We start from the raw sequence: 57,671 nt of genomic DNA, 5'->3' as shown, positions 1-57,671 counted from the left end.
AACTACTCTTTTAATTTATGCACATACTTGTATTTTTGTAAGTACCTTAAAAACCAGGTGAAAAAAGATGGGGGGAACTATGCTACTAATCAAACTATCTATCGACGTATCGATGCTGGTAGGCATCGTAGTGGCAGCATTTGCCACGGGTTTCTTACTCCGGTCTTCGCAATTAAGAAGACAAAAGAACCGGGTAGAGGAACTGGAAAAAGAAATGATGGCTAGCCATGCCGAAATTCTTGAATTGCAACAGGAAAGGCTTAAACTGGAAAAGCAGCTGCAAGGCGCCTCTAACATTCCGGTTATCCCTATCACAGCCAAAGAAGAAAAGAAAGCAGATAAGCTTCAGGACAAATCAGTAGGTAATAAGTAAGTATTCGTCTTTCCTTCGTTCGCGTTTTTGTCCCTTTGCCCGCACTATTTGAATCAACATCCTTTGTAATATCCCGGGGAAGTCATCATTCCCAAAACTTGATGAATCACGTCATTTTAAAATGATGGTGACAGGCATTCCTTTGTCTATCCATATAATTCCAGGTGTATGGTTTTACGGTCATAGCCCAGGTCCTGTATGCGTTGTTTGGCTTCATCGATCATGTTCTTCCAGCCACATAAATAAAAATAGGCAGGTTTTACTAGCGATGGGGCCGCATTTGCCTGTGGGCTATTGGACCTGATTATTTCCTCGTATATGGAATGCACGTATCCCGTGCGTATCAGATGATTATAATTTTCGGGCACTTCCCGCGAATAGGTAGGCAGGTATTGAAAGCTGGTCACTTTTTCCGACAGCTCCTGCAATTCATTCCCATACAGGTTATCGGTAAGTTTTCTGCATCCAAAGATCAGGTATATGCTCTGGTGGGTGATGTTATGATTTAAAATATGATGGGCCATAGACCGGAAGGGAGCTATACCGGTACCGGTGCAAATAAAAAACAGGTCCCGGTCAATTGGTTCGGGTAAGGTAAACTTGCCCTGCGGGCCGCGGAACGTCAGTTCATCCCCCTCTTTTACCTCATTAAAAAGCCAGGTAGTGCCAGCGCCGCCCTCCAGTAAAACAATCACCAGTTCAAACACATTCGAGCCATCGGGCCAGGAGGCAATGGAATAACTGCGCCACCGCTTATTAGGTTTCTCATGAATAGGAAGGTCAAGCGTTACAAACTGGCCAGGCTCAAAATCGAACGCTTGCATTTCAGGCACTTCAATCCAATACCGTCTTGTATTACTGGTTTCATTTACAATTCGAATAACTTTTCCAGTGTGCCAGGTTAATGACATATGGCTAGCAATTTTTAATAACTTAAGTTACTGGATTTATTTCAGCGGGCAAAAGGCAACTGTAAGGGGGAAAGGGCAGAAGGCAGACGGCAGAAGGCAGAAAGAATACACCACGACGCGGTAATTGCCAGTGACGGGAGGAGCCGCTTTATGGCCGGAACCAGAACCTCAACTTGTTAACTTCCAACTCCCTCCCTTATCAACCCTATCAACGAACTTGTCACCTGTTCAACTGGTTAACTCGCCAAAAGTCCTTACCTTTGCGTCCGCTGATATGAATTTGCAGGAGTTGCTCAACGCTTATAAAAATAACCCCCGCCTTTTTTCCCTGGCGGACAGGCTTACTTTTGCCCAACCCCAACAAATATTTTGTAAGAACCTGCACGGAAGCGCTCCGGCCTTTGTTATCAGCACCATTTTCCAGCATGAAGTAAACAGTCAGCTCAACCACGTTATTGTTTGTGAAGACGCCGAAGCAGCTGCTTACATGCATAATTCGCTGGAAAACCTGACGCAGGCACTCAACCTTTTTTTCTTCCCCACCTCCTTTAAGAACAGAAAGAATTTCCGGTTGCTCAACTCCTCGCACGTAATGTTGCGAACAGAAGCGCTAACCCGGTTTTCTTCACCCATGGCAGGCAGTAACCGCGTGGGCGCCCTGATCACTTATCCGGAGGCATTGTTTGAAAAAGTGGTGTTGCCCAAAACACTCGCCGGTAATATCATTTACCTCAAATCGGGCGACTCCATAGACGTAGAAGCCCTGTTAAGTCAGCTGGTTGATTATGGTTTTTCAACTACCGACTTTGTTTACGAACCCGGGCAGTTCGCCTTACGCGGCGGGATCCTCGATATTTATTCATTCGGTAATGAAAAACCCTACCGGATTGAATTGTTTGGCAATGATGTAGACTCCATCCGCATTTTTGATCCCGAGACCCAGTTGAGTGAGCGGAAATTGTTACAGGTAAGCATCATTCCCAACGTAGAGACCCAGTTTGATGAAGAAACGAAGATCCCCCTGTTCGAATTTCTGCCCGAGAACACGGTATATTGGTTCCAGGACTGGGAGTTGACCAAAGAAAAATTGTTGACCCAGGAAGAAGACCTGCACCTGTTCCTTGACCTGCAGGCCAACAATGTGGTGCCAAAAGAGACAGCCGAAGAAGACGACAAAACAATAAAGACATCTGTAAAGGCCGATGAGTTTATTTCAGGTCCGCTGAAAAAGCAGTTGGCCAACCGGCATGTTGTAGAGTACGGTTATCAGTCGGGCTTTATGGAAGATGATGAGCCTACCCGGCACACGCCATTTGCCATTGAGTTCAATACGAAAGATCAGCCTGCCTTCAATCGCCAGTTCGATCTGCTGATAAGAGACCTGAAATCCTGGGAAGCCAAGAAATTCAGTCTTTACCTGTTTGCAGAAAATCCCCGGCAGTTAGAACGGTTGAACAGCATTTTTGAAGATCTGAAAGCAGGCATTCAGTTCACACCGGTGCCTACCAGCATACACCAGGGATTTATTGATGAGGACCTTAAGGTGATCTGTTATACCGATCACCAGATCTTCCAGCGGTATCATAAATACAAGGTTAAACAGGCTTATAATAAGAATAAGGCCATAACCCTTCGTACCCTGCGCGAATTGCAGCCGGGCGATTATGTTACCCATATTGACCATGGGGTAGGTGTTTACAGCGGACTGCAAAAGCTGGAATCGAACGGAAAAATGCAGGAGGCTGTACGTATCATTTATAAAGACAGCGACATCCTGTATGTGAACATAAATTCACTACATAAAATATCGAAGTATACCGGAAAGGAAGGAAGCATACCCAAGGTAAACAAGTTGGGTAGTGATGCGTGGAACAAGTTGAAGGAAAAAACCAAGACCAAGGTTAAGGAAATTGCCTTTGACCTCATTACCCTGTATGCCCAACGTAAGGCACAACAGGGTTTTCAGCATGCTCCCGATAATTACATGCAAACTGAGCTGGAAGCTTCCTTTATTTACGAAGATACCCCCGATCAAAGCAAGGCTACCGGAGATGTGAAAAAGGATATGGAATCCCCATCACCTATGGACCGGCTGGTGTGCGGCGATGTGGGTTTTGGAAAAACGGAGATCGCCATCAGGGCAGCCTTCAAAAGCTGTTGCGATGGAAAACAGGCGGCTATACTGGTGCCTACCACCATCCTGGCGTTCCAGCATTATAAAACTTTCAGCGAACGACTGAAAGATTTCCCCGTTACGGTAGATTATGTAAACCGGTTCAAATCGGCCAAGGAGAAAAAAGAGACCTTAAAGAAACTCGAAGAGGGAAAAATAGATATCATCATTGGCACCCATGCGCTGTTAGGCAAAGAGGTTAAATACAAAGACCTGGGTATTCTGGTCATTGACGAAGAGCAAAAGTTTGGCGTGGCGCATAAGGAAAAGATCAAAACCCTGCGTACCAATGTTGACTGTTTAACCTTAACGGCAACGCCCATACCCCGTACGCTGCAGTTTAGTTTAATGGGCGCCCGTGACCTGAGTATTATCAATACCCCACCGCCTAACCGGCAACCCATACAAACCGAAGTGCAGGTATTTAACCAGGACTTCATCAGGGATGCCATTTATTTTGAAACAGAGCGGGGCGGACAGGTATTCTTCATTCATAACCGCGTACAGGGCCTGTCAGAAATGGCCGCCCTGATTCAGGGTTTATGTCCTGACCTGAGCATCGGCTTTGCTCATGGGCAGCTGGAAGGACATATTCTGGAAGAACGCATCCTGGATTTTATTGATAAAAAATACGACGTACTCATTTGTACCAATATCGTGGAGAGCGGGGTGGATATACCAAACGTAAATACCATCATCATCAATAACGCCCACCATTTTGGGTTAAGCGACCTGCACCAGTTGCGGGGCAGGGTAGGGCGTAGCAATAAAAAAGCATTCTGTTACCTGCTGGCGCCGCCTATGAGCACCTTGCCGCCGGATTCAAGAAAACGGTTACAAACCCTGGAGCAGCACAGTGAGCTGGGTAGTGGCTTCCAGATTGCCATGCGCGACCTGGATATCCGGGGGGCGGGTAACCTGTTGGGTGGTGAACAAAGCGGCTTTATGGCCGAAATTGGGTTTGAAATGTACCAGAAAGTACTGGAAGAAGCCATCAAAGAGCTTAAACGCACCCAGTTCCGGGAATTATTTAAGGCCGAGATCTCCAAACAGGAAGATTATGTGCAGGATTGCACCATCGATACCGATCTGGAGATACTGATCCCCGATAGTTACGTGGAAAGCATCACCGAACGGTTAACGTTATATACCCGGTTAGATAATTGTGATAACGAAGAAGAGCTGCAGGCGCTTGCGCTGGAGCTGCAAGATAGATTTGGGCCAATACCCCAACAGGTAGAAGACCTGTTTGATACCGTAAGGGTACGCAGACTGGCCGTTGAGCTGGGTTTTGAAAAAATGTTGCTTAAAGACGACACCCTGAAGTGTTATTTTATCAATAAGGCCGACTCTCCTTATTTTGAATCAAATATTTTCCATAACATTCTCACCTTTATTCAAACCCAAACGAATAAAGCCCGTTTAAAACAGAACGGAAAATTATTTATGCTGGTGGTAGAAGATATGGGCTCCATGCAAAAAATGGTACGCTTCCTGAGGCAAATGCAACAGTTTGTGACCAGGCAGGAGGCTACGGCGTAATTGTCGGAGGGGCATCCTTAAATGTTACATCAGAATATAGATCATCAAAGCTAAGCTTGTAATCAATAGTCTTTATAGGAAGTGTTGAATTTTCAGCCTCAAAAGTTTCGACTTTCCATAAATCGGTAGACTGGCGGGTATAAATAACCGCATACTTTTTAAACGAATCAATCAAAATATATTCCTTCAGGGCTGGAATGCGTTGGTAGTATAAAAATTTGTTGCCTTTATCATAATCTTTAGTGGAGCCAGACAATACTTCAAATATAACGGAGGGATTTCTGGCAGTATCAAATTTGTCATCTTCCATTTCCGGTTTACCACAAATAATAGTGGCGTCGGGATAAGTATAAGAATTGGCTGGAGGAATACTTATGCGAAGATCACTGGGGTTTATTCTACAACTTTTACCTTTGAGAAATCCTCCAATTTCCCGTAGTAAATTACCAACAATATAATTATGAGCTAAAGACGCACCAGACATGGCAACCACTTCACCATCAAGATATTGATGTTTTATCGGGGACTCCCTTTCCATTTCCAGGTATTCCTGGGGAGAAACGTATTTCATTGCCGGTGCACCCATTTCTTAAATATAATTATATAGCTAAAATACGAAAAACCGCCCTACTCCCATATAGGGGCGTGAGGTCGGTGTATTAAATTAAATCCAAATTAGACTTTAATTAAAATTTAGAGCATCTTTTCCATAATAAAGTGGGGGATGGTCACCTCTTCAAACTCCTGGCCGCTGATCCGGTAACCGAGCTTTTCATAAAAGCCAACGGCTGTTTTGCGGGCATGCATGGTTATTTTTTGGAAACCGCGGTCGCGGGCAATATTTTCGGCAAACTGCATCAGGGCCCGGCCAATGCCTTTTCCCTGCAGGTTATTTAAAACGGCCATCTGGCGTAAACGAACGGAACTGGGGGCCTCCATAATAAGCATACAGCATCCCAGCATCTTTTCTTCCTCAAAGGCGCCTATCAGAATCTCCTCTTTTTCCTTTTCCAGTTCTTCGGGGGTAAATTGCAAACCCAGCGGTCTGCGTAAAATTTCATTACGCAGGTGAACCATCTGCTGGTATTCCCGGGAACCGTGATCTATTATTTTTAAAGCCATGCCGACTAATTGGGTAGTGCGCTGCAATATAAGGATTTACCGTTTATCAGCCCCCATTAGCCGGGTGAAAAATAAAAGTGCCGGTATAGCATAAAATTGCCCAAATGCCGTTTAAGGGGGCCCCCGGCGGCTGTAGGGGGGCTGAATTTTACAATAAAACCGGTAAACCACAAAATCTTAGAAAGATTAATTAAAAACCAGCCTTTTATTGTCGTTATTCCAAAATCTATATTTTTGCAGCCGTAACTAAACTTTACAAAAATGTCAGACATCGCAACAAGAGTTAAAAAGATCATTGTTGATAAGCTTGGTGTAGAAGAAGCAGAAGTTACCAATGAGGCTTCTTTCACCAATGATTTAGGTGCCGATTCTCTCGACACCGTGGAATTAATTATGGAATTTGAAAAGGAGTTCAATATTTCCATCCCTGATGAACAGGCCGAAACAATTACCACTGTTGGCCAGGCTGTTGCTTACTTAGAAGAGCACGCTAAGGTCTAAGTAATTTGAATTTTGTAGATCAGGTGCAATAAATTAAATCCGCTTTCGATAGCTGGGCGCATGCTGCGAAAGCGGATTTCTTACTTAAAAACTCCCTCTGGCAAGAGCTATGCAATTGAAACGAGTTGTTGTAACCGGAATTGGTGCCCTCACACCTATCGGAAATAATTTACAGGAATATTGGAACGGACTCTTAAACGGAGTGTCCGGTGCCGATTTTATTACCCAGTTTGATGCTTCAAAATTCAAAACCCGCTTTGCTTGCGAGTTGAAGAATTTCGACCCATTAAATTTCCTCGATCGGAAAGAGGCCCGCAAAATTGACCGTTTTACCCAAACTGCTATTATCTCCAGTGATATGGCAGTCATCGACGCCGGCATTAATAAAGATAATGTCAATGTTGACCGGGTAGGCGTTGTTTTTGCCAGCGGAATTGGCGGCCTTATTACCTTCCAGGAAGAAGTGGTAAACTTCGCCAAAGGCGATGGCACCCCCCGCTTCAATCCTTTCTTCATTCCCAAAATGATCCTGGATATTGCAGCTGGTCACATTTCCATGCGGCATGGCTTCCGTGGTCCCAATTTTGCGGTAGTAAGTGCCTGTGCATCTTCTACCAACGCCATTATGGACGCATTTAACCTCATCAGGTTAGGCAAGGCGGATATCATTCTTACCGGTGGCGCTGAAAGTGTTATCAGCGAAGCTGGGGTGGGTGGTTTCAACGCCATGAAAGCCCTGAGCGAGCGTAATGACGATCCAAAATCGGCCAGCCGCCCGTACGATAAAGACCGTGATGGTTTTGTTATGGGTGAAGGCTCAGGTACGCTGGTTGTAGAAGAATTAGAGCACGCGCTGAAACGTGGAGCTAAAATTTATTGCGAAATTGCAGGTTGTGGAGCTACAGCCGATGCGCATCATATTACAGCCCCACATCCGGAAGGACTGGGAGCCAAAAATGTAATGTTAGTTGCTTTTGAAGATGCAGGCATGAAGCCCGAGGATATTGATTATGTCAATACCCATGGAACTTCAACTCCTTTGGGCGATATTGCAGAAGTAAAAGCAATTACCGATGTTTTTGGTGAACATGCCTTTAAAGTGAACATCAGTTCTACAAAATCCATGACGGGTCACTGTTTAGGAGCCGCCGGGGTGATAGAAGCAATAGCCTGTATTCAGGCCGTGGTACACGATATTGTACCGCCTACTATCAACCATTTCACCGACGACCCTGAGCTGGATGCCCGATTAAATTTCACCTTTGAAAAAGCCCAGCAGCGCACTGTTCGTGCTGCATTAAGTAATACATTCGGGTTTGGAGGGCATAACGCCTGCGTAATCGTGAAAAAGTTTGAAGCGTAGTTTCTACGCTTTGAGTTGTTGAAGTACTATGTTTTTGATGATTGCGGAGTCCCAGCCCTATTTATGATTTTTTGGCTTAATGAAAAATTAGTAGATTGACAATTGTGGGAATCCTGGACCGCTTTTTAGGCAAAGAAGAGAATCTTTCTTTTAAAAAGAATCTGCGCAATGTACTGGGTTTTACCCCGGGCAAGCTCGCATTATATAAGGCTGCCCTTACCCATAGGTCGGTAAGGGATAGTGCCGATGAAAATAATGAACGGCTCGAATACCTCGGAGACGCCATTCTCAGTGGTATTGTAGCCGATTTTCTTTTTAAAAAATACCCATACAAAGAAGAAGGCTTTCTTACCGAAATGCGGTCCAAAATGGTGAACCGGAATAAACTCAATGAGATCGCCATCAAAATGGGTTTAAAAAAGATCACCTTCTACAATAAGTTCGATAACTCACTTAAAATGAGCCAGATCTTTGGTAATACCCTCGAAGCAGTGGTAGGCGCCATTTATCTGGACAGGGGTTTCAAAAAAACCAAACAATGGGTGTTTGAATGCATCATTATACCCCATTTGTATATGGAAGACCTTGAAAACCTCGAGATCAATCATAAAAATAAATTATACGGCTGGGCCAATAAAAATGGCAAGAACCTGGAATTTGAAACCCTCGACGAACGCATCGAAGGCGGCCGCCGCCTGTTTACCATTGGCGCCGTAGTGGATGGCGAACTATTGGCCGAGGGCAAAGCCTATAATAAAAAAGACGCCAGCCAAATTGCCGCCGCCATAGCCATCGATAAACTGGGCCTCAATAAAACTGAACCACCCGAGGAAGATTAAGCAACTTGTTTTTAAGGACAGCCGCATTCACAAGGTTCAATCGTGAATCGGCAGTCGGCAGTGGTTTCGCGAAATTCGGGCGGGGCAGGATCTATCCTCCATCAACCTCCAACTTTCTAACCAATACCTCCTTCCAGCCGAATTCTTCCTGATCAACTGGTCAACCGGTCAACTTCTTACGGCCTACTTCCCTTGTCAACCTATTAACCCTGTTAACTGGTCAACTTCCCACTTCTGGACTTATACTTCAGGTGTATAGGTATTCTACGACCTCAGCGCCTGTAGCGGAGTTGTAGCAGGGTCGTAGGGGAGTTGTCTGGGAGTTCATCAAAATGGCCCCGCCTCTGCTGGGGTGGACCTTTATACCTGCTAAATTCTCTCTGGAACCATTAGTTTTTTCCCTAAAACCCACTAATACCTATTAAATAATTCCACTTATTGTACTTTTTTTCCATTCATGGGAAAAATTCCGCTGGTTGGGCTATAGCCAACCGATAGGGAATATTATTTTTTTTGAGAATGTGGGAAAGAAAAAAGGATAAGTGACAATCAATTAGATATAAGCTTAATTGACCAATTCCGGTATCGTCTTTTGTGTTCTTTTTACCTATGCCAAAAAAAACAGGTACGTGTATTGAAAACATTATACCATCAAACTGTTTACCCGATGAAAGCCCTTTTCGTAACCCTTTTAACCCTGCTAACGGCTACCAGCCTGATGGCAACCATAAAATTTTCGACGAAGGATGATGATTGGGAAACCGGCGGTACCTGGAATGCCGGCACAAAGCCTGTATCTAATGACACCATCGTAATTTCCGCCGGTGACACCGTAACAGTTAATTCCAACATTAATAACCTGAATCATGTTGTAATTATAGTATATGGGTTGTTGGACCTTACCAACAACGGCAAACTAGACCTGGACAACACCAGCAAAATATTTGTACAAACCGGTGGCAAAATAATCGGGGATGGAAACAGTGATAAAATAAAGATTGGCTCCGAGATATGGAATGGCTCAGATCCCCCGGTCGTCGGACCCAAGTATGCAGATGGTGGCTCTGGAGGTTTTCAACCCTGGGTTGTGCTGGCCGTAAGCTTTCAATCGTTTTATGTAATCCGCCAGGGTGTTAATATTCAGATTTTCTGGTCAACCAGTGAAGAGGTGAACAACGCCTACTATGCAATAGAAAAAAGTACCGACGGCAAATCTTGGAAACAGGTTGCAACAGTAGCAGGCGCGGGTACCTCAGCAGCCATTAATAGATACACTTATACTGATAAAAATGTTACAGATGCGGTTGCGTATTACCGCTTACGTCAGGTTGATAAAAATGGTGCAGCATATTATTCTACCGTTCGGGCAGTACGCTACAATGAAGCTACGGTAGCCAACATTTATGCTTCTTCAAACAAAACCGTAGTGGTCGATTTTAACAGCGAGATAAAAGATAACGTTTCCATACAGTTGATAAACATGAGCGGACAGGTTATAGTGCGTAAAGAATTTAGTCAGGCTTCTTACCGGCTTGTTGTTAATGCAATGAGTGCTGGCTCCGGTGTGTATGCAGTACGAGTAAGCGATAGCAAAGGATGGAGCGAGGTTAAGAAAATTGCATTGTAGGTTTAAATGGTCCTCATATTAGGTAAACAGTAATGGTTCCCCTGTGTCTACAGGGGAACTTTTTTATTTTAGGCAATATTTTTTTAACATAACCAACGCAGTTACAGTATTTTCTGTTTTTTATTTAAGTGTAAGGGTGAGTTATTAACCTTGGGGGGTATTTTATTCATCGGGTTAAGTCTGTATCTTTAAGCAATTGCCATGTCATGTCAGCATTTGACCCGGAGCGTCATATTACTAACGTAGACTACAAGATAGTAGCCGCTTTGGAAAAGATTTCTGAAGTCTTCAGAGTATTGTTATGGATGGAAGCCAAGGAACACAAGCTTAGTCCCATACAAATGCAGCTACTAATTTTTATTAAATACCATAACTCCGATAAACAACGTCGCATTGCCTCTATGGCCCGGGAGTTTAACATGACCAAGGCCACTATCAGCGACTCAATAAAAGTACTGGAACAAAAAGGACTGATCGAAAGAGCCGATGACATGCTCGATTCCCGCAGTTTTAACTTTTCGCTTACTGATAAGGGCATGAAGTTGACCGGGCTGATCGAAAACTTTACCAAACCGTTAGATGGCGCTATTGCTACTTTGTCGCCACAGCAAAAAAATGAGTTCCTGCTCTCGGTGCTTGATCTGATATTCCGGTTAAATCAAAACGGTATTATTAGCACGCAACGCATGTGTTATACCTGTTATTATTACAATGGTGACCGCCAGCAGACACACTATTGTAATCTCATGCAAAAATCACTCGTCGTTGATGAGTTGCGCATTGAATGCCCTGAACATAAGATGGAGTAAGTAAGTTGACCAGTTAACCAGTTGATCAGTTAACAAGGGATTGAAGTGAAGATTTTCGGTAAACTGTGGCAGCCTTTTCTCTCTGCCCATCTGCCTTTTCCCCATTGCCCATTCCTTATTGCCTACTGCCTTTAACCTTTTATCTCCATACAAAGCTCAACCAAAACCCCATTCGTATTCTTAGGATGCAGAAAGCAAACTAATTTGTTATCAGCCCCTCGTTTTGGTTGTTCATTCAGCAGCACAAACCCTTCATTTACCAGTCTTTTCATTTCTGCCTCAATATCTGTCACTTCAAAAGCAATATGATGGATGCCCTCCCCTTTTTTATCAATGAACCGGGCAATAACGCCCTCGGCACTACTGCTTTCCAACAATTCTATCTTGGTATCACCGGTTTTAAAAAAAGCGGTAGACACCTGTTCGCTTTCCACCTGTTCTGTTTTATAACAGGGTGTGTTTAGCAGTTTTTCAAACAGCGGCACCGATTTCGATAATTCGCGAACGGCAATGCCAATGTGTTCAACTTTCAGCATATCATATAGTTAATAGTCGCAAATTTAATGGTTGCACCTGAAAATGTAGCCCCCCTTCAACCAGTAACCAGAATCCACCTAATTTTGTAATGAATCAGAAAATTCACCAAGTGAGCATGCTGAAATTACCCATATATCTCGATCATAATGCAACCACTCCTTGCGATCCGGGCGTAATGGAAGTAATGTTGCCTTATTTCACCGAGCAGTTTGGCAATGCGGCCAGTCGCAGCCATTCCTTTGGCTGGCAGGCCGAAGAAGCAGTAGATTATGCCCGTGAACAGGTGGCCCGCCTTATTGGGGCCGAACCCAAAGAGATCATCTTTACTTCTGGTGCCACCGAAGGCGATAACCTGGCTATAAAAGGCGTTTTTGAAATGTATGCCGGCAAAGGAAATCACCTTATTACCTGTGTTACCGAGCACAAGGCCGTACTGGATACCTGCAGGCATATTGAAAAACTGGGTGGTTCCGTAACCTATCTTCCTGTAGATAAAGAAGGCTTAATAGATCTGCAGCAGCTGGAAGCGGCCATTACTCCCCGCACTATTCTCATTGCCATCATGTACGCTAATAATGAAACAGGTACCATTCAACCCATAAAAGAAATAGGAGTGATTGCCAAAAAACACAGCGTATTATTTTTTACCGATGCTACCCAGGCTGCCGGTAAAATACCCGTTGATGTTATAAAAGACAATATCGACATCCTTACCTGCAGTGCCCATAAAATGTATGGGCCCAAAGGCGTAGGGGCCATCTACGTACGGCGTAAGAATCCCCGAGTACGATTGACCGCCCAAATGGATGGCGGTGGCCATGAAAAAGGTATGCGTAGTGGCACCCTGAATGTGCCCGGTATTGCCGGTTTTGGAAAAGCAGCCGACATTTGCCGCCTGCAGTTGAAAGCAGATGGGGAACGCATGGGCCGCCTGCGTAATAAACTGGAAAATGCCCTGCTGCAACTGGATGCTACCTACGTAAATGGCAGCAGGACCAACCGCTTGCCCCATGTAGCCAATCTGTCGTTTAATTTTGTGAATGGCGATGGGTTAATGATGGGGTTGAACAAAGACATAGCCCTGTCGTCGGGCGCCGCCTGTACCAGCGCTTCCATGGAACCCAGTTATGTTTTAAAAGCACTGGGAGTAGAAGATGACCTGGCGCACAGTTCGCTCCGTTTTTCGATCGGGAGATATACCACCGAAGAACAGATAGACTATGTGATCGACAAAGTAAAAAAGACCGTGGAACAATTGAGGACCAATCAATTAGCTGGTTGAAATGTAACCAATTATCCTTGGAAATAGACCTGGAATTGGTTATCTTTAAACAAAGCGGCAAAAGATACGTTATACAATTAGTTGGCTAATCACCAGTAAAATAGCTAACTAGCACATTATCAAATAAGTAATTATGATTTTTGTAAGTGATAAAGCAAAAGAGAAAGTAGATAAACTGATGGCAGAATCTTCCCAAACTGCTGAAGCCGGTTATTTTTTACGGGTATCAGTTGTAGGGGGTGGTTGTTCGGGTCTAAGCTATAAGATGGATTTTGATAACCAGTCAAAACCGGGGGATCAGGTGTTTGAAGATAAAGGCCTGAAAGTGGTTACCGATATGAAAAGCTTTTTGTACCTGTTTAATACCACCCTGGAATTCTCTGAAGGCCTGAATGGAAAAGGATTTTACTTTAATAATCCCAATGCCAGCCGGACCTGCGCCTGCGGCGAAAGTTTCTCGGTATAAGCTGAATTGATAAATAGTTCATAAAGATACTAGCCCTGCTCCTGTTCAGAAGCAGGGCTTTTTCATGTCTGTATGGATGCCAGTTCTCTAAATTCTTGCATTTATCTTCCTTATTTTCTGCAGATGATCTATAGATATCCCGCATCTATATAGGGACGGGACATCTCCGGTATATCTAGGGGATATATACGGGATATATACGGGATATCTATTCTATTGACCTGAAGTAGAGATAGTTCTGAAAAGGTGTTTTCAGCTGGTAAATGCGTTGAAAAGATGATGAGTAGTCCAGTTGAATCGTTGACCGGTTGGAGTAAGCAAGTAAACAGGTTGGCAGGCTAATACGTTGACGGAGCCGCTTCTCTTTAATAATTAAGTAGAAAAATTTGCCAAACTTTGGGCGCTGTTTAGGAGGCTGGGTGGGAGAGGGGAAAATAAAAATCCCCCGTGTTTTCAGGGGGACTTTTTATGCAGTAGGTTTCGGCTATTTTATGATTGAACAGAAATAGACAGTAACCGGATGTATCTATTTTTCATTGGATGGATAAAAAGAGTACACGCAATATAATAAAATTGCTGAATCGTGCGTCATAGGGCGGCATCTTTTATTTGCATATACTTATAATCACTTATTTTCGCTCCATGTGGTCAGTTTGTAAAAAAGAATTCCGGCAGTTTTTCAGCAGCCTGACCGGCTACATTGCCATCGTTGTATTCTTATTATTGAATGGTCTGTTCCTGTTTGTATTTCCCGATACCAATATTCTCGATTACGGGTTCGCCACCCTTGATAAATTTTTTGAGCTGGCACCCTGGATATTGTTATTGTTAATACCTGCAATTACCATGCGCAGTTTTGCCGACGAATTCAAAGGCGGCACATTCGAAATATTGCAAACCAAACCGCTTAGCCGCTGGCAACTGGTTGTGGGTAAATATTTCGGAGCTCTGGGCGTAGTGATCATTGCATTGATCCCCACCATAATATATCCCATCAGTGTGCAGCAACTGGCTGCAACCGGTGGTGGTATCGATATGGGTGGGACCATTGGTTCCTATGTAGGGCTTGTATTTCTGGCCGGCGTATTTGTGGCCATCGGAATTGCCTGTAGCAGTTTTACCAATAATGCCGTAGTGGCGTTTATTGCAGCGGCCTTTCTTTGTTTTGTATTATACAGCGGGTTCAATGCCATTAGCCGTATTCCGGCATTACAATCGGGAGCCGATTATTACGTTGAAATGCTGGGCATCGATTTCCATTACCGCAGCGTAAGCAGGGGAGTGGTTGACAGCCGCGACATTATTTATTTTCTCAGCATCATTCTGTTCTTTTTGATCTTTACCAATCGCAATTTGTTGAAACGATAACCCGGAAATACACCATGAACAAAATACTGGCTTCAAAAGGATGGTGGTTGTTGTTGCTGATCGTACTGTTGGGTATTAATTACCTGGCATCAGTAGTGCATACCCGCGTTGACCTTACTCAGGAAAAAAGATATACTCTGTCACCTGCTACCATAAATCTGGTAAAAGGCTTACACGATAAAGTTTCCATCACCGTATTACTTACCGGCGATATGCCTGCCGGGTTCAAAAAACTTTCCAACAGCACCAAGGAAATGTTGCAGGAGTTTAAAGAACTGGCTGGCAGCAATATTCAATTCAAATTTGAGAAAGCCGGTGAAGGCCTGAACGATACGGCCAAACAGCATTTTCAATTGCATTTAGACAGCCTGGGCCTGAGACCTACTAACATAAAAGTAAAAGCGAAAGCCGGTGAAGCCCAGGAAGAGCGCCTGGTATACCCCGGCGCCCTGGTTCAATATAGAAACCGTGAAATGGCCATTGACCTGCTTCAGGGGCAGGATATGACGGGAGGGGTACAATCCCTGAATAACGCCGAGGCGTTACTGGAATATAAACTGGCCCGCTCTATTCAAAGGATCACGGCCGATACCGTACCATTCGTCGGGTACCTGGTTGGCAACGGCGAACCGCTTAATTACAACGTATACGACCTCATAGAGCATACACTGCGCGCGGAATACGGCTTTGGATTTGTGCCTATCGACAGCGTACCGGTTATTCCCCACATGTTTGATGCCCTGGTGATCGTAAAACCTACCCTGCCATTTACCAATAAACAAAAGCTGAAGATCGATCAGTACATCATGCATGGCGGTAAGGTGATCTGGCTCATTGACAGGCTGTATGCTGAAATGGACAGCCTTATGCGTTCGCACAGTGATTTTGTAGCCTATGACCGCAACCTGAACCTGGATGACCAGTTGTTCAAATACGGCGTACGTATCAATGGCGACCTGGTGCAGGACCTGCAATGCGATAAAATACCCCTGGTGGTGGGCAATTATGGCAATCAGCCACAAATGCAGCTGGTGGCCTGGCCCTATTTCCCAACCTTATCATCTTATTCGGGCCATCCCATTGCCAAGAACCTGGATAATGTATTAAGTTTATTTCCCAACTCGATCGATACAATAAAAAATAACATCAAAAAAACGATCTTGTTGGCCACCTCGGAAAGCTCCCGTATTATCAGTACGCCGGCCATTGTAACGCTGAACAGTATAAAAACGGAAGATGATCTGAAAACATTTAACCAATCGTTCATCCCTGTGGCTGTGCTGCTTGAAGGAAGGTTCTCCTCTCTTTACACCAACCGTTTATCAACCGGTGAACTGGATACCCTGGCTGGGGTGTACGATCAGCCATTCAGGGCCGCTCCGGAAAAAGATGGAAAAATGATCGTAGTGAGCGATGCCGATATTGTAGCCAATGTAGTAACACAAAATGAAGGACCACTGCCTATGGGGTACAACCAGTTTACCCATAATCAGTACGCCAATAAAGATTTTTTCCTCAACTGTGTGCAATACCTGACCGATTCAACGAACATCCTGGAAACCCGGGGAAAAGATTTTGCGCTCCGCCTGCTTGACACCAAAAAAACAGAAGAAGACCGCACGCAATGGCAGTTGATGAACATTGGTGTGCCGGTAATTTTAGTGCTACTTTTTGGGATTGTTTATCAGGCTGTAAGAAAGAGGAAGTATCAAGTATAGAAGTTTGTGGTATGTTGTTTTTTGTTTGTGGTTATTTCATTTTTAGAGGTCTTATTAGTTGCAGGCTTTCTGAAACTCAGGAAATCTGTTTTTAGTGTGGTTATTCCGAAGTTAGCGAGTTCAACAACAAACTACAAACCAGAAACCACAAACTTAAACTTATCTTTGCCAACCATTTAATTTAGACATGACCACTGAACAGATCACGTTTTTAGCATTTGGTAGTTTATTGATACTCGCATTGGCGTTTGACCTTGGATTACTAAGTAAAAAATCCTCTCATATTACAATTAATAAAGCCTTGTGGCAGACTGCCTTTTGGGTATCGCTGGCCTTGGTTTTCTTTGGATTTATCTGGTATGAGAACGGCCATGAAAGAGCCATTAAATACCTCAGCGCTTATTTAATGGAGTGGTCGCTAAGTATTGATAATATCTTCGTGTTCATCCTCATTTTCAGCTTTTTTAAGGTAAAAGAGAAATTCTATGCACGGGTACTGCTGATTGGTATCATGATGGCCATCCTTTTCAGAATTATATTTATAGCAATAGGGATTGGACTGGTACAGCAATTCCAATGGATCCTGTACATTTTCGGCGCTATTCTGATATACACCGGTATTACCATGTTCAGAACAAAACATGATGAGGATTCCGGTGATCTGGAAAATAACCGGGTGTACAAGTTAATGAAGCGTGCGCTGCCTTTAACTACAAGCGATGGGGATGGGAAATGGAAAATAACGGTGGACGGTAAAAAGTTCTACACCAGTTTATTTGTTGTGGTAATTATGCTGGCCACCACCGATATCGTTTTTGCACTGGACTCCATTCCCGCAGTATTTGCCATTGCGCCCAATGATGCGCTGGTAATTTATACTTCCAACATATTTGCCGTACTGGGTTTACGCTCCCTGTTCTTTTTGTTGAAAGGTGCTGCCAATAAATTTGGCCATTTACAACAGGGAATTGCCATTGTACTCGTATTTATAGGGTTGAAGATGCTGGTAGAATATTTTCATGTTGAGATCCCTGTATATATTTCTCTACTGGTGATCGTAATTTGTATCCTAGCCTCAATTGTATATTCCGTAACAGTAAGCAATCGTACCAATGGAAATAAAGACAACGATGCCGGAATAGACCGGGAAATTCACTGATCAAATTAACCGGGTGAAATATTTTATCGACAATATTGCTTCCATTATAAAAGGGAAGTGGCTTGTTCAGCACGACGATGCTTTAATTGAGCAACTGCTGATCGATAGCCGTAAGCTGATATTTCCGCAAACTTCTTTGTTCTTTGCATTGAAAGGGCCACGCCGCGATGGGCATTCCTTTATTACCCAGTTGTATGAAAAGGGTGTTCGCAATTTTGTAGTGAGCGATCCCGTGGACCTCAGCAAACTGGCCGAGGCCAATATCATCCTGGTGAACGATCCCCTGCAGGCGTTGCAAAACCTGGTGACCTGGCATCGCAAGCAATTCAACCTGCCGGTAATAGGTATTACGGGGAGTAATGGAAAAACCATAGTAAAAGAATGGTTGAACCAGTTGTTGGATGACCGGTACACGATTATTAGAAGTCCCAAAAGTTATAACTCGCAAATAGGCGTGCCGCTGAGTGTTTGGCCGCTGAACGAGCAGCATGAACTGGCCATTTTTGAAGCCGGTATTTCGCAACCCGGCGAAATGGAACAGCTGCAAAAGATCATTCAACCCACCATTGGCATTTTTACCAATGTGGGGGAAGCGCACAGCGAAGGTTTTGTAAATGTGCACCAAAAGGTGAATGAGAAACTGCAATTGTTCAAGCATGTACAAACACTGATCTATTGCCAGGACGATCCTGAGATCAACAGCGGGGTGGCGGCTTTATGGCAACAGCTGCCCAACAACAAACGCTTTGAGATCTTTAGCTGGAGCATGGTGAGCGAAGCGGTACTGCACATACGAACTGTTTATAAAGAAGACAACCGCACCTCCATTACGGCCACTTATCAGCAACAGGAGATCAGTATTGTGATCCCATTCACCGATAACGCCTCGGTAGAAAATGCTATTCATTGCTGGTGTGTATTGTTGCACTTCCAGGTGCCCCAGGAGGTGATTGTACAGCAAATGCAACAATTAGGTCCGGTGGCCATGCGGCTGGAACTGAAAAAAGGATTGAACAATTGTTCTATCATCAACGACAGTTACAGCTCTGACCTCAGCTCCTTTACCATTGCCCTTGATTTTTTAAGTCAGCAACAGCAACATGGCAAGCGCACCGTCATTCTTTCAGATATTTTACAAAGCGGCCGTTCAGAAAAAGACCTGTATGCCGAGGTGGCCCGTTTACTGCAACAGCGGCAGGTGAATCGCCTGATAGGGATAGGTGAGCGTATTTGCCACCACCAGTCTGTTTTTTTGCAGGCCGGTATTCCTGACCTGGCATTTTATTCGTCGGTAGAAGCTTTTATAAAAGAGTTACATCATATTTCCTTTAAGGATGAAACCATCCTGTTAAAGGGCGCCCGCATATTTGAGCTGGAACAGATTGACCGCCTGTTGCAACAGAAAGTACACCAAACAATACTGGAGATAGACCTTACCGCCGTTGCCCATAACCTGAAACAGTTTCAGCAACGGTTACAACCAGCCACACGTATTATGGCCATGGTAAAGGCGTTTTCGTATGGCAGCGGTAGTTATGAAATTGCCAATGCACTGCAATTCCACCGGGTCGATTACCTGGCGGTGGCGTATGCCGATGAAGGAGTTGAACTGCGCAAGGCAGGTATTAATCTGCCCATCATGGTCATGAACCCGGAGGAATCGACCTTTGATGTACTGGTGCAATACAACCTGGAGCCTGATCTGTATTCGCCAAGCATTTTATCATTGTTTGAAGAATTTGTTAAAAAACAAGGTATTCAGCAGTTCCCCGTACATATTGAACTGGAAACAGGAATGAACCGGTTGGGTTTTTCCACGGCTGAACTACCGCTGGTAATAGATTCGCTTCGTTCACCTGTTTTTAAAGTGCAATCGGTGTTCACGCATCTGGCCTCCAGCGAAGATCCACAACATGATGCCTATACCGATCATCAAGGAGCGCTGTACCTTCAAATGGCAGGGCAGTTGCAGTCTGTACTTTCTTATCCCTTTATAAAACATGTGGTGAATACTGCTGGTATTATTCGCCATCCGCAATGGCACCTGGATATGGTGCGCCTGGGAATTGGCCTGTATGGTGGCGACAGTTTTGGGGAAGAAGGGCTGGATCTGCGGGAGGTTTCTACCCTGAAATCGACCATTGCCCAGATCAAGGAGCTGAAGGAAGGAGAAACGGTAAGCTATGGCCGTAGGGGGCTGGTAACCAGGGATACCCGTATTGCAACTGTGCGTGTAGGGTATGCAGATGGATATCCGCGCCGGTTGGGAAATGGTGCCGGTAAGATGTTGGTAAATGGTCAGCTGGCGCCGGTTATTGGAACGGTGTGCATGGATATGACCATGATTGACATAACTAATATTTCACATATTCAGGAAGGCGACGAAGTGATAGTTTTTGGCACCGAATTGCCGGTAAAACAAGTCGCACATTGGGCACAAACCATTCCATATGAACTGCTTGCCGGTGTTTCGCAACGGGTAAAAAGAGTGTATTTTGAGGAGTAACCCCTCATCATTTACTGACCTTCCCAACCATATAAAACCTTATCTTTGAAAACTAAAAATTAGCATAGTGAAGATTAGAACAGTTGCCCTGGTAATACTGGGAATTATCATCGCCGATCAGGCTTTAAAAATATGGGTGAAAACCAGCATGAATTATGGTCAGCAGATCTTTTTGCTGGGCAGATCGTTAAGGCTTTATTTTATAGAAAATGAAGGCATGGCCTGGGGTTGGAAGTTTGGTGGCGACTGGGGTAAACTGGCACTGACAGTTTTCAGGCTCATTGCGGTGATCTTTGGGGTGTATTACATTAAAGGCATTGTACAAAAGAGATACCATCGTGGGTTTATTCTTTGCGTGGCCATGATCTTTGCCGGTGCACTGGGTAATCTTATAGATAGTATGTTCTATGGAATGATATTTTCCGGCAGTAATGATGGTTCGGGTTTAGCGCATATGTTCCCTGCTGGTGGCGGTTATGCCGGATTCTTACATGGTAAGGTGGTTGACATGATCTATGCACCTATCATCGATAACAAAGTATTACCTTCCTGGATCCCCTTCTGGGGCGGTGAGCGCTTCACCTTTTTCTCGCCCATCTTTAACATTGCTGATGCCTCTATTTCAGTAGGTGTTATTGCCATACTGATCTTCCAGAAAAGATTTTTCAAAAAGAGCCCGTTAGAAGATGCACCGGTTACCATGCAAAATGATGACCAGTTAAAAGATACCGTGAAAGTGTATAGTGGGCAATAGGACCTAAATAAAGAATTTGCAACAATAAAAAATGCCGAGGTATAATTACTTCGGCATTTTTTTATAAACAAGACCTGTAAGGTTCGCCATTGGGTGTTAAACCCGCGGTCAGTTAAAGCGATCCTGACAGGTCTTGTTTTAATTAAGTTGAATAAGACCTGTCAGGTCCAATCCAACTTAATAATCACTCAATCTCGTGTGATGGACCTTACAGGTCTTATATCTTACCCACCATATCTTTCGGAACAACCCATTCGTCAAATTGCTCGGGAGTAACATACCCCAGTTTTACGGCCATTTCTTTTAAGGTAGTACCTTCTTTATGAGCCTTCTGGGCAATTTCTGCCGCTTTATAGTAACCGATCTTTGTATTCAAGGAAGTTACCAGCATCAGGGAATTGTCAACGTGCTTTTTAATATTGGCTTCAATAGGTTCAACACCAACGGCACATTTATCATTAAAGCTTACACAGCCGTCGCCAATGAGGCGGGCGCTGTGCAGGAAGTTATAGATCATTACGGGTTTGAATACGTTCAACTCAAAGTGACCGTTGGCGCCGCCAATGCTAATAGCCACATCGTTCCCCATTACCTGTGCAGCGATCATGGTCAATGCTTCGCACTGCGTGGGATTTACTTTACCAGGCATAATGGAAGACCCGGGTTCGTTATCGGGGATGAACAGTTCGCCAATGCCACTGCGGGGGCCTGAAGACAGCATACGAATGTCGTTGGCTATTTTCATGAGGCTTACCGCAACAGTTTTTAAAGCGCCGTGGGCCTCCACAATAGCATCATGAGCAGCCAGGGCCTCGAATTTATTTTCAGCCGTTACAAATGGCAATCCGGTTAAGGAAGCAATGTGTTTGGCAACATTTTCAGCATAATTAGGCGGGGTGTTGATACCGGTACCTACCGCAGTACCACCCAGGGCCAGTTCACTCAGGTGGGCCAGGGTGTTTTTAATAGCGCGTAAGCCATGGTCGAGTTGAGATACATAACCACTGAACTCCTGACCAACGGTAAGCGGTGTAGCATCCATAAAGTGCGTACGGCCGATCTTTACCACGTGCATGAACTGTTTGCTTTTTTCAGCCAGGGTGTTCCGTAATTTTTCAATACCCGGAATGGTAACTTCTACCAGTATTTTGTACGCCGCAATGTGCATGGCGGTGGGGAAAGTGTCGTTCGAAGACTGCGATTTGTTTACATCGTCGTTCGGGTGGAGGAATTTTTCTTTATCGCTCAGTTTACCACCTTTTATAATGTGTCCGCGATAAGCAACTACTTCATTTACGTTCATGTTGCTTTGGGTGCCGGAACCGGTTTGCCAAACCACCAGGGGGAAGTAGGCATCCAGTTTTCCTTCCAGAATTTCGTCACAAGCCTGGCCAATTACATCGCTTTTTTCTTTGGGCAGAACGCCAGCTTCGAAATTGGTGATAGCGGCCGCTTTTTTCAGGTACGCAAATGCCCGGATGATCTCTTTGGGCATTTTATTGATATCCTGTGCAATTTTGAAGTTGTCAATACTGCGTTGCGTTTGGGCACCATACAGAGCATCGGCAGGTACCTGCACTTCTCCCATGGTATCTTTTTCTATCCGGAATTCCATAAAGTAAAATTTGCGCAAAAATACACGGTTTCTATTATAAAAGGTGGGTCTCCCTCTCCAGGGAGGCTCACCTTAATGCCTTTTAATATAGAAGGGGAGCCGCTCCTGAAAGAGCGCCCCCCCTTTTATAGCCTTTTGCTTTACCGGATTATCAACTCACTCTTCAGCACAATATTCTCATACGGAGATTCCTGACCGGCCAGCTTTTTGTCTATAAGGCGAAATAACAATTCGGTGGCGCTTACCCCTTGGTCGTAGGGAAACTGTTCAACAGAGGCCAGCGGGGGATATTCTACATACTGTGTAACCGGCACATTGGCGTAGCTGACGAAGCAGAGGTCTTTATTGATGACCAGTTTTTTCTGCCGGGCGTATTGGATAGCGTCGAGGGTAACATAATCGTTAAATGAAAGAATGGCGGTAGGCCTTTTCTTAAGCAGTAATAAAGCGTCTATAGCCTTTCTGGTGCCCTCAACCGACAGATCGGTACTTACGATCAGCGATTCATCGACGGGCAATTTGTGCTTTTTATGCGCTTCTACATAGCCATCGAGCCGCTCGTTCTTCATATTCAGGGTAGCCGGTCCCTGCAAATAGGCAATACGTTTATGCCCGTTATTGAAAAGCCACTCCACCGCTTCCACGGAGCTGTCGTACAGGTTGCAGCTTACAGAATGAATGTCTTTGGCATCGGGCACGCGGTCAAAGAACACCACGGGGATGTCGTAATTCTTCATTTGCTCAAAATGCTCAATATGGGTGGTACTGCTGGAAATGGAGGCAATGATGCCATCTACGCGGTGGTTTTTCATTGTTTCCACCAGTTTTTGTTCGCGGGCCAGGTCGTTGTGACTTTGGCCAATGAGCACAATATATTTATGGTCCAGCGCTACATCTTCAATGCCATTGATGGCAGCTGAAAAAAATTCTTCCCGCAGGTTGGGCAGTACCAGTCCGATGGTGAACGTTTTTCGCTGTTTGAAGAAGATGGCTGTTTGGTTGGGTTCATAGTTTAGTTCAGCCGCCAGTTTTTTTACCGCCATTTTTGTTCGCAGGCCTATACTGGGATGATCGTGCAAAGCACGGGAAACCGTGGATGCGGAAATATTCAGCCGGCGGGCAATTTCTTTTATGGTGGGTAGTTTTTTTTCCATATGCAGGCTGAAGATATTTAATGTGAATGGAAAATAAATGAACAAACGATTGCGGAAAAATGCGAGTTAAAGGTTTCAGGTTACAAGTTACCGGGAATACACCCCATGCCACCTATAACCTGAAACTAATACCTGGTTATTTACCTTGAAAAACAGGCTTCCTTTTTTCCAGAAATGCGGTAGTGCCTTCCACCATATCATGCGTGGCAAAGCATTCGCCAAAGAGTTTTACTTCTTCTGTAAAACCATCCCGGGTATGATCAAAAACGGCATTGGCGGCTTTTATACAGCGGCCTACAGCCAATGGCGCCTTGGTGTTCACCAGTTCTAATATCGCTTTTGTTTTATTCAGCAGCTCTTCTTGCGGCACTACATAATTTACCAGTCCATATTGAAGGGCCATAGTTGCATCGATCATATTGCCGGTGATCAGAAATTCAATGGCTCTTCCTTTACCGATCAATTGGGTTAACCGTTGCGTACCCCCATAACCGGGAATTAAACCCAGGTTCACTTCAGGCTGGCCAAAACGGGCATTGTCCGATGCTATTCTGAAATGACAGGCCATAGCCAGCTCACAACCACCACCAAGAGCAAAGCCATTTACTGCTGCTACAATGGGTTTTGGTGCGTCTTCAATTTTTTTGAAAATATACTGGCCCTTGTGTGCGAGGTCCATTCCTTCACTGTGTTTCAATCCCTGGAATTCGCTGATGTCGGCACCGGCCACAAATGCTTTTGCTCCGGCCCCGGTGATGATCGCAGATCTGATCGCCTGATTATTATATACCTCATCAATGGCGGTATTTAATTCGTCGAGCACAGTCTTGTTAAGGGCATTCATTTTATCGGGCCGGTTGATGGTAATGAGCAGGATGGCATTTTCAATCGATGTAGTAATTGCAGAATACATGTTGCAGTTTTTTTGTTACAAATACAATCAATACCGTACAGGTGTACGATCGTGTTGTAAATCTAAACTAAATAGATGATTTGAAATTGATGATGTTGAGGTAAGCGGCTACGGCGCCTGCTCCGTCAATTACATCGCCATAGGCCTTGCCCGCCTTCGCTAAAGCTTCGGGCCAATGAAAAATGCAGCCTTTAGAAAAAGGCTGCCATCTGATAAGAACCTGTCCTAATAATATGTTTATATCTTATAGACTTCCTGATTGGAGTCGAAGGATTGTTTGTTTGACTGCTCAAAAATGCAAACAAAACCGGTGTGGGAAAAGCGACTTTGGTTGTAATGTGTAAAAAGATAGCTGAAATGCAATTATTGAATAATGAAGCGTTTGGGTGGCAGGCCCTGTTGGTTGGGTAAAGAACCGTATTTTTGGCCACTTAAATGTTGCTTGCATGACTCAAAATGTTAATCGCCCATTACGGGTGTTGGTAGCCAAGGTGGGACTGGACGGGCACGACCGGGGTGCCAAAGTAATAGCCACGGCCTTACGCGATGCAGGGATGGAAGTGATCTATACCGGCCTTAGGCAAACGCCTGAAATGGTGGTAAATGCCGCATTACAGGAAGACGTGGATGCTATTGGTATTAGTATTCTATCAGGGGCACATATGACCGTTTTTCCCAAAGTAATAGCATTGATGAAAGAAAAAGGAATGGATGACGTGCTGCTTACCGGCGGTGGAATTATTCCTGAAGAAGATATGCGTGAATTAAATGCCATGGGGGTGGGGAAGTTATTTGCACCCGGGACGCCAACTACGGAGATAGCTGGCTATATAAGTGAATGGGTTGCTAAGAATAGGAGCTTCTAGGCTTTAGACTTTGGGTTTGCAGCTTGTATAACGTCAAGCTGCAAACCTCAAGTTAAGCCTATAATAATTCCAGCACTTTCTTTATTCTAACAATAGTTTCTTCCTTCCCAATAATAGTTGCAATATCAAAAACGCCTGGCCCGAACTTACCACCTACCAGCATTATACGCAATGGCAATAATACTTCACCGGCCTTTATTTGTTTGGCGGTTGCCAGTTCTTTAAATCCATGCTCCAGATCGGCAGCATTCCAGTTGGTTTGTTGCTGCAAATAATTAATAACATCCCCAAAGAACGTCTGTTTGGCTTCGTTCCATTTGGGTTTTATTGCATCTACATCCCACTTTTGCGGCGTTTGGAAAAAGAAACGTGCCTGCTCAACAAAATCAGAAAGCAAGGTGCAACGCTCTTTTACCAGAGTTATCACTTTTTCCAATTGCGCATCATCAGCAACGGAAATGCCATTTTCGTCAAAAATACGTTTTACGTCTCCTTTCAGGCTGCCGGCATCTGTCTTCTTGATCCATTCATGGTTGAACCATTTTGCTTTTTCAAAATCGAACTTGGCGCCACCCTTATGAACACGATCGATAGCAAATTTTTGAACCAGTTCATCCAGCGTGAACAGTTCCTGATCAGTACCATCGTTCCAGCCCAACATGGCCAGCATATTGATAAATGCCTCTGGTAAAAAGCCCAATTCACGAAAGCCCTTTGTTAATTCAGTAGAGCCATCTTCCTTTTTTGTTGTCCAGTTCATGGCAAATACCGGGAAGCCCAGTCTGTCGCCATCGCGTTTGCTTAATTTACCATTGCCATCGGGTTTTAAGATCAATGGCAGGTGCGCCCATTGCGGCATTGCTGCTTCCCAGCCCAGGTACTTCCATAATAAAATGTGTACGGGTGCGCTGGGTAACCATTCTTCCCCTCTGAAGGCATGGGTTATTTTCATGAGGTAATCATCTACTACCACGGCCAGGTGATAGGTAGGCATACCATCGGCTTTTAATAATACTTTATCATCGACCAGTCCGGTATGAAAACTTACTTCACCCCTGATCATATCGGTGAAGGTCACTGTTTCATTTTCCGGCATGCGAATGCGGATCACATGAGGAACGCCATCGGCCAGCAGCCGATCGGTTTCTTCAAAAGTAAGCGCACAGGAGTTTCGCATCTCCTGCCGCACCTTGTGATCATATTGAGGCGAAGGATTTTCGGCTGTTTTAAACCGTTCGCGCATTGACTCCAGTTCTTCAGGCCGGTCAAATGCGTAATAGGCTTTTCCTTCCTGCACTAAAAATTCAGCATATTGTCTGTACAGGCTTTTGCGTTCGCTTTGGCGATACGGCGCAAAGGGGCCACCCACCTGTGGGCTTTCATCAGGCTGTAGTCCACACCATTTTAAGCACTCATAAATATAATCTTCGGCGCCCGGCACATAGCGGCTTTGGTCGGTATCTTCAATACGCAATACAAAATCGCCCCCATGCTGGCGGGCAAACAGATAATTGTATAGAACCGTTCTTACCCCGCCTAAATGAAGGCCTCCTGTTGGACTGGGCGCGAATCGTACCCTTACTTTTTTTGCCATAGGGCGCAAAGATAAGTTAATCAGCTGACCAGTTAACCAGTTGACGGGCGGACGAGGAAGTTGATAGTGTTGATAGGGTTGATAAGGTTGATAAGGGGAAGACGTAGGAGGCGGGAGGTTTGATGTTGAAAGATTGAGCAGTTGAAGGGGTGGTAAGTTGACCAGTTGACCAGGTTACTTGCAGGTTGATAGGGTGACAGCGTTGAAAAGGTTGATAGAGGGCTCTCGGCTGAGTCGAGACGGATTGCCGATTCATCCGCCAGCTGGCGGATCGTCTGCCGATTGCCGCATTGGGTTTTTCCCATTCACGTTTCCCGGCTTGTCGAGATTTCACGATTAAGCGAGGCCCGAATTTCGCAAACCACTGCCGACTGTGGATTGCCGACCTGTATTGCCATTGCCCATTCACTATTGCCTACTGCCTTTCTTCCATGTATCTTTATCGAATGCTAAAAAAGTTGATCTTCCTGTGTTTTTTGTTCATATATAAAATAGTGCCTGCCCAGTTAACGTACCAGAGCCTGTATGTGGATTATGACAGCGCCTGGACGTACAAAAATTTAAAGATCATTCCCATCAGGCCAAAAGGTTTTGGCGGGCTGGGCCGGATGGCACCAGATGTGGTCTCTTTAAGCCAGGCTATTGCCAATGGAACGGCTATTGTGACAGAACGCGGTACCGCTGCAACGGAAAATGTGCACTGGTTACGGATCAATAATAATGGCCCGAAACCCATTTATATAAGTTCCGGAGAAATTATTCTTGGTGGCCGGCAGGACAGGATGGTGGCCAAGGATACAGTGCTCCCTCCTTCCCCCAAAGATCAATACATATCAGTAATGTGTGTGGAAGAAGGCAGGTGGAGCGACAAGGAAAAAAAGTTTCAGTATAACAACTATGCTGACCCGGCCTTGCGAAAGGTGCTGGGACAAACAAATAATCAGGTATTGGTGTGGAAGGAAATATTTTCCCAGTTAGAGCGCAGCAGCACTAAATCGCCCTCGCTTGCTTATCTGGCTCGCCGGCACGATAAAAAATACACGCCTGAACAGGATGCCTATTTACGTTACTTTAATGAGAAATTTAAAAACAGCGATAGTTCAATAACCGGCTTTGTGTGTATAAGTGGCGATAAGGTGATCGGTTGTGATATTTACGCGGGTAATAATTTATTTTATGGTGAACTGCAACCACTATTGCATGGTTATATTGAAGAAGCGATCACGTTTGGTGGTACACCGGTAGTAAAAGATGATAAAGTAAAGGAATACCTTAACCCTATACTTGCCAATGAAACCTCGCAGGCAGAATATCTTAAAAAAAATGGCAAGTTGTATAAGTACAAGGAGAAAGTGGTACACATTACCGGTTACGCACAGTAATTTCAATTATTTTTGCTGCAGAGGACAGGATTAGTATGTTGTATTTTGTAAAAACACCCTGGTGGCTTAAGAAGCTTTATCCGAGTTGTGTTTGGGACATTCCCGTCAAAGAGAAAGTTTTATACCTCACATTTGACGATGGCCCGCATCCGGTAGTAACTCCATTTGTGCTTGATCAGCTAAAGCAGTACAATGCCAAAGGCACTTTCTTTTGTATTGGAAAGAACGTTGCCGCACACCCTGAAATTTATCGCCGGGTGTTGGATGAAGGGCATCGTACAGGTAACCATACCAATAATCATTTGAATGGTTGGAAGGTGACTGATGAACAGTACCTCCAAAATATTCTGACTGCAGGAAAATATATTGACTCCAATTTATTTCGCCCACCATACGGAAGGATCACCCGATTTCAGGTAAAGCTATTAACGGGTATCCGTAACTCTCCAATGAATAATAATTTTAGTATAATAATGTGGGACGTTCTCAGCGCCGACTTTGATGTTGCCTTAACGGGAGATGCATGCTCCTTAAACGTTATAAAGCAAGCCCAACCCGGTTCAATAATCGTTTTTCACGACAGTGAGAAAGCGTTCCCCCGTTTAAAAGAAGCATTACCAAAAACGCTGCAATATTTTAGTGAACAGGGATACCGTTTTGAAGCTATAGGACTGTAAAAAAACACCCGGATTTTTAGTGGGAAAAGCAGGACTTTGCGACAGTATGTCCTAAAAAAAAGTTGGGCCTGGGTAGACACCCTGGCCCGTTTTTAATCCGTACCCTATGAAAACTGAATTAAAGGTAAAGACTTTTTTGATTAATGCAAAGTTATTTCGTGGATCGAGCCATTTACCGTGAAAACAACGGTATTGTCACAGGTCCCGGAACCATAGTCCAGTACTGCCACTTGGTCATTCCCTTTTTTCAAACTGAGGGTTCCTTTGGAAATCCACCGGCAGGAGAATCTTTTCATGAGGGGGGTGGCAATGGCGGTCGACCATTGAAAATACTTCCCATTTAACTGAACCGATCCGCCGGCCTGACCGGTTATATTGTATGCATCATCAAGTGCTATGAGTGGGGTGGCACCGCCTTCTACCTGGGTTATCGTTTTTTCACTGTTCCATTGAATGTAATTGCCAGCCGACTGGCTTAATTTGGCATTGATAACCTGTATAGTATAACTTATTTTATCGGGCGAGCCGACGTTAGTAAGCTTATGTGTACCATCAACCCTTATGTTGTCCAGATAATAATTCTCAAAAGTGGTGGTGGCGGAATTGCCGGAAATAAACAGGTTGCCAGTATAAATAACGGAGATCTTGCCCTTGCGGACTCTGCCATCGCGGGCGGTACAGCCGCTGCCAAAGTCGATGGTTATTTGCAACGGAAAACGGGTGGCACTATTTAATTGTTTGGCTGCCAATGTATAACAGGTGGTGGAATCTACCCCATCCATTCTGCCCGAGCTTACATTCATTCTGCCAAATACACCCGTACCACCAATTCCAACTTCAGGGCTTACGCCCATTACATTATTAAAAACATCATCGAAGATCTCTTCAGCAGTAGCATCTGATTGGGAAGCAGCCAGGGCAAATTCTTCTTTGCCGGTGGCGGTACCAGATTCATCGTTCTGCTTTTTACAGGCCGATAAAAGAAGGCCCGTAATTAAAAGGTAGGTCATGATAGTTTTCATATGATAAACCATTGCGGCTTATGACGAAGGGGTAAGTAAATAGTTTAAGAGAATCCTACATTTTTTTTGGAATTTTGCGGCCGATATGAATCTTCAATTAATTGACACTCACACGCATTTATACGGAAATGAATTTGCCCAGGATATAAAAGCGGTTATAGAGCGGGCTGAAAATGAGGGCGTTCAACGGTTTTACCTACCGGGCATAGATAGCGAGACCCATGATGCTATGATACAGCTGGAGGCGGATTTTCCCGGTAAATGTTTTGCCATGATGGGGCTGCACCCCTGTTCCGTAAAAGAAGATTACAAACAGGAACTGGCCCTGATAAGCGAATGGCTGGGTAAGCGGGCTTTTAAGGCTGTGGGGGAAATAGGGCTGGATTATTACTGGGATAAAACATTTGTTGACGCTCAGCACGAGGCTTTTCACCAGCAAATAGAGTGGGCATTACACTATCAGTTGCCTATCGTGATCCATTCCAGGGATTCGATGGCCGATAGTATCCGGATAGTGGGGGAGCACCAAAAAGGTAATTTGCGGGGCATTTTTCACTGCTTTACCGGTACCTTGGAAGAGGCGCAACAGATCATTGACCTGGGTTTTTATCTGGGAATAGGGGGTGTGGTAACCTACAAAAATACCCATTTACGGGAGGTGGTAAAAGCGGTCTCAATTGAGAATATTGTGCTGGAAACCGATGCACCCTACCTGACGCCGGTGCCTTTCAGGGGTAAAAGGAATGAAAGCAGTTATCTGAAATATGTGGTGGAGAAGATTGCCGAGGTAAAAGAAATGCCAGTTTCGGCCGTTGCAACAATTACTTCAGAAAATGCGAAAAAAATATTCGGGGCCTAATGTTTGAAAATGTATTTTTGCTGCCCCTTAAAAAATGGAGACTTGTCCGAGTGGTTGAAGGAGCACGCCTGGAAAGTGTGTATACGGGAAACCGTATCGAGGGTTCGAATCCCTCAGTCTCCGCAAATGCATAATACATCCCGCCAACGGCGGGATTTTTTATTTCGGAGCGTTCACCGAGCTTGCTCGGGCGAATGCGCAGAAATAAAAAAGAAGGCACGCAGTGCCGGACGTATTTTGCATTTAAACCCCTCCTACAGGGATCGCCGGAGCGAAGCGGAGGCAATCCCTGGTATTCATGCGCCAGCTCGGACAAATAAAAATGCGAAGGCACGCCAGCACCAGTACTTAATTTGTTTAGCACCGTCCCGCCCAGGGATCGCCGGAGCGCAGCAGAGGCAATCCCTGCCACTTTGCTCAAATGCTAAGAAACTGTTAACGTTCACATGCATATGACGTCACCATCACGGGTTCACCAGACCGCAGCGCTGCCAACTCTTGTTGCTCAGGGGAAACTACTACTTATAACAAATAAAAAATACCCGGACGCACCGGTGCCAGAAATAAAAGGTACATTTAACCCTTCTCATCTAAAATCCAACATATGTCAAAAGTCATCTTCAATAACAAGAATGCGGTTTTCTTTCAGTCATTGAAAATGGCTACTGACAAATACTTCAATGAAAAGAATTTAAAAAAGACCGGGACCTGGGGATTATATTCTAAAACCATCATTCTGATTGTTGCCGCTGTTATATTATACGTTCCACTGAGTTCTTTTTCCCTCCCGGTTGCAGCCATTGTTTTAATGGCTGGGGTGTTGGGTTTTTTATCTGCCTGTATAGGTTTTAATGTTATGCATGATGCCAATCATGGGAGCTATTCTTCAAAAAACTGGGTAAATAACACCTTGGGACTAACCTTAAATGCATTGGGCGGCAATAGTTTTATCTGGCGGCATAAACATAATATTATTCATCACACTTACCCGAATGTTGACGGGATCGATGATGATATTGCAAAATCGCCTTTCATAAGAATGTGTAGTTCACAACAATGGGTGCCAATGCACAGGATTCAACATTTATATACTCCTTTGTTATATGCCATCAGCTCTATGATCTGGATCTTATTCCAGGACTTTGAAAAATATTTCAGACAGAAAGTGCATAATACAGATCTGCAGAAAATGAAAACATCGGACCATGTAGTTTTCTGGATCAGTAAGCTGTTATATTTATTCTTTTACATTGCATTACCAATATATCTTACAGGATGGCAACAATGGCTGGTATTTTTTATAAGCCTGCATGTTGGTTTGGGTTTTACCCTGGCCATAGTATTTCAACTGGCACATGTGGTAGAAGAAACCGAATTTACTTTTGCGCCACTAGACGAAATAACGCAAATTGAAAATGAGTGGGCCATCCATCAGCTAAAGACAACTTCCAATTTTTCGCCCAATAGTAAATTAGTCTCCTGGTTTGCCGGTGGATTGAATTACCAGATAGAACATCACCTGTTTCCCCGGATCAGTCATATTCATTATCCTGCACTGAGTAAAATTGTAAAAGGAAAGTGTGAAGAATTTAATGTTCCATACAATTGTATTCCCACATTAAATCTTGCGATTCAATCCCATTTCCGATTTATTAAATCATTGGGGAGGAAACCTGTTATGAACGCAGCCATTTGATCATGTGAGGGTAAGGCGTGAGGTTTAAACGCATGGCTTTTTTCATATTAACAGTCATTCCTATGTTTTCCAGCATCGAAAGACCAATATAATTTTTATCGCGGCAGCTATCTGTTATGAAATCACGTCCACCGCGATAACCTTGTTCATGAAAAACAAAGAAAGGATCGATTGATAAATATATGCAGGCTGCATAGGACCAGGCAATAGCCATGATCTCTTCACTTTCCCGGTTCTTTCTTTTGATAATTCCTTTTTCTGATAACCCCTGCCGCTCAAAAGCTGGTACAATGGCAATGTGACCGGCTTCATGCAAAATATCACCCGGATGCTCCAATGCATCTTTGTCGATGATGATTGTTCCTTTATTGATCAAAAGACCGGGTAAGAAACTCTTATTACCGATCTTTCTATAGGAGGTTTCAATTCCAATATTGTTTAAAAACTCAACACTTTGTTCTAATAAATCAATTTCAGGGGAATTGTTTTCCTTCATTAAGAGCTGTTATTAAGTGTCCAAACGTGGAATGTACGATTATTTCGACAAATGGCCCCGCCGGTCTTTTTTTATGGCAAAACAGTAACTTCGTTCAAACGATACAGTTGAAAAACGATTACTATTGTTTAATGGATAACCGCTATAAAAAATACTTTGCCGGACTGGACGAGTTACGTGGGATAGCCTGTTTAATGGTTTTGTTTAAGCATTTTACCACCTACAAAGACATGTATGGCATTGGGGACCGTTATACAAGCCTGATATTCGAGGGGTGGGGTATGGCCGGTCTTGATCTGTTTTTTATAGTAAGCGGTTTTTTGATCACTTATTTATTATTGTTCGAGCAATCGGTGCAAGGGAACATTTCAGCCCCCCATTTTTATGTGCGACGTATACTCCGGATCTGGCCGGTATATTTTATAGTTATTTTATTAAGTCACGTAGTAATGGTTTGGTGCACTGATTTTTTTGATCCAACAAATGACAATCCCGTCATAAAGCAACAGTATTGGGGACGGACCCTATTCTTTGCATTGATATTACCTCATATTACCTATTTGAAATATTATCCGGTAAGTGCTATTACCGCCCATACGTGGAGCATTGGTGTAGAAGAGCAGTTTTATTGGGGATGGCCCTGGCTGATTAAATTCATCAGGAAAAGACTGGCGCCCATTATGATCGCCCTGATTGTTCTGATGTTTATAAGCGAATTTGTATACTTCTATTTATATACACATAAACTATTGCTGGTTTCAAGCAAATGGATCAGGATGGCAAGTATGATAAACGCCTTTTTCTATTGGTCAAAGACCGGCTATTTTGCATTGGGCGGGTTGCTGGCTTATTGCTTTTTGAATAGGGAAGGGGTGAAGAAGTATGTTTGTCATCCTGCATCGCTTGTTGCTGCCTGTATGGGTGCGTTCCTTTTTACCTATTGGCATAAGGATATTATTTGTAGTAGTATGCTGCTGGCTTGCTCCTATACAATTATTGTAAGTAATGTAATCTGGCGCGGCAGTCCATTCAGGGGTTTAACAAGCCGTGTACTCAGGTATGTTGGCAAAATCAGTTATGGGGTGTATATGTATCACCCGATGGTTTTAATAGGCGTTCTGGGGGTGAATCGTAAATGGGGCTTCCCGGTTTCTGGGTTTATTCCTCATTTATCTTTATTTGTTATTGGTATTTCAACAGTAATAATCATTGCGGTCCTTTCTTATAAATATATAGAACAACCGTTTTTACGCCTCCGCTCCAAATACAGGTAAAATAAAAAGGCCCCAACGAAATAGTCGGGGCCTGGTATAGTGATTATACTTTCAGTTTAAACTACTGCGTTCTCTTCTTTTTTAGACCCTATGCGTATTGGATCTATAGCAGGTTTTACTTTTTTCTTTTTTCTCCCCAGGTAAATTAAAAAACCGGTTATCGGCAGTGAGAAGGCTACTATTGCCGCAATCAGGGCCAATAGCTGAGTAGGCCATCCAAACAGTTTACCAGTATGAATGGGTAAATTCATCCGGCGGATCTTATTGCCGGTTGAGGAATTTTTGAACAGGGATTCTTTTAACAGCTTGCCTGTGCCTTTTTCAAAATAAAGCACATCTGTCACGTTATCTACAGACGCTTCGCGGTTCATTTTGTTTACCGTTATAGCCAGGCTGTCTTTTTCAGGGAGCAATATTGTAAGGCGCCCTTTATAAGGCAGTTTTTCATTTGCCTGTTCGTACAACGATTCATAAAAACCGGCCTTAATGGGGGCTTTGGTGGTGTTGGCGGGCGCTTCTTTTTTAGGTGCAGGTTTGCCATCGGCCAATTGGTAAACGAGATTACTAAACCAGGGGTAAGCAAACACCAAACCTGTTAATGAAATAAAAAGCAAAATGATATGTACGTAGAAACCAGTTACTGCATGCAGGTCCCAATTCAGTCGTTTCCATTTTGATGACCAGGCAATACGGGTGCGTTGTTTCAGCATTTTCCAGCGTTTGGGCCACCATAATACAAGACCGGTAATGATCATGAGCACAAAAATGAGACAGGAGGCGTGGGTGATGGTTTTGCCTACTTCATCCATACACAAATGGCGATGCAGGTTAAGCACCACGCCAAAAAAGCGTTTATCAAACTCTCTTGCCCTGATCACTTTTCCGGTATAAGGATTTACAGCAATGTGCCAGGTATGCGTTTTTTTCTTTTTGGCATAGAAGATAGCAGTTTGCTCAGGAGCTTTGCTTTCCAGGTAAATACGGGTGATCTTGACAGATGAGTCGTATGCTTTTGCGGCATGGTACATACTGTCTACTGATACCCGTTGTGTATTTTGTGGTACAGCAACAGTATAGAAGTCTTTATTGGCCCATTCATCCAGCTCGTCTTCAAATACCAGCAATGTGCCCGTGCCTGCAACGATCAATACTACGAGCCCCGATGCCAGTCCCAACCATAAATGCAGCTTCCCAAAAATCTGTTTTAATGTCATTACTTGATATTGTATAAATATAAAAAGGAAGTCCCGAATTAACGAGACTTCCACTAATCAGAGCCTTAATCTGGTTGTATGTATGTAGCTAGAGATACAAACAGATAAAGACTTGCTATTTTGCTATACAGAAGTTCCATTAAAAACCGTAAACAGCAAAGAAATCCGGATACTGTCTGACCGGTATAAGTAAAACCTTTAGATAGCACTAACTGTGTACACTCATGTAAAGAACTTTTTTGCTTATTGGATAAAGGTGCTAAAATTTCCACTTAAGTCATTGACTTAACGGTTATTAGACCTTAAAACGTATAAGCTACGGTTGCCAGCCAGTTGCGGGGGGCGCCTGGGAACAATCGTACATAGTCGTAACCCCCTACCCAATACGTTTTATCCAGAACATTGTTCAGGTTGAACTGGATCTGGAATTTATCGATTTTATAATAGAGGGCTGCGTTCAATAATTCGTAACCAGGAATAGTTTGGGCCTGGTTCAGCGACAGGTAGCGTTTTGTTACGAAGTTGGCGCCTACGCCAATTCCGAATCCTTTTAATGCGCGGTCCTTAAAAGAGTATTTTGTCCAGATGTTACCCTGGTTTTTAGGCGCATTGGGTTTTTGCTGATTTACAAAATCTTTATCAGCACCACCGGCGGCTGTTAATTGGGCCTCGTTATAAGCATAGTTCAACACTACATTCCAGTTGGCGGTCAATTGTCCTACCATTTCAAATTCAAAACCCTTTGAGGTTTCTTTTCCAATTTGGATCATGCTGTCAACAGGTGCAGGAGCGGGTGCTGCATACAGGCCGTTCAACTGTTCGATCTTGTATACAGAAGTAGTTATTGATAAACGATTGTGGAACCATTCTGATTTAAAACCAGCTTCCACCATGTTGCTCTTCAAGGGATCAAAGGGGCCGCCAGAAGTGGGAGAAAAAGCTGATGTAGGCTGCGGATTGTAACCTTGCGTGTACATAGCATAGGCATTGATGTTGGGCGTTATTGCATATACTGCTCCGAAACGAGGTAATAAAGCGGTTTGGTTGACCTTGCTCTCGTTGGCTTTTGTATAATTCTTTTTATCAGTGTACCATTCATAGCGCAAACCCAACAACACCTGTAATTTGCCCAGGGTAACCTGGTCCTGAATATAAGCGCCGTTCAGATAATTATAGTGAGGAATGGTAGATTCATTGGAGGCTGGGGCATAAACATATTTGGAAGCGTCTTCTATGTTATGCTCATTCTTTACGAGGTCGTACGTTGGTACATTGGGTTTCATCAGATTTAACGTAGTATCAACCCCATTAATTTGTGTTTTGTATTTATAGGTTACAAAATTGGCGGAGTCTTTTGAGCTGTAAGCGGCTGTAGTACCGTCTTTTTTAAGATAGCCGGACGCTGTTAACTGGGCGGCGCCAATGGGTAATTTGTCCTGGGCATAGTCATATCCTATCACGATCTTATGTTCCAGCGCACCCGTGTTCATTTTGTGAGTAAAGTAGGTGGAGATATTATCGTTGAACGCTCTTGACTTTCTATCGAAAACCTGACGCTCAATTAAAAACGATACCGGTTTGCCATAAATATCTCTAGCATAGGTGTTAGAACTGCGGTGTTCGAACAGATCTTCAGAATAGCTGGTCCTGATAAAAGCTATGTTGAAAGATGTATTGCTGGTGAAGTCGTGTGTTAAGGAGGTGGTGATGCTGTATTGTTCTTCATTTAAATGATCGTTCACTGCATTCAGTGAAAGTGATATAGGGGTAGAATACAGATCATTGGTGAATACGGATTGACCACGGTCTATACGGCTGTTTGATTTATTGTATACGAGATCAAAGTTCAGCCTGGTTTTATCTGTTGGGATGAAACTGATAGAAGGCGCCAGTACAATATTCTTTTCAAACTGCAGGTCACGGAACGACTGGGCATTCTCGTATGCGACGTTCATGCGGTACAACAGTGTTTTGCTGTCGTTCATGGGACCGGTTGCATCGGCCAGTGCTCTGAATGTGTTGAAGCTGCCAGTGATGAAAGAAACTGAGTTCCTGGTTTGATCGAGCGGTTTTTTTGTTACCCGGTTAATAGTACCACCGGGTGAGGCGTTACCAAAAAGTGCGGAAACGGGGCCTTTGATCACTTCCACTCTTTCGAGGTAATTCGCTGGTGGTTGTTTCCAGAACGAAGAGTTGGCCCTTAACCCGTTTACCAGCATGGTGGCATTGCTGGATGAAACCCGGAAGCCTCTGATGGCAATGTCGTTATTGGCGGTAAACTGATTTACACCGCTAAAATTCTTTACTACATCGCCAACGCGTGCGGCAGCCTGGTCCTGCATCACTTCCTTGGTAACATAACTTACCGATTGAGGCAGGTCTTTCAATGGTGTAGCGGTTTTGGAACCTATGAAAGAAGTGGTGTTCTTGTATCCGGTTTCGCGGCGGCCGGTGATCTCCACCTGTTGCAATTCATATTGGGTCGCTTTCAGGGTAAAGTCAATGGTTTGGGTTTCGCCTGCTGTCAGACTCACCTTTTGGATGGCAGGTTCATAACCAATTAATGACACCTGTAAAGTATAAGAGCCGGGATTCAGATTTATTAATTCGTATTGTCCGGTTGATGTAGTAACTGTTCCTATCTTTTTTCCTTTTATAAAAACAGATGCGGAGGTAAGGGTGTCGCCTTTTTCGTTTTTCACAATACCTTTTACAGTGGCTTGTTGACCTATTACATGTATTGCAGTAAATAATAACAGTGCCAGAGCGTAAATTCCTTTCATGATGTTTTGCGCAAATAAATTTGCGCAAAGTTCTCCTTAATGGACCTTTTGAGCTTACGCAATTGGAAACACCATTTACGCAAAGAGGAAAGAATTTTGCAAAATGCCCTTTAGCAAAACAATTGTTAGTTATTCTGATTTATACCGCTGAACAAGATATAATCCGGCCAACGTCAACAACATACCGGCAACGGTAAAAATGCCAATGGGTTCCTGCACCATAACACTGGCAATAACAAACCCGAACACCGGGCAAAGGAATAACCAGAAGGAGGCTTTTACCGCATTGTCTCTCAGCAGGTACAACCAGAGTTGAACGCCAATGATAGATACCGGAATGGCCAGCCAAAGCACGGGCGCCATCATGTTATAACCCCATATATTTTTTGTTTTGTCATACGTGGCAATGGCTACTGGTAATAGAAACAATCCACCCATCAGGGTTTGCCAGCCATTGATGGTAAGTATGTGCAGGTTGCCCCATTTTTGTTTGGAGAAGTAAATAACACCGGTTGAGTAAATGAGCATGCTAAGCATTAACAAACTAATGCCACCGGGTGTGGCAAAGCTGTGTTCAAACAAAGGCCAGGCAGCCAGTGCTACCCCGCACATGCACAACACCAGGCTGGTGACGGTAACCAGTCGTAAGCGTTGCCCAAAGATCATTGTAGACATCAGGCTGATAAGCACCGGGTTGGTGGCAATGGCCAGGGAACCTAATCCGGCAGATACATGTTGCATGGCCAGTACATAAATGCCCAGGTAGAGTGCATTATTCAGTAAGCCATAGATGGCCAGTTGTTTCCATTCCTGTTTTTGCGGAAGACGTTTGCGTAAAATGCCATGAGAAATAAGCAGCATTAACGATCCGGCAATAAAAAAGCGGGTAACACAGATCACAAAAGGTTGTGCAACCTGCAAACCAAATTTGGTAGCTACCGCTGCGGAAGGCCATAACATTGAAAATCCTATTCCAATTATAAACCATAACCAGCCTGTCGATTTCTTGTTTCCCGGATCGCCTGTTTGCTTCAATGCTTGTTTTTTTGGATGGCAAAAATAACTCTAGTTGATGAATTGAAGAAAAGTAGCGGGTGGATCACCTGGGGGCCTCCTTTGCTATGGTTTTGGCGACGGAAGGAGGTAGGAATTAGGAAGTAGGAGATAAGAAGAACGTATAGAGCAGTAGGTGTAGGAAAAAAAAATAGGAAGTACGAACATGAGGTTCATCGTACTTCCTATTTCTTACTTCTTACTTCAGTTTATTCAACAAAGAGCTTTTCTATTTTTGAACCGTTGTCTGTTATTACGTTAATAAAGTACATGCCTTTGTTTAGCTGGTGAACGTCTATGGGGTTATAAGTGCCTTTTACGTTCACTGTTTTAATGAGGCGGCCTATGGCATCCCGCACGTCAATGCGGTTACAGTTCACAGAGGTATTTACATACACGGTGCCTTTTGTTACGGGATTTGGCAGCAGGCTGATAGTGAAATCATTATCAGAGTTATTGATGGTACGTACCGGTGAAAAGGCATACTTCGCATCGTTATCCATTGTTTTAATGCGGTAGTAATTGATACCGGTTGCCATTTGTTTATCGGTAAACTGGTATTTGCTTACAGTAGAGGTATTGCCACTTGCAGGTACAGAACCAATGGTCTCATAATGGCTGCCGTCTGTACTTCTTTCTATAATGAATTCTTTGGTATTGGTTTCCTGCAGGGTTGTCCATTGTATTAAAGCGGTAGCATTATTTTTTGTAACGGAGAACATGCCTAAAACCATTGGTAGCGGCATATTTTGCCCGGGACCACCGCTATTGATCCAGAATTCAGAGAAGTTGCTTACCTGGTATTCGGCATAATAACCATTGTCATATGGTATTATGTCCACGTTCGATGGCGTGATAAAATTAAAGGTACCGTTCAGGTCATCGAGCAGGTTGCCATTTTCTTCTGCCGGTGCATTGCTGTATTGGGTAACGCCTGCTGCATAGGCATCTGAGATGGTACTGCAACTGCCGCAACCGGTAGCGTTCATGAGGTTGCGGGCTTCTGATTCAAGGAAATAATATCGAACCGTTACGGGGCCCGTTGGCACACTGGCAGGTTGTATCACAATATTTCTATCGAGATAATATTGTCTTCCATCATTGCGTACGCCGCTGGAATTGATGTATACTCTTACATCTGTGCTGCCCAGGTTTTGTCCATTCGGGTTTATAGATACTACGCGGTTGCCGCCAGTATTAAAGTGTGTCCAGCCAGAACCACTTACCGTTTGTGTTAAGCCACTGGTAATATTTGGCCCGTTGTAAATGGCTGCTTTGTCAAATATATGAATGTCGTCGATGCCTACCCCTTCATAAGTAAGACCGGCATCAGCCGTCATAGCGATCCTGAACCGGACTGTGGAGGCATGGGAAGGAATATCATGGCTCGATACACGCCAAATGGGGTCGGCCCCATTCCATCTGTTGGCCGCTGCATTGTACCAGTTGATACCGCCGCTGCTGTTAGTACCCAGTTTATTCCAGGTTGTTCCGTCGGTGCTGTATTCAACCCAATGGAAATCCCAACCGGATTCCGTTCTATAGATGTGACTGAAAGAAAGCACCGGTGTTGTTAAACCACTCAGGTCAAAGCAGGGTGAATACAGGTATGATGATTCATTATTGTTATAGTTACCTGTTAAGTTGGTAACCCAGGCTTTTGTGCCATTGGCTGCTTTGTTTATGATAGTGCCGCCAGGGGTACCCCATTGCCAGCTGCTGTTTTGTCCGCTGGCATACCAGCTGCCTGCACCAGTCTCGAAACTTTCCAGGTAAGGAAAGCTGTTGACAAGGGTAGTAGTTTGGAAGGTAGTGGTCACCGTATCGTTCGACCGGTAGTTGTCTGTAGGATAGTCGACATATGTTTTTAACGTGTATTGTTTTGAGGCCGACAGATCGGCTTTTTGCACAAACGTATAATTAAGTACCTGGCCAGGTGTCAGGGAAGCGATGGTATCCGTGACCACGGGGTTAGTATTTATCTGGTATGTGACGGGGACGTTGGTAAGGGTTCCCGGACTTGAATTTTTTACCTGAACGGTTATTGATTCGGCAGCACTTAATGAACATATATTGGCTGTTGCCGGACTTATCAATTGTGTTATGCTTGCATCGTCTGTGGTTAGGGTAATGGTTATATCATCAAATGTATAACCATCATCGAGGTTGCGATCCACTACTACCGAGTTGGTTGAATTGTAGCCATGTTCGCCAAACCTCACCTGGAAACTACTGCTTACTGTTTGGGCCGGGGAAGCATTGGCCAGCGTTTCGGTTATATTGACCGGTGTAGCAGGCAGGTATATTCCAAAATCAGCTGAGTTGACAGGGAGTGTATACACAGGGATCCAGGCATCGTTCTCACTGCCCCGGATATAAACTGTGTTATTGGCTGCCGGGAAATCAATGCCCTGGTTTTGAAAATAGAAGGTAAGCCATAACTGCTGACCACCGGTATAGTTACTCAGGTTAAAGGTGGTAATGAGGTTATCTTGCTGAATACTGCTATTGGCTTTTTGATCGAGCGTTACTGCCCGATTACCGGTTCTGGCTATGCCTGTATTTACAAAAGTGCGGGCCCGTCCATTACTGGTCTCGGCAAAGAAATCGCAGCGATCAAGCCCGGTAAAGCCAAGGGTGCCGGTGGTATAACTTTGTTCAGCAGCTGTTTCAAACCCTTCGGTATAAGAGGGACTTAAAAGAAGGGGATCGTTTCTCAAATGCTTCACCACAGTTACCAGCGTGTCGTTGAGGTGTGAAGGATCGCCGCCAAAATCAACCCAGGCTTTTATGGTATAGGTCCCTTCTAATGAGAAATCGAAGGCCGTACCGAAGGTATGAGTATAAGTACCGTTAGCTGCAATGGTTTGTGTAGGGCCTTCCATTACAGTTGAACCGCCATTTACCTGATAATAAATGTTGAAAGTTCCTGATGCAACGGCTGCACCTATATTCCTGATCCGGACCTGGGGAGCGACCAACCCTAATTGTGAGGTGGTAAATTTACGGCCGGTTACAGGAGCTATCAGCAAATCAGTTGTGATGTCATTATCGAAAGATGGTGATGCACAGGCGCCACCGGTTGGGATGATACTTTGTCCGAGTGAGCGCCGGCCGGGTGTTGCACCCAATTTCGGACGTACAGCCAACCAATAGGTGCTGTCCTTATTCAACCCGCCCAAAGTATAGCTGGTGCCTGTTGTAGTGGCTATTACGCTCATATCGTCGCCTTTCAGCATCATGATATCGTAACTGGTGGCTGCAGTGATGGCGCCCCAGTTAAGGTCAACATAACCCGTACAGGCATTGGTAAGGGTTACAACAGGCTGATCTAATATGGTGAATGTAAAATCGCTTATATCTGTAGTAGCGGTGCCGTTGCGTTTTACGCGTACCAGCGCTGTAGCTGAAGGGGACGATGGTACCGTCCACAAATAAGTACGGGCAGTAGCAGCAACGTTGTTGTCGATGGTTGTCCAGCTGCCGCCATTATTGAGCGAGTATTCAATGGTAAAGGGGTTAGTGTCGCCATCAAAAGCGCTCCAGCGAATGTACTCACCTTCGCCAGGGACCAGGGTTTCGCCGCCAAATGGATACATAAGATTTATAGTGGGGGCAATAACCTGATACGTTACCACAAAATCCTGTGGGCCCCATGGTACAGCAGTACCGGTAACTGTTACTGAGAAGTTACCTGCGGGTGGGTTATTGATAACTACCTGTTCAATATTGTTTCTGGAATCCACACCTTCTACTGCCACATTGTTTACATTGCCTGAAGATGGATCGAGTATCAAAGGGCGATGAAGGATGGCATCGGAACCAGTAACTGTAAGGTCCAGATCGTTTACGAGGGTGGTAGCAGCATACGGAAAGGCTGAAGGATCATTCCAGTGGAGTAAGATCTTTATCTGGGCCATACCCGCAGGCACCCCGGTAATAGTAAAAGTTTGTGAACCACCATGGGGTGTTACGCCGTTGAAGTAGTTATTGTTCTCAAGAGCCTGTACTGCGTTTAGGGCGTTCAACGAACCAAATCCAAAGGTAAAATCGGGTCCGGGATTACCGAGGTCTTCGGCACCATTACAGGCTACTGCTTTTATTAAGGCGGCGGTAGGGTTGGTGCCGCTATTTAACTGGCGATAGCGTTCGTATAATAGTCCCATTGTTCCGGCAACAGTTGGTGCTGCCTGACTGGTCCCTGACAAGTCCCAATATCCGTTAGACGGAATGGTAGAAATAATACCCTGGCCACCTGCAACGATCTCTGGTTTTAACCGCCCATCAGCAACGGGACCGCGGCTCGATAAACCGGCAATGGTATTGTTGCTGGTTTCCAATGCGCCAACCGTTAATACGTTCTTCGCGGTTTGAAAACCTGATTTTACCGTTCCAAATGCAAAGGGGAAGGGCGAACAGGTTAAGGCGCCATCGTTACCAGCTGCAAACACGTGTAAAATTGTACGGTCGACATTCATGAGGTAATCTACATAATTACTCAAATAATCATAATCGCCCTGGCCAAGGCAACCCGCTGCTGCACCATGATAGGAGTTGTTGGTAATAACCATATCATAATCGGCTACATAATAGGGCGAGTTCACCAGAATATCGCTGAAGTACTGGCCTATGAACGTTGCTTTTGGCGCCATACCCTTATACTTCGGGTTTACAATACCGGCCCCGCCCATGGTTCCCATGGTATGGGTGGCATGACCGGAGGCAGCTGCCTGATTCCTGTTAATAAGGTGCACCGCGTTATCAATATGGGTGCTGGCATCCCCATCATCGCCAATTCCCATGTATACATTGGCGCCCTGCAGGTTACGGCCGGCTGGGGTGCTCACCATGTTAACGCCATGGGTACCCCGGTTTCTGTAGTTGAGGCTTACCTGCTTCATTTGCTGGCTGCTAACATAAGCCACGAAGGGAAGTGACGCTACTTTTTGCACCACACTGGCTGTACCATCAATAAACACTACATGGGCGGGTTGTATTTTGGTTTCCACTATCTGGGCGCCTGCCTGTTTTAATTCAGCAATGGCGGTGGCTTTATCAATATTCCCGTAAAAACTGACCGCTATTAATTTGTCGGGGTCACGCATGGTTTCGCCCAACTCTTTTTGTAGCACCGGGGCTATTTTGGTTTTTGTTTCCAGCGTATAAACGGCGCCGATGGTACTCTTTTTAAGCAAACCTGGTGCAAGTCTGTCGGTTATTTCGGCTAAATACGTATTGTCGGGTATATAATCATATAATAAGATCCCTTCCTGAGCAAGGGCTTTCCGCTCTGCTGCATCGGGAAGTTTTGTAAACTGAATAAGTGCATAGTACCTGCTTCTGAAATGGTGTTTGCTCAGGGAGTCAGTAAGATGCAGGTCATTGCGAAGGTTTTTGTTTTTAGAGAGGGGACCACTTTTTAACTTAACAGGACGAATGATCTCCTGGGCCGAGCTCTTTATGGATACGAACAATGAAAAAGCTACGAGTAACGGGTACTTCATTTAAGGGTATTTTAATAGGATAGTGGTTTTCAGGGATTTAGAATAATGGAGAAAAGGTAGATAATATAAACGGAAAGTACAAGCAATTTATTATAGCCCCGGTAATTGCATAAGCGGCACTTAATCAAATTGTTATATGTTGTTTCCTGAGCAATTATTTCCATTGCCGGCGATGTCTGGATTCTCTGTATCTCTGTGCTTTGCGAACCGGGTTGTTACACATAATTTTGCAACCGAATAGTTACATAAACCAATTGTATGCGTCGTGATGTTTTTCAGGCTATTGCCGACCCAACACGGCGGGAGATCATTGGCCTGCTGGCCAATAAATCCCTGACCTTGAATGGGGTGGCTGAGAATTTTGAAATAAGCAGACCTGCTATTTCAAAGCATATTAAAATATTAACTGAATGCGGCCTTGTAATAATAAAGCAACAGGGACGGGAGCGTTTTTGTGCGGTAGATTTCAACCGGTTGAAAGAGGTGGCGGAATGGGTAACACAATACCATCGGTTCTGGAATGAGAAGCTGGATGCATTGGGTAGCTTTTTGGAAGGGGAGTAATAAACAAAAAGCCCGGAATCATGTTCCAGGCTTTTTTATTTAAACAGAGATTATTATCTACTAATGGTGGTGATGCTGGTGTTTTTCAGCTTCTTTAGAGAACTCTTCTACAGTAACCGGCTTTTCAGTGGCGTTTACTTTTGTTTCAACCAGGTCAAACACTTTCTCGGTTTGAATACGGTGGTAAGCATCTTCAACAAACTTACGGTCTTTCATCATACGGGTGATGTATTCTGCAATCCATGGTTGTTCTTCATCCTGCAGGTTCATGCCCATGTATCCGAATAACTGTTGTTTGGCGAAAGCTTCGATGTCTTCGTTCTTTACTTCGATGTTATTTTCCTGTACCAGTTTATCGGTGATCAAAGTCCATTTAAGCTGGTTGGCGAACGTAGGGAATTCATGTTCTACTTCTTCCTGAGATTTAGGTTGTTCACCACCGGTTTGCATCCAGCGTTTCAGGAACGATTCAGGGAATTCGATCTTGGTATGGTCTACCAGTACGTGATAGATCTCGTGCTGTAAATGATTTTTCGTTTGCTTATCCCAGTAGCTTTGAATTTCTTCTTTTATTTCATTGCGGAATTCTGCTTCTGTTTTGATCTCTTTTTTGGGATAGATCGTCTTGAAGGACTCTTCATTCAGTTCTGCTTTTTCAACCAGGCCAACTTTGGTGATGGTTACGTTGAAGAATTTAGCAGCAGCGGCTTCGTCATGTTTATCAAGGCCGAGGTCGCTCAGTACCCACTCTCTTTCTTTTTCGTCGAAGGCTTTATTTAACTGAATGTTGAATACATCATCTTTTTTCTTGCCGGTAAGGGTGCTGCGTACTGCTTCTGCAAAATATTTTACCAGGAAAGAATTATCTTTTTTAATGCCGCCTTCAATTTCGTTACCGTTTGCATCGGTTTCGGTGAAGGTTACATTTAATACGTTGTCATCTTCAGAAACTGCATCGCGGTCAACAAGTTTGCCATGACGCACCTGTAAACGGTTTACTTCATCATTGATCATTTCTTCAGTAACCGTTACTTTATGGCGGGTCATTTTTTCTTTGGCCAGGTCAGCTACGTCAAATGAAGGTTTTAACCCTACTTCAAAATCAAACACGTACTCAGTGGGGTTATTCATGTCTAATTTAGGGGCTTCATCCGTAGCAAGCGGTAAAGGCTGAGCGAAGATCTCCAGCTTTTCATTTTGCATGTAATTGCCGAGTTCTTTCTCTACAGTTCTGATCACTTCATCAGCAAATACTGACTGGCCATGCATTTTTTTGATCATGCCTGTAGGGACCATGCCTTTACGGAAACCAGGTATATTGGCCTGTTTGCTATAATTCTTGAGTGCTTTTTCAAAAGAAGGCAGATAATCTGCTCCGGCTACTTTTATGGTAATCTTATCATTCAGCAGTCCGATATTCTCTCTGGTAACTGTTGCCATAGCGCTATTTTTTAAATTGGGTTGCAAAGGTAAGGCAAACAGAGAACTCGGTCAAAACGAGTCGGGATGTATAATTCCAGTTAGTCTTTATCCTGCAAAATAAGCAGGGGAACGTGGGTTTCGTAGGCCATAGCCGTGGTATGGTTCTTCGAAAATACCCTTTCAAGAAAAGTATGTTTATGGGCCACCATTACCAGTAATTCGCTGGAATGTTGTCTTAAATATCTGCTAATTCCTTGATTTACAGATGGTTCTTCGGTGGTGACGTATTCGTGGTCGTACCCTTCAAAAATAAGTTCACTACTTTTTTTACCGGTAAACTCCAGTTCGGAATTTCCGCCATGGTGTTGCCGGACAAACAGAATATGTGTTTTTGCAGCAAAGGCCCGGGCCAGTTCCAGCAGGGGATTGAACAGCCGGGTGCTGGTTTTATAGCTAAAATCGCTGGCGTAAGTAATATTTTTTATGGGGGTATAGGCCGCGTCGTGGGGCACCACCAAAACGGGGGTTTTTACTTTACGGGAAACGTTGATGGTAGTGCTGCCAATGATCTTGTCGAGCCCTCCGGCGCCCTTCATACCCATTACTATAAGGCCAATGTCTTTTTCCCTGGTCAGGGTTTTTATTTCATCTGAAGCGATGCCAATACGTACGAGCCACTCTATTTCAAGCCCAAAATCATCGTGCAGCCAGTCTGCTTCTTTTTTTATTTGCTCCTCATTCTCTTTTTGCAGGTTATCTACAGTAACCATGGCATATGGCACCTCGCTAATGGGGGTAGGCAGCATATAGGCATGGAAAAGGAGCAATTTAGTATGTAATAATTTGGCCAGTTCTGCTGCAAATACAGCAGCGTTGCGGGATGCGGGCGAAAAATCCACCGCTAAGAGGATGGTTTGCATACATGAAGTATTAGGCTGTATAAAGTTAGCAAGTTTACCAATGCACCGGATGATAAATACCTGTATCACAGATGACTTTTGTCAGCTCTAATAATAGATCTTAATAAAAAAAGTGGGCCAGTTTCAGCTGGCCCCTCGTTGGAATTTTTGGATCATGGGCGCACCGGCTATAATACTATACTTGCCGCAAGGACTGCCATCTCCAGGGGGCTTTTGTAATAGGTATCACTACGATTAGGACCGTTTACATACGTTACTTTGGCATCACAGCTCAATTTCGAATAACTTAATGTCGTCTGAATTTTGGTTGTTTTTAAGATCCGGAAGGAAACGCCTGCGCCAATACTAAAAAGATCTTTCCCAGAGATGTTATAATAATAGTGGCCCGAACCATAATTTTCGGTTGAATGTGCCTTATGCCATTGCGCGGTGATAACAGGGAAGGCTTTTTTCGCTTTAAAGTCTGTAATGGTAAGGTCGGCCCCGATTGGGAGTGTAACAGGTGCTATTTCTTTTAAATTAAAATAACCGGCACTAAAACCTAAAGCAGCATAACGGATTTTAGCCCCGGCCGCACCAAAAATAGCAGGTGCCACCTGGCCTCCTCCATTTTGTGGAGCTTCTTTACGTGCTATCGAGAATACCAGAGCGGGAGAAACTTTTACATAAAGATGTTCTTTAATAAAACTGCCAGTTTTTTGCTGGGCAAATAAAAGTGCAGGTAAGAAAAAGATGCTAATGGTAAGGAGTCTTTTCATGAAAATAAAGTTTACAGAAACAGGTTTTTTAATAAAACAGTCTGTTCTCTATTTTCCCTATTGCCTTTTGGGGGATATTAATTGATTGAATTTAGTAAAAAAAATGGAATATCCCTGTTTAAGGTGACGAGAATAAAAAAGTGGGCCATCTTTGCAGATGACCCACCTTGGGAATTGTGCGCATGGAGGGACTCGAACCCCCATACCTCGCGGCATCAGATCCTAAGTCTGACGTGTCTACCAATTTCACCACATGCGCTTTTCAGTTCTCAAATATTACTTATATATTGAACTTCGAACCTTGATCTGAGAACTCCGATCTGATTCGGGGGTGCAAACATAGGGCATTTTTACGTAAATTCGTTAACTATGGATTCTGTTGCTGTGATACCGAAATATAATTTGAATGAAGAGCAGGAAAAAAAGCTGATTCTCCGTGAATACCGAGCCCTGTTACGTGTTTTGAAACCAAAATTAAAACCGGGTGATAAGGAATTGCTCCGCCGGGCATTCGAAATGGCGGCAGATGCGCATAAGACTATGCGCCGAAAGAGCGGGGAGCCTTATATTCTTCACCCCCTGGCCGTAGCCCGCATAGGCATTGAAGAGATTGGTCTGGGTGTTCGTTCCACCATATGTTCGCTGTTACACGATACCGTTGAGGATACCGATATAACCCTGGAAGATATTGAACGGGAATTTGGTACTGAAATAGCCCGTATTGTAGATGGGTTGACGAAGATCTCCAACATTATTGACGTCAATGCATCGGCGCAGGCGGAGAATTTTAAAAAGATCTTACTTACCCTCACCGATGACCCCCGCGTTATTTTGATCAAACTGGCCGACCGGCTGCATAATATGCGTACGCTCGACAGTATGAAGCGGGAAAAACAACTGAAAATTTCTTCCGAAACCGTTTATGTATATGCTCCGCTGAGTCACCGTATGGGTCTTTATACTATCAAGACCGAAATGGAAGACCTGGCTATGAAGTACCTGGAGCCGGAAGCCTATAAGGAAATTGCCCGCAAACTGGCAGAAACAAAACGGGAACGGTCGCGATATATTAATGAATTCATCAAGCCAATAAAAGACAAACTCGATAAAACCGGGTATCAATTTGAAATTTATGGCCGGCCCAAAAGCATCCATTCCATCTGGAACAAGATGAAAAAGAAAGGGGTGGCTTTTGAGGAAGTATATGACCTGTTTGCCATCAGGGTTATTTTGGATATTTCCCTGGAACAGGAAAAAGAAGGCTGCTGGAAGGTATATTCTGTAATTACTGATGAATACACTCCCAGTCCTGAACGTTTACGTGACTGGCTGAGCAATCCCAAATCGAACGGGTATGAGGCCCTGCATACCACCGTAATGGGCCCGCAGGGAAAGTGGGTGGAAATACAGGTGCGTACCCGGCGGATGAACGAGATCGCAGAAAAAGGGTTGGCCGCTCACTGGAAATATAAAGAAGGTACGGCTGATGAAAGCCGCTTTGATAAATGGTTTCAGCAAATACGGGAAGTACTCAATAATCAGGACAGCGACTCCATCGATTTCCTGCATGACTTTAAAACCAGCTTCCTGGCTGAAGAAATATATGTTTATACGCCAAAGGGCGATGTGAAAATGTTGCCGGTTGACAGTACAGCCCTGGACTTTGCCTTTGCCATACACAGTGTGGTGGGGTCGCAATGTATAGGTGCCAAAATAAACCATAAGCTGGTACCCCTGAGCCATAAATTGCGTAGTGGCGACCAGGTGGAGATCATCACCTCCAGCAAACAAAAGCCTAATGAAGACTGGCTGAATATTGTGGTTACCGCTAAGGCGAAGAGTAAGATCAAGGACGCATTAAAGGAAGAGAAAAGAAAGGTGGCCGATGAAGGCAAATATGTGCTGCAGCGAAAGATGGAGAACATGGGGGCGGCCTTTAATCAGCATAATGTAGATATACTGGCCTCTTTTTATAAACTTCCCTCGCCGCTCGATCTGTATTATCAGATCTCTGTAAAGGCCATTGACCTGAAGGAGCTGAGCGAGTTTCATTTACTGGGTGATAAGCTGGAACCACCCAAGCCTATTCGTCCTGAAATAAAACAAGACACAATCCATGCGTTGCCTAAAAAAGATGCTGAATTGATCATCTTTGGAGAAAGCAGCGATAAGATCGTGTATAATCTGGCAAATTGTTGTAAACCTATCCCCGGGGATGACGTATTCGGTTTTGTAAGTACCGGAAAGGGGTTAACCATACACCGCACCAATTGTCCTAATGCGGCCCGGTTGCTGGCCAATTATGGACACCGGGTTGTAAAAACAAAATGGGCAAAAAATAAAGAGATCTCCTTCCTTACCGGCTTAAAGATCGTTGGCCTGGATGATGTGGGTGTAATACATAAGATCACCAATTTAATATCGGGCGAAATGAAGATCAATATCAATGCCATGACCATTGAGGCCCGGGAAGGTTTGTTTCACGGGAATATAAGGGTGTATGTGCATGATAAAGAAGAACTGGATGATCTGGTAGACAGCCTGAAGAAACTGCCTGGTATTGAAACAGTTGACAGGTATGATACAGAACAGCAATAGTGTTTGCTGATTTTGGGATCTTGCGATTTGGGGGATATCCCCCTGATCCTACAATAAATTTTTCCGGTTTCATGATTGGAAAAACAAACGGTTGTTATGTTTACAACTGATTTTTGGGGTTTTGAAGCAAGCCTGAAATCTCAAAATTTAGAAATCACAAAATCTCAAAATGTCTTAGTGTTTTTAACCTATTTTTGCCCCCGTTTGCTAGAAATTATTCAAATATTTAATAATGGTTGATGTTTTATTAGGTCTTCAATGGGGCGATGAAGGCAAAGGCAAGATCGTGGACTACTTTGCTCCCAATTATGATGTTATTGCCCGCTTTCAGGGAGGTCCCAATGCAGGCCATACGTTATATGTAAACGATAAAAAAGTTGTTCTCCATCAAATTCCTTCCGGTATTTTTCATGAGAATACAGTTAACCTGATAGGTAATGGGGTAGTCTTGGACCCGGTTACTTTAAAAAGGGAGTGCGAAACCGTAAAAGCGTTTGGCATTGACTACCGGAAGAATTTATTTATTTCAGAGAGAACGCACTTAATATTGCCAACGCACCGTGCATTGGACAAAGCGTCTGAATTATCAAAAGGAAATGATAAGATCGGTTCTACCCTGAAAGGGATTGGTCCGGCTTACATGGATAAAACAGGACGTAACGGTTTGCGGGTAGGCGACCTGTTAGATAAAAGTTTCACCACTCAATATATCCGCTTACGCCTGAAGCACCAGAAAATGCTGGATAGCCTCAATTTCCATGAGGATATTACGACCTGGGAAGAGGAATTCTTCGAAGCGCTTGAGTTTATGAAGGAATTCAAGATCGTTAACGGCGAATACTTCATAAATGACAAAATAAGCCAGGGCAAAAAAGTTTTAGCCGAAGGAGCACAAGGAAGTATGCTTGATGTTGATTTTGGAACGTTTCCTTTTGTAACTTCATCAAACACTATTTCAGCCGGTGTATGTACCGGGTTAGGTATAGCGCCTCAAAAGATCAAGGATGTAATAGGCGTAACAAAAGCTTATTGTACGCGCGTTGGCAGCGGACCTTTCCCAACTGAATTACATGATGAAACGGGTGAAGAACTGCGCCGTATTGGTAATGAGTTTGGCGCTACTACCGGTCGCCCCAGACGTTGTGGCTGGATTGACCTGGTAGCCTTAAATTTTGCCTGTATGGTGAATGGGGTAACTAAACTGGTTATGACAAAAGCAGACGTTCTGGACGCTTTTGATGAGCTTAAAGTATGTACCTCTTACATGGTTGACGGAAAGAACTCTAAAGAGGTTCCATTCCAAATGACACGGGTATCAATTGAACCTGAACTGAAAAGCTTTAAGGGTTGGAAAATAGCAACTGATAAGTTTAGAAAGGCCAGTGAATTGCCCGCAACCATGAAGGATTATGTATCGTTTATTAATTCATATTTAGGTGTGAATATAAATTATATTTCCAACGGTCCGGGACGCGAACAATTGATAGAAATTCAGTAGTTTTCACTTCGGATTTATTGAGAAAAAAATTATTTTAAAAAATTTGGCGAATTAAAAACTTCGCTGAAATTTTACACCACAATCTTACCAGACAATGGCAGCAAAATCTGACAAGGAAAAAAAGACCGGCGGAGACTCTGCACCAAAGTCTTCTAAGGAAACTCCGAAAAAAGCCTCATCAAAACCTAAGAAAGAAGAAGATGAGGATGATGAAGACTTGGAAGACGAAGAGTTAGACACGCCGAAGGCCGCTAAAAAGGGCGGCAAAGCTTCTTCTAAGAAATCTGATGAAGAGGGTGATGACGATGACGACGATGCGGATCTCGATGATGAAGTGGATGATTGGGACAAACCCGAAGAAGATGAAGATTGGGATCCCGACTTCGAAGAATTCGACTTACCCAAATCAAAAGGAAAGAAAGCCACCAGTGGTGGAGGAAGTAGCAGCAGCACAGGTAAAAAAGGCAAAGGAGATGACGACGATGACCTGGGCATCGATGATGAGTTCAAAGACCTTGATCTCTTCAACGACCGCGGCTTCGACGACGATGAGGAGGACTTTTAGTGGTTACTTCTTTTACTGCTCACCCTGTTTCTACAGTGCGCAGACAATTTATATCATTTCCCGTCGCTGATTTTCAGCGAACCAAATTACAAATGTTGAGCTGGGTTAACCAGTTCAACATTTGTTGTTTTCTCGACAACCAACGATACAATTTACCGCATCATAGTTTTGAATGTATGGCTGCGGCAGGGGCGGTACAAACCCTTGCAACAGTGGCTGGCACTGCATTTGAAGAACTGAAGCAGTTGTGCGAGACCAGCAATGACTGGCTTTTTGGTCATTTGAGTTATGATCTGAAAAATGAAACAGAAGGCCTGGTCAGTAACAATACCGATCTTATTGGTTTCCCCGATCTTTGCTTTTTTATTCCCGAAGTAATACTCCAGTTAAGTGAACGTGAATTGTTGATAGGTACGTTTGGTAACCGGCATGAAACTATTTTTCATGAAATATGTTCGGTTGAGCCAGTGCGTGAACCTAATCAACCATTGGGGGCACCTATTAATAGCCGTATAAGCCAGGCAGACTATATCGCTATCGTTCAACAATTGCAGCAGCATATTTTACGTGGCGATTGTTATGAGATCAATTTTTGCCAGGAATTCTTTGCCGAGCATGTTGCTATTGATCCGCTTCAGGTGTATAACACGTTAAGCCAAACATCGCCAAATCCCTTTGCTGCTTATTATAAAACCGGGCAGCAATATTTGTTGTGCGCCAGCCCCGAACGTTACCTGAAAAAAGAAGGCGATCGTATTTATTCACAGCCTATAAAAGGCACTTCACAGCGAAACCTGAACGATGCAGGAGAAGATGTAAAAAGTAAAGAGCATTTATTTAACAGTCCCAAAGACCGTTCAGAGAACGTGATGATCGTTGATCTGGTGCGTAACGACCTGTCGAAGATCTGTGAGGAGGCATCGGTACAGGTAGATGAATTGTTTGGTATTTACAGTTTTCCGCAGGTGCATCAAATGATCTCCACCGTTAGTGGACAGCTACGGAGTGATATTCATTTTATAGATGCTGTTAAAGCTACTTTTCCGATGGGTTCCATGACCGGCGCTCCCAAGAAACGGGTTATGGAACTGATAGAACAATACGAACAGACCCGGCGCGGCATATTCTCCGGCGCAGTAGGGTATATTACCCCTGAAGGCGATTTTGACTTCAATGTGGTGATCAGGAGCATTATGTATAATGCCGCTGATCAATATCTTTCTTTTCAGGCAGGTTCTGCCATTACATTTTACAGCGATCCCGAAAAAGAATATGAGGAGTGTTTGTTAAAAGCAGCTGCTATTAAGAAGGTTTTAAGCGGCAGAGGGTGACCCCAAAAAAAATGGCGCGAGCGTTAGCTTGTGCCGTATTACAGATTATGCTATATACTTTACCTGGCACAAATGGACGCTTGCGCCATTGAAGCGGGTACAATAAAAAATGCCACCCGGCTGGATGGCATTCTATAAGTTATATATGTTCGCTGAGCGATTTCGATGGATCATTTCCCTACCGTAGCCCCTGTTAACATCATTTGCACGCTCTCATTGAGGATAATATATTTATTGGCTATGAACAGGTCCATTTTATCGGCTGGCAATTTAAGCTCATAGGCGTTGTCATTACTGGCCATTATGGCGTCAAATTCGGGATTGTAGCGGTTAAATTCGCTCATATCCATCATTATATTCTTAGCAATGGCAGATGAGTAATACTTGCCAGATACTTCCATGCTTTTGGCATTTGTCAGTTCGGAAGTGGTTAACCGGCGGCTGATCAAGTGGGTAGCGGTTACACCCAGTTGTTCAGTAACTTCAGCTTTGGTAAGCGTGGTTACGCTGCCCTGGCCTTCAAAAATATAATGGGTGCCAATGAATTTCTTTACGTGCATCCGGGTTTCGGCCGGCAGATAATTTTGCAGTTTCCAGAAATTACGGCTGCCCTGGCTTTTTTTAATGGCGCTGTATACATTGGCGGGGCCACCATTGTAAGCGGCAATCACCAGTAACCAGTCGCCAAATTCTCTATATAGGTCACGCAGGTACTTGGCAGCCGCATGCGTGCTTTTGGTATAATTTTTCCGCTCATCTATACCGCGTTCTACCCGAAGGCCTAATAATCGGGCGGTTTCCGGCATCAGCTGCCAGGGGCCCACAGCTCCAGCCCAGGAGGTAGCGGTTGATTTTAATTCAGATTCAATTACACAGAGGTATTTTAATTCTGATGGAAGGCCATATTTCTGCAATATGCCATCAATTACAGTAAAATAAGGTTTGGCCCAGCCCTTCATTTTACGAAGGTCATCGCCATTTTTTACCATGTAATCCTGCACAAATTGAATAGCACGGGGATTTAACCGAATGCCATTGGCGGAATTGTACCCCAGCTCGAAAGCGTGGGTCAAATCTTCTTCCTGGGGATCAGCGCTGTCAGTTACAACTTTACCAGGGAATTCGAATTGCTGCGAAAGCACAACTCTGTTAAGCTTCTTACCGCCCGATGCGGGGTTGATCGCTATTCCGTGGTCAGTACTGTATGCCATGCATAACCATCCCAGGCCTAAAATACCCGAAATAAAAAGTTTTCGTTTCATTTTCGTTATTTAAAACTAGTAATGATCGACCCGGTGGTATGGATTGAAACGAGATGTTCTACACAGGATGGAACGGATGGGAGTTTCTTAGGATTCCTTGGAGGAACAGAGCAGTATTATGGCCGGGGGTCGAAGGGATTTAGGCTTTTCATTTAGCCGGCGTTTCTGAACTGTTGCATCCACAACTGGGATAGCTGGAGCAAATATAACTCGGAAAATTGGTTTGTCATAATCTGCAACCCATAAGGCATGCCATTACTGTGCCAAAAGAGCGGGATTGAGATGGTGGGAATACCGGTGAGGTTGGAAAATACTGTAAAAATGTCAGCCAGGTACATGGAGATGGGGTCCTCCGTCTTTTCGCCGATGGTAAAGGCGGTAGAGGGGGCCGTAGGAAGAAGGATCGCATCGAACTGGCTGAAGATCAGGTTGATCTTTTCTACCAGGAGTTTGCGTACCTGTTGCGCTTTCGTAAAATACGCATCGTAGTAGCCCGCGCTTAAAACGAAGGTTCCCAGCATGATGCGCCTTTTTACTTCCCAGCCAAATCCTTCTGACCGGGTGGCACAATAAAATTCTGTTAAAGAGTTATTTTTTTCCACATTGCGGTGACCATACTTTACTCCGTCGTAGCGGGAAAGGTTGGAGGAGGATTCCGCTGTGGTTAAAATATAATAAGCGGGAACAATGAAATCGAGGTATTCAAAGTCAACAGGTTCAACTGTATGGCCATCTGCCTGCAGCTTTTTTGTGAACTCCAGAATGGAATTGCGGATCTCTTTATCCAGGGCCGGGCTTTCCAGGGCTTCCTTGAAATAAGCGATCCTGAGCGGTTTAGAAGGAAGCGGGGTCAGGTTGCTGTATGCATCTACCGGTTGCTGGGCACCCGTGCTATCAAAATCATCGGGGCCGGCAATTATTTCCAGTACCAGGGCTACATCGGGAACATTGTTGGCGAAAATGCCTATTTGATCGAAAGAGGAGGCATAGGCTATAAGGCCGTGACGGGAAATGCGGCCATAGGTGGGTTTAAGCCCTACCACGCCACAGAAATCTGCTGGCTGACGAACAGAACCACCTGTATCGCTTCCCAGGCTTACCATGCACTGGTTGGCCTGAACGGCTACAGCTGAGCCGCCAGAAGAACCACCGGGCACCCTGGATTCATCCAGGGCGTTCAGTACTTTACCATATGCTGAGTTTTCATTGGTTGACCCCATGGCAAACTCATCACAGTTGGTGGACCCTATAATAATGGCTTCTTCGGCCAGTAATCTTTCGACAGCAGTAGCATTAAAAACGGGCTTGAACCCCTCAAGGATCTTTGACGCGGCGGTAAGCGGGTGATCTTTATAGGCAATTACATCTTTCAGTGCTATTACCACACCGTGTAATTTGCCAGTTGGCTTACCGGCTTTGCGGCTGGCATCCAGTTCAGCCGCCCGTTTCAGCGCTTCCTCTGCATAAATATACACATACGCATTCAGGTGCCTGCGGGCTTCAATTTGCTGCAGGTAGTGTTGAACCGCCTCTACACACGTTGCTGCGCCAGAGAGCAGGTCCTGGTGATATTGCGTTATTGAGTGATACTTAAACAAAGG

At 44.2% G+C, this 57,671-nt stretch carries 44 protein-coding genes and 2 tRNA genes; 26 read left to right on the top strand and 20 right to left on the bottom strand.

Translation table 11 applies throughout. From position 1 onward, the window contains the following. Positions 1 to 79 precede the first annotated feature (79 nt). Positions 80 to 373, top strand: coding sequence for a hypothetical protein (locus J7I42_RS02385; RefSeq protein ID WP_209137168.1), 294 nt, complete (start codon positions 80 to 82; stop codon positions 371 to 373). 146 nt (positions 374 to 519) lie between these two features. On the opposite strand, the gene J7I42_RS02380 is transcribed toward J7I42_RS02385, so the two are convergent. Next, complete coding sequence (locus J7I42_RS02380; RefSeq protein WP_209137167.1) at positions 520 to 1,284, bottom strand: ferredoxin--NADP reductase; 765 nt, start codon at positions 1,282 to 1,284, stop codon at positions 520 to 522. Positions 1,285 to 1,558: 274 nt separating this feature from the next. On the opposite strand from J7I42_RS02380, the gene mfd reads away from it, so the two are divergent. Further along, positions 1,559 to 4,999 carry a transcription-repair coupling factor gene (gene mfd / locus J7I42_RS02375; protein ID WP_209137166.1) on the top strand — a complete coding sequence of 1,147 codons (3,441 nt, stop codon included), beginning with the start codon at positions 1,559 to 1,561 and terminating at the stop codon, positions 4,997 to 4,999. On the opposite strand, the gene J7I42_RS02370 is transcribed toward mfd, so the two are convergent. Beyond that, the gene (locus J7I42_RS02370; RefSeq protein ID WP_209137165.1) at positions 4,989 to 5,585 is read right to left on the bottom strand and encodes a Uma2 family endonuclease; all 597 of its coding nucleotides are present in this window, start codon (positions 5,583 to 5,585) and stop codon (positions 4,989 to 4,991) included. The genes mfd and J7I42_RS02370 overlap by 11 nt on opposite strands. A 107-nt stretch (positions 5,586 to 5,692) precedes the next feature. Next, positions 5,693 to 6,121, bottom strand: coding sequence for a GNAT family N-acetyltransferase (locus J7I42_RS02365; RefSeq protein ID WP_209137164.1), 429 nt, complete (start codon positions 6,119 to 6,121; stop codon positions 5,693 to 5,695). Positions 6,122 to 6,382: 261 nt separating this feature from the next. On the opposite strand from J7I42_RS02365, the gene J7I42_RS02360 reads away from it, so the two are divergent. The 5 genes from J7I42_RS02360 (at position 6,383) to J7I42_RS02340 (ending at position 11,260) form a co-directional block, all read left to right on the top strand. Next, positions 6,383 to 6,622, top strand: coding sequence for an acyl carrier protein (locus J7I42_RS02360; protein ID WP_014221785.1), 240 nt, complete (start codon positions 6,383 to 6,385; stop codon positions 6,620 to 6,622). A 109-nt stretch (positions 6,623 to 6,731) separates the two neighbouring features. Then, a complete protein-coding gene (fabF, locus tag J7I42_RS02355; RefSeq protein WP_209137163.1) occupies positions 6,732 to 7,985 on the top strand; it encodes a beta-ketoacyl-ACP synthase II in 1,254 nt (417 codons plus the stop codon). 104 nt (positions 7,986 to 8,089) lie between these two features. Continuing rightward, positions 8,090 to 8,824, top strand: a complete 735-nt coding sequence (locus tag J7I42_RS02350) for a ribonuclease III family protein (protein WP_317196235.1) — start codon at positions 8,090 to 8,092, stop codon at positions 8,822 to 8,824. Positions 8,825 to 9,491: 667 nt separating this feature from the next. Then, the gene (locus J7I42_RS02345; RefSeq protein WP_209137161.1) at positions 9,492 to 10,451 is read left to right on the top strand and encodes a T9SS type A sorting domain-containing protein; all 960 of its coding nucleotides are present in this window, start codon (positions 9,492 to 9,494) and stop codon (positions 10,449 to 10,451) included. A gap of 206 nt (positions 10,452 to 10,657) precedes the next feature. Beyond that, positions 10,658 to 11,260 carry a MarR family winged helix-turn-helix transcriptional regulator gene (locus J7I42_RS02340; RefSeq protein WP_209137160.1) on the top strand — a complete coding sequence of 201 codons (603 nt, stop codon included), beginning with the start codon at positions 10,658 to 10,660 and terminating at the stop codon, positions 11,258 to 11,260. Between the two features lie 131 nt (positions 11,261 to 11,391). Here J7I42_RS02340 and mce read toward each other — a convergent pair whose 3' ends face one another. Next, positions 11,392 to 11,796 (bottom strand): methylmalonyl-CoA epimerase, encoded by a 405-nt coding sequence (gene mce / locus J7I42_RS02335; RefSeq protein WP_209137159.1) that lies wholly within the window; start codon positions 11,794 to 11,796, stop codon positions 11,392 to 11,394. A 116-nt stretch (positions 11,797 to 11,912) separates the two neighbouring features. On the opposite strand from mce, the gene J7I42_RS02330 reads away from it, so the two are divergent. The 7 genes from J7I42_RS02330 to J7I42_RS02300 all read left to right on the top strand — a co-directional run bounded on the left by J7I42_RS02330 (position 11,913) and on the right by J7I42_RS02300 (position 21,050). Next, entirely contained in the window at positions 11,913 to 13,079 is a 1,167-nt protein-coding gene (locus J7I42_RS02330) for an IscS subfamily cysteine desulfurase (protein WP_209137158.1), read from the top strand. A 133-nt stretch (positions 13,080 to 13,212) separates the two neighbouring features. Next, positions 13,213 to 13,545 carry a HesB/IscA family protein gene (locus tag J7I42_RS02325; protein WP_209137157.1) on the top strand — a complete coding sequence of 111 codons (333 nt, stop codon included), beginning with the start codon at positions 13,213 to 13,215 and terminating at the stop codon, positions 13,543 to 13,545. 642 nt (positions 13,546 to 14,187) lie between these two features. After that, positions 14,188 to 14,913, top strand: a complete 726-nt coding sequence (gldF, locus tag J7I42_RS02320; protein ID WP_209137156.1) for a gliding motility-associated ABC transporter permease subunit GldF — start codon at positions 14,188 to 14,190, stop codon at positions 14,911 to 14,913. Positions 14,914 to 14,927: 14 nt separating this feature from the next. Further along, on the top strand, positions 14,928 to 16,631 hold the full coding sequence (gene gldG / locus J7I42_RS02315) for a gliding motility-associated ABC transporter substrate-binding protein GldG (protein ID WP_209137155.1): 1,704 nt from the start codon (positions 14,928 to 14,930) through the stop codon (positions 16,629 to 16,631). Positions 16,632 to 16,818: 187 nt separating this feature from the next. Further along, entirely contained in the window at positions 16,819 to 17,790 is a 972-nt protein-coding gene (locus tag J7I42_RS02310) for a TerC/Alx family metal homeostasis membrane protein (RefSeq protein WP_209137154.1), read from the top strand. Between the two features lie 13 nt (positions 17,791 to 17,803). Further along, positions 17,804 to 20,296, top strand: coding sequence for a bifunctional UDP-N-acetylmuramoyl-tripeptide:D-alanyl-D-alanine ligase/alanine racemase (locus J7I42_RS02305; protein ID WP_209137153.1), 2,493 nt, complete (start codon positions 17,804 to 17,806; stop codon positions 20,294 to 20,296). A 67-nt stretch (positions 20,297 to 20,363) separates the two neighbouring features. Further along, entirely contained in the window at positions 20,364 to 21,050 is a 687-nt protein-coding gene (locus tag J7I42_RS02300) for a lipoprotein signal peptidase (protein WP_317196218.1), read from the top strand. 217 nt (positions 21,051 to 21,267) lie between these two features. On the opposite strand, the gene fumC is transcribed toward J7I42_RS02300, so the two are convergent. The 3 genes from fumC to J7I42_RS02285 all read right to left on the bottom strand — a co-directional run bounded on the left by fumC (position 21,268) and on the right by J7I42_RS02285 (position 24,732). Next, on the bottom strand, positions 21,268 to 22,665 hold the full coding sequence (gene fumC / locus J7I42_RS02295) for a class II fumarate hydratase (protein WP_209137152.1): 1,398 nt from the start codon (positions 22,663 to 22,665) through the stop codon (positions 21,268 to 21,270). Between the two features lie 140 nt (positions 22,666 to 22,805). Further along, positions 22,806 to 23,819, bottom strand: a complete 1,014-nt coding sequence (locus J7I42_RS02290) for a LacI family DNA-binding transcriptional regulator (RefSeq protein ID WP_209137151.1) — start codon at positions 23,817 to 23,819, stop codon at positions 22,806 to 22,808. Positions 23,820 to 23,955: 136 nt separating this feature from the next. Then, entirely contained in the window at positions 23,956 to 24,732 is a 777-nt protein-coding gene (locus J7I42_RS02285; protein WP_209137150.1) for an enoyl-CoA hydratase/isomerase family protein, read from the bottom strand. A gap of 446 nt (positions 24,733 to 25,178) precedes the next feature. Between J7I42_RS02285 and J7I42_RS02280 the strand changes: the two genes are divergently transcribed. Continuing rightward, positions 25,179 to 25,598, top strand: a complete 420-nt coding sequence (locus J7I42_RS02280) for a cobalamin B12-binding domain-containing protein (RefSeq protein WP_209137149.1) — start codon at positions 25,179 to 25,181, stop codon at positions 25,596 to 25,598. A gap of 58 nt (positions 25,599 to 25,656) precedes the next feature. Here J7I42_RS02280 and gltX read toward each other — a convergent pair whose 3' ends face one another. Continuing rightward, positions 25,657 to 27,192, bottom strand: a complete 1,536-nt coding sequence (gltX, locus tag J7I42_RS02275; protein WP_209137148.1) for a glutamate--tRNA ligase — start codon at positions 27,190 to 27,192, stop codon at positions 25,657 to 25,659. A gap of 446 nt (positions 27,193 to 27,638) precedes the next feature. Here gltX and J7I42_RS02270 point away from each other — a divergent pair, with 446 nt between their 5' ends. Together J7I42_RS02270 and J7I42_RS02265 are read left to right on the top strand one after the other, a co-directional pair. After that, positions 27,639 to 28,574: an ARPP-1 family domain-containing protein gene (locus J7I42_RS02270; RefSeq protein WP_209137147.1), complete on the top strand. Its 936-nt coding sequence runs from the start codon at positions 27,639 to 27,641 to the stop codon at positions 28,572 to 28,574. A 35-nt stretch (positions 28,575 to 28,609) separates the two neighbouring features. Then, positions 28,610 to 29,251, top strand: a complete 642-nt coding sequence (locus J7I42_RS02265) for a polysaccharide deacetylase family protein (protein ID WP_209137146.1) — start codon at positions 28,610 to 28,612, stop codon at positions 29,249 to 29,251. A 140-nt stretch (positions 29,252 to 29,391) separates the two neighbouring features. Here the strand turns inward: J7I42_RS02265 and J7I42_RS02260 are convergent, their stop codons facing one another. Then, entirely contained in the window at positions 29,392 to 30,261 is an 870-nt protein-coding gene (locus tag J7I42_RS02260) for a hypothetical protein (protein ID WP_209137145.1), read from the bottom strand. Positions 30,262 to 30,358: 97 nt separating this feature from the next. Between J7I42_RS02260 and J7I42_RS02255 the strand changes: the two genes are divergently transcribed. The 3 genes from J7I42_RS02255 to J7I42_RS02245 all read left to right on the top strand — a co-directional run bounded on the left by J7I42_RS02255 (position 30,359) and on the right by J7I42_RS02245 (position 32,828). Further along, positions 30,359 to 31,132: a TatD family hydrolase gene (locus J7I42_RS02255; RefSeq protein WP_209137144.1), complete on the top strand. Its 774-nt coding sequence runs from the start codon at positions 30,359 to 30,361 to the stop codon at positions 31,130 to 31,132. 36 nt (positions 31,133 to 31,168) lie between these two features. Next, positions 31,169 to 31,255 (top strand) — tRNA-Ser (locus tag J7I42_RS02250). 481 nt (positions 31,256 to 31,736) lie between these two features. Next, positions 31,737 to 32,828, top strand: coding sequence for a fatty acid desaturase family protein (locus tag J7I42_RS02245; protein ID WP_209137143.1), 1,092 nt, complete (start codon positions 31,737 to 31,739; stop codon positions 32,826 to 32,828). On the opposite strand, the gene J7I42_RS02240 is transcribed toward J7I42_RS02245, so the two are convergent. Then, positions 32,809 to 33,324, bottom strand: a complete 516-nt coding sequence (locus J7I42_RS02240) for a hypothetical protein (RefSeq protein ID WP_209137142.1) — start codon at positions 33,322 to 33,324, stop codon at positions 32,809 to 32,811. The two genes, J7I42_RS02245 and J7I42_RS02240, sit on opposite strands and share 20 nt — an antisense overlap. A 26-nt stretch (positions 33,325 to 33,350) precedes the next feature. Between J7I42_RS02240 and J7I42_RS02235 the strand changes: the two genes are divergently transcribed. Continuing rightward, complete coding sequence (locus J7I42_RS02235; RefSeq protein WP_209137141.1) at positions 33,351 to 34,598, top strand: acyltransferase family protein; 1,248 nt, start codon at positions 33,351 to 33,353, stop codon at positions 34,596 to 34,598. Between the two features lie 56 nt (positions 34,599 to 34,654). On the opposite strand, the gene J7I42_RS02230 is transcribed toward J7I42_RS02235, so the two are convergent. The 4 genes from J7I42_RS02230 to J7I42_RS02215 all read right to left on the bottom strand — a co-directional run bounded on the left by J7I42_RS02230 (position 34,655) and on the right by J7I42_RS02215 (position 45,152). Continuing rightward, entirely contained in the window at positions 34,655 to 35,812 is a 1,158-nt protein-coding gene (locus tag J7I42_RS02230) for a PepSY-associated TM helix domain-containing protein (protein ID WP_209137140.1), read from the bottom strand. A 302-nt stretch (positions 35,813 to 36,114) separates the two neighbouring features. Further along, positions 36,115 to 38,595: a TonB-dependent receptor gene (locus J7I42_RS02225; RefSeq protein ID WP_209137139.1), complete on the bottom strand. Its 2,481-nt coding sequence runs from the start codon at positions 38,593 to 38,595 to the stop codon at positions 36,115 to 36,117. 129 nt (positions 38,596 to 38,724) lie between these two features. Beyond that, on the bottom strand, positions 38,725 to 39,630 hold the full coding sequence (locus tag J7I42_RS02220) for a DMT family transporter (protein ID WP_209137138.1): 906 nt from the start codon (positions 39,628 to 39,630) through the stop codon (positions 38,725 to 38,727). A gap of 227 nt (positions 39,631 to 39,857) precedes the next feature. Continuing rightward, positions 39,858 to 45,152 carry a S8 family serine peptidase gene (locus tag J7I42_RS02215; protein WP_209137137.1) on the bottom strand — a complete coding sequence of 1,765 codons (5,295 nt, stop codon included), beginning with the start codon at positions 45,150 to 45,152 and terminating at the stop codon, positions 39,858 to 39,860. A 258-nt stretch (positions 45,153 to 45,410) separates the two neighbouring features. On the opposite strand from J7I42_RS02215, the gene J7I42_RS02210 reads away from it, so the two are divergent. Beyond that, a complete protein-coding gene (locus J7I42_RS02210) occupies positions 45,411 to 45,716 on the top strand; it encodes an ArsR/SmtB family transcription factor (RefSeq protein WP_209137136.1) in 306 nt (101 codons plus the stop codon). 60 nt (positions 45,717 to 45,776) lie between these two features. On the opposite strand, the gene tig is transcribed toward J7I42_RS02210, so the two are convergent. The 4 genes from tig to J7I42_RS02190 all read right to left on the bottom strand — a co-directional run bounded on the left by tig (position 45,777) and on the right by J7I42_RS02190 (position 49,075). Next, positions 45,777 to 47,156 carry a trigger factor gene (gene tig / locus J7I42_RS02205; protein ID WP_209137135.1) on the bottom strand — a complete coding sequence of 460 codons (1,380 nt, stop codon included), beginning with the start codon at positions 47,154 to 47,156 and terminating at the stop codon, positions 45,777 to 45,779. 80 nt (positions 47,157 to 47,236) lie between these two features. Then, positions 47,237 to 48,058: a universal stress protein gene (locus J7I42_RS02200; protein ID WP_209137134.1), complete on the bottom strand. Its 822-nt coding sequence runs from the start codon at positions 48,056 to 48,058 to the stop codon at positions 47,237 to 47,239. A 167-nt stretch (positions 48,059 to 48,225) separates the two neighbouring features. Beyond that, positions 48,226 to 48,816 carry a hypothetical protein gene (locus J7I42_RS02195; protein ID WP_209137133.1) on the bottom strand — a complete coding sequence of 197 codons (591 nt, stop codon included), beginning with the start codon at positions 48,814 to 48,816 and terminating at the stop codon, positions 48,226 to 48,228. Between the two features lie 177 nt (positions 48,817 to 48,993). Next, positions 48,994 to 49,075: transfer RNA gene (locus J7I42_RS02190), tRNA-Leu, on the bottom strand. A 110-nt stretch (positions 49,076 to 49,185) separates the two neighbouring features. Here J7I42_RS02190 and J7I42_RS02185 point away from each other — a divergent pair. The 4 genes from J7I42_RS02185 to J7I42_RS02170 all read left to right on the top strand — a co-directional run bounded on the left by J7I42_RS02185 (position 49,186) and on the right by J7I42_RS02170 (position 54,808). Continuing rightward, complete coding sequence (locus tag J7I42_RS02185; RefSeq protein WP_209137132.1) at positions 49,186 to 51,414, top strand: RelA/SpoT family protein; 2,229 nt, start codon at positions 49,186 to 49,188, stop codon at positions 51,412 to 51,414. A 232-nt stretch (positions 51,415 to 51,646) separates the two neighbouring features. Then, a complete protein-coding gene (locus J7I42_RS02180; protein WP_209137131.1) occupies positions 51,647 to 52,912 on the top strand; it encodes an adenylosuccinate synthase in 1,266 nt (421 codons plus the stop codon). A gap of 94 nt (positions 52,913 to 53,006) precedes the next feature. After that, positions 53,007 to 53,477, top strand: a complete 471-nt coding sequence (locus tag J7I42_RS02175) for a hypothetical protein (RefSeq protein ID WP_209137130.1) — start codon at positions 53,007 to 53,009, stop codon at positions 53,475 to 53,477. 92 nt (positions 53,478 to 53,569) lie between these two features. Further along, on the top strand, positions 53,570 to 54,808 hold the full coding sequence (locus tag J7I42_RS02170; RefSeq protein WP_209137129.1) for an anthranilate synthase component I family protein: 1,239 nt from the start codon (positions 53,570 to 53,572) through the stop codon (positions 54,806 to 54,808). Positions 54,809 to 54,978: 170 nt separating this feature from the next. Here J7I42_RS02170 and J7I42_RS02165 read toward each other — a convergent pair whose 3' ends face one another. After that, entirely contained in the window at positions 54,979 to 56,070 is a 1,092-nt protein-coding gene (locus J7I42_RS02165) for a lytic transglycosylase domain-containing protein (RefSeq protein ID WP_209137128.1), read from the bottom strand. A 152-nt stretch (positions 56,071 to 56,222) separates the two neighbouring features. Then, positions 56,223 to 57,668 carry an Asp-tRNA(Asn)/Glu-tRNA(Gln) amidotransferase subunit GatA gene (gatA, locus tag J7I42_RS02160; RefSeq protein ID WP_209137127.1) on the bottom strand — a complete coding sequence of 482 codons (1,446 nt, stop codon included), beginning with the start codon at positions 57,666 to 57,668 and terminating at the stop codon, positions 56,223 to 56,225. Positions 57,669 to 57,671 lie beyond the last annotated feature (3 nt).

Source organism: Niastella soli (assembly GCF_017742245.1).
Lineage (GTDB): Bacteria > Bacteroidota > Bacteroidia > Chitinophagales > Chitinophagaceae > Niastella > Niastella soli.
Note: the sequence above shows the minus strand (reverse complement) of the source record. Positions and strands in the feature narration are given on the sequence as shown.

Excerpts from the sequence above, each read along its gene's own strand:
- J7I42_RS02215 (WP_209137137.1), bottom strand. The coding sequence starts at position 45,152 with ATGAAGTACCCGTTACTCGTAGCTTTTTCATTGTTCGTATCCATAAAG.
- fabF (WP_209137163.1), top strand. The coding sequence starts at position 6,732 with ATGCAATTGAAACGAGTTGTTGTAACCGGAATTGGTGCCCTCACACCT.
- gldF (WP_209137156.1), top strand. The coding sequence starts at position 14,188 with ATGTGGTCAGTTTGTAAAAAAGAATTCCGGCAGTTTTTCAGCAGCCTG.
- tig (WP_209137135.1), bottom strand. The coding sequence starts at position 47,156 with ATGGCAACAGTTACCAGAGAGAATATCGGACTGCTGAATGATAAGATT.
- J7I42_RS02200 (WP_209137134.1), bottom strand. The coding sequence starts at position 48,058 with ATGCAAACCATCCTCTTAGCGGTGGATTTTTCGCCCGCATCCCGCAAC.
- J7I42_RS02325 (WP_209137157.1), top strand. The coding sequence starts at position 13,213 with ATGATTTTTGTAAGTGATAAAGCAAAAGAGAAAGTAGATAAACTGATG.
- J7I42_RS02380 (WP_209137167.1), bottom strand. The coding sequence starts at position 1,284 with ATGTCATTAACCTGGCACACTGGAAAAGTTATTCGAATTGTAAATGAA.
- J7I42_RS02185 (WP_209137132.1), top strand. The coding sequence starts at position 49,186 with ATGGATTCTGTTGCTGTGATACCGAAATATAATTTGAATGAAGAGCAG.
- fumC (WP_209137152.1), bottom strand. The coding sequence starts at position 22,665 with ATGGAATTCCGGATAGAAAAAGATACCATGGGAGAAGTGCAGGTACCT.
- J7I42_RS02245 (WP_209137143.1), top strand. The coding sequence starts at position 31,737 with ATGTCAAAAGTCATCTTCAATAACAAGAATGCGGTTTTCTTTCAGTCA.
- J7I42_RS02280 (WP_209137149.1), top strand. The coding sequence starts at position 25,179 with ATGACTCAAAATGTTAATCGCCCATTACGGGTGTTGGTAGCCAAGGTG.
- mfd (WP_209137166.1), top strand. The coding sequence starts at position 1,559 with ATGAATTTGCAGGAGTTGCTCAACGCTTATAAAAATAACCCCCGCCTT.
- mce (WP_209137159.1), bottom strand. The coding sequence starts at position 11,796 with ATGCTGAAAGTTGAACACATTGGCATTGCCGTTCGCGAATTATCGAAA.
- J7I42_RS02370 (WP_209137165.1), bottom strand. The coding sequence starts at position 5,585 with ATGGGTGCACCGGCAATGAAATACGTTTCTCCCCAGGAATACCTGGAA.
- J7I42_RS02260 (WP_209137145.1), bottom strand. The coding sequence starts at position 30,261 with ATGACCTACCTTTTAATTACGGGCCTTCTTTTATCGGCCTGTAAAAAG.
- J7I42_RS02265 (WP_209137146.1), top strand. The coding sequence starts at position 28,610 with ATGTTGTATTTTGTAAAAACACCCTGGTGGCTTAAGAAGCTTTATCCG.
- J7I42_RS02310 (WP_209137154.1), top strand. The coding sequence starts at position 16,819 with ATGACCACTGAACAGATCACGTTTTTAGCATTTGGTAGTTTATTGATA.
- J7I42_RS02340 (WP_209137160.1), top strand. The coding sequence starts at position 10,658 with ATGTCAGCATTTGACCCGGAGCGTCATATTACTAACGTAGACTACAAG.
- gltX (WP_209137148.1), bottom strand. The coding sequence starts at position 27,192 with ATGGCAAAAAAAGTAAGGGTACGATTCGCGCCCAGTCCAACAGGAGGC.
- J7I42_RS02230 (WP_209137140.1), bottom strand. The coding sequence starts at position 35,812 with ATGACATTAAAACAGATTTTTGGGAAGCTGCATTTATGGTTGGGACTG.
- J7I42_RS02270 (WP_209137147.1), top strand. The coding sequence starts at position 27,639 with ATGCTAAAAAAGTTGATCTTCCTGTGTTTTTTGTTCATATATAAAATA.
- J7I42_RS02385 (WP_209137168.1), top strand. The coding sequence starts at position 80 with ATGCTACTAATCAAACTATCTATCGACGTATCGATGCTGGTAGGCATC.
- J7I42_RS02345 (WP_209137161.1), top strand. The coding sequence starts at position 9,492 with ATGAAAGCCCTTTTCGTAACCCTTTTAACCCTGCTAACGGCTACCAGC.
- J7I42_RS02170 (WP_209137129.1), top strand. The coding sequence starts at position 53,570 with ATGTTGAGCTGGGTTAACCAGTTCAACATTTGTTGTTTTCTCGACAAC.
- gldG (WP_209137155.1), top strand. The coding sequence starts at position 14,928 with ATGAACAAAATACTGGCTTCAAAAGGATGGTGGTTGTTGTTGCTGATC.
- J7I42_RS02365 (WP_209137164.1), bottom strand. The coding sequence starts at position 6,121 with ATGGCTTTAAAAATAATAGATCACGGTTCCCGGGAATACCAGCAGATG.
- J7I42_RS02255 (WP_209137144.1), top strand. The coding sequence starts at position 30,359 with ATGAATCTTCAATTAATTGACACTCACACGCATTTATACGGAAATGAA.
- J7I42_RS02290 (WP_209137151.1), bottom strand. The coding sequence starts at position 23,819 with ATGGAAAAAAAACTACCCACCATAAAAGAAATTGCCCGCCGGCTGAAT.
- J7I42_RS02195 (WP_209137133.1), bottom strand. The coding sequence starts at position 48,816 with ATGAAAAGACTCCTTACCATTAGCATCTTTTTCTTACCTGCACTTTTA.
- J7I42_RS02240 (WP_209137142.1), bottom strand. The coding sequence starts at position 33,324 with ATGAAGGAAAACAATTCCCCTGAAATTGATTTATTAGAACAAAGTGTT.
- J7I42_RS02225 (WP_209137139.1), bottom strand. The coding sequence starts at position 38,595 with ATGAAAGGAATTTACGCTCTGGCACTGTTATTATTTACTGCAATACAT.
- J7I42_RS02285 (WP_209137150.1), bottom strand. The coding sequence starts at position 24,732 with ATGTATTCTGCAATTACTACATCGATTGAAAATGCCATCCTGCTCATT.
- J7I42_RS02330 (WP_209137158.1), top strand. The coding sequence starts at position 11,913 with ATGCTGAAATTACCCATATATCTCGATCATAATGCAACCACTCCTTGC.
- J7I42_RS02165 (WP_209137128.1), bottom strand. The coding sequence starts at position 56,070 with ATGAAACGAAAACTTTTTATTTCGGGTATTTTAGGCCTGGGATGGTTA.
- J7I42_RS02210 (WP_209137136.1), top strand. The coding sequence starts at position 45,411 with ATGCGTCGTGATGTTTTTCAGGCTATTGCCGACCCAACACGGCGGGAG.
- J7I42_RS02175 (WP_209137130.1), top strand. The coding sequence starts at position 53,007 with ATGGCAGCAAAATCTGACAAGGAAAAAAAGACCGGCGGAGACTCTGCA.
- J7I42_RS02360 (WP_014221785.1), top strand. The coding sequence starts at position 6,383 with ATGTCAGACATCGCAACAAGAGTTAAAAAGATCATTGTTGATAAGCTT.
- J7I42_RS02180 (WP_209137131.1), top strand. The coding sequence starts at position 51,647 with ATGGTTGATGTTTTATTAGGTCTTCAATGGGGCGATGAAGGCAAAGGC.